At 40.8% G+C, this 53,182-nt stretch carries 85 protein-coding genes; all 85 read right to left on the bottom strand.

Going from position 1 to position 53,182, the window contains the following annotated elements; translation table 11 throughout:
- Nucleotides 1-170: 170 nt before the first annotated feature.
- Complete coding sequence (gene nrdF, locus MKY96_RS32855; protein ID WP_340946979.1) at nt 171-1,148, bottom strand: class 1b ribonucleoside-diphosphate reductase subunit beta; 978 nt, start codon at nt 1,146-1,148, stop codon at nt 171-173.
- 75 nt (nt 1,149-1,223) lie between these two features.
- A complete protein-coding gene (nrdE, locus tag MKY96_RS32850) occupies nt 1,224-3,299 on the bottom strand; it encodes a class 1b ribonucleoside-diphosphate reductase subunit alpha (RefSeq protein WP_340946976.1) in 2,076 nt (691 codons plus the stop codon).
- Nucleotides 3,296-3,652, bottom strand: coding sequence for a class Ib ribonucleoside-diphosphate reductase assembly flavoprotein NrdI (gene nrdI / locus MKY96_RS32845; RefSeq protein WP_340946975.1), 357 nt, complete (start codon nt 3,650-3,652; stop codon nt 3,296-3,298). The genes nrdE and nrdI overlap by 4 nt, the downstream gene beginning before the upstream one ends.
- A 143-nt stretch (nt 3,653-3,795) precedes the next feature.
- On the bottom strand, nt 3,796-4,026 hold the full coding sequence (locus MKY96_RS32840; RefSeq protein ID WP_340946973.1) for a hypothetical protein: 231 nt from the start codon (nt 4,024-4,026) through the stop codon (nt 3,796-3,798).
- A 14-nt stretch (nt 4,027-4,040) separates the two neighbouring features.
- Nucleotides 4,041-5,675, bottom strand: a complete 1,635-nt coding sequence (locus MKY96_RS32835) for a DHH family phosphoesterase (protein WP_340947166.1) — start codon at nt 5,673-5,675, stop codon at nt 4,041-4,043.
- Nucleotides 5,676-5,694: 19 nt separating this feature from the next.
- Nucleotides 5,695-6,102 (bottom strand): hypothetical protein, encoded by a 408-nt coding sequence (locus MKY96_RS32830; RefSeq protein WP_340946971.1) that lies wholly within the window; start codon nt 6,100-6,102, stop codon nt 5,695-5,697.
- A 13-nt stretch (nt 6,103-6,115) separates the two neighbouring features.
- Entirely contained in the window at nt 6,116-6,262 is a 147-nt protein-coding gene (locus MKY96_RS32825; protein ID WP_340946967.1) for a hypothetical protein, read from the bottom strand.
- The gene (locus MKY96_RS32820; protein WP_340946964.1) at nt 6,262-6,504 is read right to left on the bottom strand and encodes a hypothetical protein; all 243 of its coding nucleotides are present in this window, start codon (nt 6,502-6,504) and stop codon (nt 6,262-6,264) included. Before MKY96_RS32820 ends, MKY96_RS32825 begins: the two co-directional genes overlap by 1 nt.
- Before the next feature lie 195 nt (nt 6,505-6,699).
- A complete protein-coding gene (locus MKY96_RS32815; protein WP_340946962.1) occupies nt 6,700-7,506 on the bottom strand; it encodes a DUF475 domain-containing protein in 807 nt (268 codons plus the stop codon).
- Nucleotides 7,507-7,539: 33 nt separating this feature from the next.
- Nucleotides 7,540-8,148 (bottom strand): TerD family protein, encoded by a 609-nt coding sequence (locus MKY96_RS32810; protein WP_340946960.1) that lies wholly within the window; start codon nt 8,146-8,148, stop codon nt 7,540-7,542.
- Nucleotides 8,149-8,189: 41 nt separating this feature from the next.
- The gene (locus tag MKY96_RS32805; protein WP_340946958.1) at nt 8,190-8,942 is read right to left on the bottom strand and encodes a VWA domain-containing protein; all 753 of its coding nucleotides are present in this window, start codon (nt 8,940-8,942) and stop codon (nt 8,190-8,192) included.
- 25 nt (nt 8,943-8,967) lie between these two features.
- Entirely contained in the window at nt 8,968-9,174 is a 207-nt protein-coding gene (locus MKY96_RS32800) for a hypothetical protein (protein ID WP_340946956.1), read from the bottom strand.
- A gap of 25 nt (nt 9,175-9,199) precedes the next feature.
- Nucleotides 9,200-9,796, bottom strand: a complete 597-nt coding sequence (locus MKY96_RS32795) for a hypothetical protein (RefSeq protein WP_340946955.1) — start codon at nt 9,794-9,796, stop codon at nt 9,200-9,202.
- A 45-nt stretch (nt 9,797-9,841) separates the two neighbouring features.
- A complete protein-coding gene (locus MKY96_RS32790) occupies nt 9,842-10,120 on the bottom strand; it encodes a hypothetical protein (RefSeq protein ID WP_340946954.1) in 279 nt (92 codons plus the stop codon).
- A gap of 61 nt (nt 10,121-10,181) precedes the next feature.
- Nucleotides 10,182-11,225: a toprim domain-containing protein gene (locus MKY96_RS32785; RefSeq protein ID WP_340946953.1), complete on the bottom strand. Its 1,044-nt coding sequence runs from the start codon at nt 11,223-11,225 to the stop codon at nt 10,182-10,184.
- Complete coding sequence (locus MKY96_RS32780; RefSeq protein ID WP_340946952.1) at nt 11,225-11,389, bottom strand: hypothetical protein; 165 nt, start codon at nt 11,387-11,389, stop codon at nt 11,225-11,227. The genes MKY96_RS32785 and MKY96_RS32780 overlap by 1 nt, the downstream gene beginning before the upstream one ends.
- A 76-nt stretch (nt 11,390-11,465) precedes the next feature.
- On the bottom strand, nt 11,466-13,073 hold the full coding sequence (locus MKY96_RS32775; RefSeq protein ID WP_340946951.1) for a replicative DNA helicase: 1,608 nt from the start codon (nt 13,071-13,073) through the stop codon (nt 11,466-11,468).
- 11 nt (nt 13,074-13,084) lie between these two features.
- Complete coding sequence (locus MKY96_RS32770) at nt 13,085-13,690, bottom strand: hypothetical protein (RefSeq protein ID WP_340946949.1); 606 nt, start codon at nt 13,688-13,690, stop codon at nt 13,085-13,087.
- 82 nt (nt 13,691-13,772) lie between these two features.
- A complete protein-coding gene (locus tag MKY96_RS32765; protein WP_340946947.1) occupies nt 13,773-14,039 on the bottom strand; it encodes a hypothetical protein in 267 nt (88 codons plus the stop codon).
- Between the two features lie 70 nt (nt 14,040-14,109).
- A complete protein-coding gene (locus MKY96_RS32760; RefSeq protein ID WP_340946945.1) occupies nt 14,110-14,388 on the bottom strand; it encodes a hypothetical protein in 279 nt (92 codons plus the stop codon).
- Nucleotides 14,389-14,403: 15 nt separating this feature from the next.
- Nucleotides 14,404-14,838 carry a DUF6915 family protein gene (locus MKY96_RS32755; RefSeq protein ID WP_340946943.1) on the bottom strand — a complete coding sequence of 145 codons (435 nt, stop codon included), beginning with the start codon at nt 14,836-14,838 and terminating at the stop codon, nt 14,404-14,406.
- Between the two features lie 6 nt (nt 14,839-14,844).
- On the bottom strand, nt 14,845-15,345 hold the full coding sequence (locus MKY96_RS32750; RefSeq protein WP_340946942.1) for a hypothetical protein: 501 nt from the start codon (nt 15,343-15,345) through the stop codon (nt 14,845-14,847).
- Nucleotides 15,338-15,775 carry a hypothetical protein gene (locus tag MKY96_RS32745; protein WP_340946941.1) on the bottom strand — a complete coding sequence of 146 codons (438 nt, stop codon included), beginning with the start codon at nt 15,773-15,775 and terminating at the stop codon, nt 15,338-15,340. The genes MKY96_RS32750 and MKY96_RS32745 overlap by 8 nt, the downstream gene beginning before the upstream one ends.
- Nucleotides 15,772-16,104, bottom strand: coding sequence for a hypothetical protein (locus tag MKY96_RS32740; RefSeq protein WP_340946939.1), 333 nt, complete (start codon nt 16,102-16,104; stop codon nt 15,772-15,774). Before MKY96_RS32740 ends, MKY96_RS32745 begins: the two co-directional genes overlap by 4 nt.
- Before the next feature lie 150 nt (nt 16,105-16,254).
- Nucleotides 16,255-16,959 (bottom strand): hypothetical protein, encoded by a 705-nt coding sequence (locus MKY96_RS32735; protein ID WP_340946938.1) that lies wholly within the window; start codon nt 16,957-16,959, stop codon nt 16,255-16,257.
- Nucleotides 16,956-17,741, bottom strand: coding sequence for a transglycosylase SLT domain-containing protein (locus MKY96_RS32730; RefSeq protein WP_340946935.1), 786 nt, complete (start codon nt 17,739-17,741; stop codon nt 16,956-16,958). Before MKY96_RS32730 ends, MKY96_RS32735 begins: the two co-directional genes overlap by 4 nt.
- 27 nt (nt 17,742-17,768) lie before the next feature.
- The gene (locus MKY96_RS32725; RefSeq protein WP_340946932.1) at nt 17,769-18,836 is read right to left on the bottom strand and encodes an AAA family ATPase; all 1,068 of its coding nucleotides are present in this window, start codon (nt 18,834-18,836) and stop codon (nt 17,769-17,771) included.
- A gap of 156 nt (nt 18,837-18,992) precedes the next feature.
- Nucleotides 18,993-20,057, bottom strand: a complete 1,065-nt coding sequence (locus MKY96_RS32720) for a hypothetical protein (RefSeq protein WP_340946931.1) — start codon at nt 20,055-20,057, stop codon at nt 18,993-18,995.
- A gap of 206 nt (nt 20,058-20,263) precedes the next feature.
- The gene (locus MKY96_RS32715) at nt 20,264-20,527 is read right to left on the bottom strand and encodes a hypothetical protein (RefSeq protein ID WP_340946929.1); all 264 of its coding nucleotides are present in this window, start codon (nt 20,525-20,527) and stop codon (nt 20,264-20,266) included.
- Nucleotides 20,528-20,570: 43 nt separating this feature from the next.
- Nucleotides 20,571-20,780, bottom strand: a complete 210-nt coding sequence (locus tag MKY96_RS32710) for a hypothetical protein (RefSeq protein ID WP_340946927.1) — start codon at nt 20,778-20,780, stop codon at nt 20,571-20,573.
- Between the two features lie 16 nt (nt 20,781-20,796).
- Nucleotides 20,797-21,051, bottom strand: coding sequence for a hypothetical protein (locus tag MKY96_RS32705; RefSeq protein WP_340946926.1), 255 nt, complete (start codon nt 21,049-21,051; stop codon nt 20,797-20,799).
- Nucleotides 21,038-21,430, bottom strand: coding sequence for a hypothetical protein (locus MKY96_RS32700; RefSeq protein WP_340946925.1), 393 nt, complete (start codon nt 21,428-21,430; stop codon nt 21,038-21,040). Before MKY96_RS32700 ends, MKY96_RS32705 begins: the two co-directional genes overlap by 14 nt.
- A gap of 4 nt (nt 21,431-21,434) precedes the next feature.
- On the bottom strand, nt 21,435-22,019 hold the full coding sequence (locus MKY96_RS32695; protein ID WP_340946924.1) for a hypothetical protein: 585 nt from the start codon (nt 22,017-22,019) through the stop codon (nt 21,435-21,437).
- The gene (locus MKY96_RS32690; protein ID WP_340946922.1) at nt 22,016-22,261 is read right to left on the bottom strand and encodes a hypothetical protein; all 246 of its coding nucleotides are present in this window, start codon (nt 22,259-22,261) and stop codon (nt 22,016-22,018) included. The genes MKY96_RS32695 and MKY96_RS32690 overlap by 4 nt, the downstream gene beginning before the upstream one ends.
- Complete coding sequence (locus tag MKY96_RS32685; protein WP_340946921.1) at nt 22,233-22,652, bottom strand: YopX family protein; 420 nt, start codon at nt 22,650-22,652, stop codon at nt 22,233-22,235. Before MKY96_RS32685 ends, MKY96_RS32690 begins: the two co-directional genes overlap by 29 nt.
- The gene (locus MKY96_RS32680) at nt 22,652-22,918 is read right to left on the bottom strand and encodes a hypothetical protein (protein WP_340946918.1); all 267 of its coding nucleotides are present in this window, start codon (nt 22,916-22,918) and stop codon (nt 22,652-22,654) included. Before MKY96_RS32680 ends, MKY96_RS32685 begins: the two co-directional genes overlap by 1 nt.
- Nucleotides 22,905-23,366: a ribonuclease HI gene (gene rnhA / locus MKY96_RS32675; protein ID WP_340946916.1), complete on the bottom strand. Its 462-nt coding sequence runs from the start codon at nt 23,364-23,366 to the stop codon at nt 22,905-22,907. Before rnhA ends, MKY96_RS32680 begins: the two co-directional genes overlap by 14 nt.
- Nucleotides 23,366-23,866, bottom strand: coding sequence for a hypothetical protein (locus tag MKY96_RS32670; protein WP_340946915.1), 501 nt, complete (start codon nt 23,864-23,866; stop codon nt 23,366-23,368). The genes rnhA and MKY96_RS32670 overlap by 1 nt, the downstream gene beginning before the upstream one ends.
- A 12-nt stretch (nt 23,867-23,878) precedes the next feature.
- Nucleotides 23,879-25,060, bottom strand: coding sequence for a CCA tRNA nucleotidyltransferase (locus MKY96_RS32665; RefSeq protein WP_340946913.1), 1,182 nt, complete (start codon nt 25,058-25,060; stop codon nt 23,879-23,881).
- A gap of 2 nt (nt 25,061-25,062) precedes the next feature.
- Nucleotides 25,063-25,377, bottom strand: coding sequence for a hypothetical protein (locus MKY96_RS32660; protein WP_340946911.1), 315 nt, complete (start codon nt 25,375-25,377; stop codon nt 25,063-25,065).
- 26 nt (nt 25,378-25,403) lie between these two features.
- Nucleotides 25,404-26,381, bottom strand: a complete 978-nt coding sequence (locus MKY96_RS32655) for an AAA family ATPase (RefSeq protein ID WP_340946909.1) — start codon at nt 26,379-26,381, stop codon at nt 25,404-25,406.
- 39 nt (nt 26,382-26,420) lie between these two features.
- Nucleotides 26,421-27,509 carry an RNA ligase (ATP) gene (locus MKY96_RS32650; RefSeq protein ID WP_340946907.1) on the bottom strand — a complete coding sequence of 363 codons (1,089 nt, stop codon included), beginning with the start codon at nt 27,507-27,509 and terminating at the stop codon, nt 26,421-26,423.
- An 11-nt stretch (nt 27,510-27,520) separates the two neighbouring features.
- A complete protein-coding gene (locus MKY96_RS32645; RefSeq protein ID WP_340946905.1) occupies nt 27,521-27,757 on the bottom strand; it encodes a hypothetical protein in 237 nt (78 codons plus the stop codon).
- Nucleotides 27,758-27,893: 136 nt separating this feature from the next.
- A complete protein-coding gene (locus MKY96_RS32640; RefSeq protein ID WP_340946902.1) occupies nt 27,894-29,000 on the bottom strand; it encodes an AAA family ATPase in 1,107 nt (368 codons plus the stop codon).
- 12 nt (nt 29,001-29,012) lie between these two features.
- On the bottom strand, nt 29,013-29,318 hold the full coding sequence (locus MKY96_RS32635; RefSeq protein ID WP_340946901.1) for a DUF2653 family protein: 306 nt from the start codon (nt 29,316-29,318) through the stop codon (nt 29,013-29,015).
- A 12-nt stretch (nt 29,319-29,330) separates the two neighbouring features.
- The gene (locus tag MKY96_RS32630) at nt 29,331-30,071 is read right to left on the bottom strand and encodes a hypothetical protein (protein ID WP_340946898.1); all 741 of its coding nucleotides are present in this window, start codon (nt 30,069-30,071) and stop codon (nt 29,331-29,333) included.
- Nucleotides 30,064-30,705, bottom strand: coding sequence for a nicotinamide riboside transporter PnuC (gene pnuC, locus MKY96_RS32625; RefSeq protein WP_340946896.1), 642 nt, complete (start codon nt 30,703-30,705; stop codon nt 30,064-30,066). Before pnuC ends, MKY96_RS32630 begins: the two co-directional genes overlap by 8 nt.
- A 56-nt stretch (nt 30,706-30,761) precedes the next feature.
- Nucleotides 30,762-31,250 (bottom strand): GatB/YqeY domain-containing protein, encoded by a 489-nt coding sequence (locus tag MKY96_RS32620; protein WP_340946895.1) that lies wholly within the window; start codon nt 31,248-31,250, stop codon nt 30,762-30,764.
- A gap of 126 nt (nt 31,251-31,376) precedes the next feature.
- Nucleotides 31,377-31,613, bottom strand: coding sequence for a hypothetical protein (locus tag MKY96_RS32615; protein WP_340946894.1), 237 nt, complete (start codon nt 31,611-31,613; stop codon nt 31,377-31,379).
- 204 nt (nt 31,614-31,817) lie between these two features.
- The gene (locus tag MKY96_RS32610; RefSeq protein ID WP_340946893.1) at nt 31,818-32,249 is read right to left on the bottom strand and encodes a hypothetical protein; all 432 of its coding nucleotides are present in this window, start codon (nt 32,247-32,249) and stop codon (nt 31,818-31,820) included.
- Between the two features lie 204 nt (nt 32,250-32,453).
- Nucleotides 32,454-32,714, bottom strand: coding sequence for a helix-turn-helix domain-containing protein (locus MKY96_RS32605; protein ID WP_340946891.1), 261 nt, complete (start codon nt 32,712-32,714; stop codon nt 32,454-32,456).
- A gap of 99 nt (nt 32,715-32,813) precedes the next feature.
- Complete coding sequence (locus tag MKY96_RS32600; RefSeq protein WP_340946889.1) at nt 32,814-33,812, bottom strand: phage lytic cycle repressor MrpR family protein; 999 nt, start codon at nt 33,810-33,812, stop codon at nt 32,814-32,816.
- Nucleotides 33,813-33,815: 3 nt separating this feature from the next.
- Nucleotides 33,816-34,652 carry a hypothetical protein gene (locus MKY96_RS32595; RefSeq protein ID WP_340946888.1) on the bottom strand — a complete coding sequence of 279 codons (837 nt, stop codon included), beginning with the start codon at nt 34,650-34,652 and terminating at the stop codon, nt 33,816-33,818.
- A 1,019-nt stretch (nt 34,653-35,671) separates the two neighbouring features.
- Complete coding sequence (locus tag MKY96_RS32590; RefSeq protein ID WP_340946886.1) at nt 35,672-35,998, bottom strand: hypothetical protein; 327 nt, start codon at nt 35,996-35,998, stop codon at nt 35,672-35,674.
- The gene (locus MKY96_RS32585; protein WP_340946885.1) at nt 35,991-36,623 is read right to left on the bottom strand and encodes a hypothetical protein; all 633 of its coding nucleotides are present in this window, start codon (nt 36,621-36,623) and stop codon (nt 35,991-35,993) included. Before MKY96_RS32585 ends, MKY96_RS32590 begins: the two co-directional genes overlap by 8 nt.
- Nucleotides 36,620-37,027 (bottom strand): DUF4262 domain-containing protein, encoded by a 408-nt coding sequence (locus MKY96_RS32580; RefSeq protein WP_340946883.1) that lies wholly within the window; start codon nt 37,025-37,027, stop codon nt 36,620-36,622. The genes MKY96_RS32585 and MKY96_RS32580 overlap by 4 nt, the downstream gene beginning before the upstream one ends.
- A 25-nt stretch (nt 37,028-37,052) precedes the next feature.
- Nucleotides 37,053-37,454, bottom strand: coding sequence for a hypothetical protein (locus MKY96_RS32575; protein ID WP_340946882.1), 402 nt, complete (start codon nt 37,452-37,454; stop codon nt 37,053-37,055).
- 117 nt (nt 37,455-37,571) lie between these two features.
- Complete coding sequence (locus MKY96_RS32570; protein ID WP_340946881.1) at nt 37,572-37,925, bottom strand: DUF3846 domain-containing protein; 354 nt, start codon at nt 37,923-37,925, stop codon at nt 37,572-37,574.
- A 74-nt stretch (nt 37,926-37,999) separates the two neighbouring features.
- The gene (locus tag MKY96_RS32565) at nt 38,000-38,143 is read right to left on the bottom strand and encodes a hypothetical protein (protein WP_340946880.1); all 144 of its coding nucleotides are present in this window, start codon (nt 38,141-38,143) and stop codon (nt 38,000-38,002) included.
- A 19-nt stretch (nt 38,144-38,162) separates the two neighbouring features.
- Nucleotides 38,163-38,843, bottom strand: a complete 681-nt coding sequence (locus MKY96_RS32560) for a DUF2786 domain-containing protein (RefSeq protein WP_340946877.1) — start codon at nt 38,841-38,843, stop codon at nt 38,163-38,165.
- A gap of 106 nt (nt 38,844-38,949) precedes the next feature.
- Complete coding sequence (locus MKY96_RS32555; protein WP_340946874.1) at nt 38,950-40,590, bottom strand: GmrSD restriction endonuclease domain-containing protein; 1,641 nt, start codon at nt 40,588-40,590, stop codon at nt 38,950-38,952.
- A gap of 243 nt (nt 40,591-40,833) precedes the next feature.
- Complete coding sequence (locus MKY96_RS32550; RefSeq protein WP_340946872.1) at nt 40,834-41,055, bottom strand: hypothetical protein; 222 nt, start codon at nt 41,053-41,055, stop codon at nt 40,834-40,836.
- Nucleotides 41,056-41,118: 63 nt separating this feature from the next.
- Nucleotides 41,119-41,481 carry a hypothetical protein gene (locus MKY96_RS32545; RefSeq protein WP_340946868.1) on the bottom strand — a complete coding sequence of 121 codons (363 nt, stop codon included), beginning with the start codon at nt 41,479-41,481 and terminating at the stop codon, nt 41,119-41,121.
- Nucleotides 41,482-41,496: 15 nt separating this feature from the next.
- Nucleotides 41,497-41,682 (bottom strand): hypothetical protein, encoded by a 186-nt coding sequence (locus tag MKY96_RS32540; RefSeq protein ID WP_340946866.1) that lies wholly within the window; start codon nt 41,680-41,682, stop codon nt 41,497-41,499.
- Nucleotides 41,683-41,972: 290 nt separating this feature from the next.
- Nucleotides 41,973-42,419: a hypothetical protein gene (locus MKY96_RS32535; protein ID WP_340946865.1), complete on the bottom strand. Its 447-nt coding sequence runs from the start codon at nt 42,417-42,419 to the stop codon at nt 41,973-41,975.
- A 34-nt stretch (nt 42,420-42,453) separates the two neighbouring features.
- Nucleotides 42,454-42,666 carry a hypothetical protein gene (locus tag MKY96_RS32530; RefSeq protein WP_340946864.1) on the bottom strand — a complete coding sequence of 71 codons (213 nt, stop codon included), beginning with the start codon at nt 42,664-42,666 and terminating at the stop codon, nt 42,454-42,456.
- A 54-nt stretch (nt 42,667-42,720) separates the two neighbouring features.
- Entirely contained in the window at nt 42,721-42,951 is a 231-nt protein-coding gene (locus MKY96_RS32525; protein WP_340946863.1) for a hypothetical protein, read from the bottom strand.
- Nucleotides 42,952-42,992: 41 nt separating this feature from the next.
- On the bottom strand, nt 42,993-43,217 hold the full coding sequence (locus MKY96_RS32520; RefSeq protein ID WP_340946861.1) for a hypothetical protein: 225 nt from the start codon (nt 43,215-43,217) through the stop codon (nt 42,993-42,995).
- An 878-nt stretch (nt 43,218-44,095) separates the two neighbouring features.
- Nucleotides 44,096-44,257 (bottom strand): hypothetical protein, encoded by a 162-nt coding sequence (locus MKY96_RS32515; protein ID WP_340946859.1) that lies wholly within the window; start codon nt 44,255-44,257, stop codon nt 44,096-44,098.
- Between the two features lie 30 nt (nt 44,258-44,287).
- Nucleotides 44,288-44,965, bottom strand: coding sequence for a hypothetical protein (locus tag MKY96_RS32510; protein ID WP_340946857.1), 678 nt, complete (start codon nt 44,963-44,965; stop codon nt 44,288-44,290).
- Nucleotides 44,966-45,105: 140 nt separating this feature from the next.
- Entirely contained in the window at nt 45,106-45,327 is a 222-nt protein-coding gene (locus tag MKY96_RS32505; RefSeq protein ID WP_340946855.1) for a hypothetical protein, read from the bottom strand.
- A gap of 15 nt (nt 45,328-45,342) precedes the next feature.
- The gene (locus MKY96_RS32500; protein ID WP_340946853.1) at nt 45,343-45,975 is read right to left on the bottom strand and encodes a hypothetical protein; all 633 of its coding nucleotides are present in this window, start codon (nt 45,973-45,975) and stop codon (nt 45,343-45,345) included.
- 19 nt (nt 45,976-45,994) lie between these two features.
- On the bottom strand, nt 45,995-46,645 hold the full coding sequence (locus MKY96_RS32495; RefSeq protein WP_340946852.1) for a hypothetical protein: 651 nt from the start codon (nt 46,643-46,645) through the stop codon (nt 45,995-45,997).
- 1 nt (nt 46,646) lies between these two features.
- Complete coding sequence (locus MKY96_RS32490) at nt 46,647-47,924, bottom strand: hypothetical protein (RefSeq protein WP_340946850.1); 1,278 nt, start codon at nt 47,922-47,924, stop codon at nt 46,647-46,649.
- A gap of 141 nt (nt 47,925-48,065) precedes the next feature.
- On the bottom strand, nt 48,066-48,371 hold the full coding sequence (locus tag MKY96_RS32485; RefSeq protein ID WP_340946849.1) for a hypothetical protein: 306 nt from the start codon (nt 48,369-48,371) through the stop codon (nt 48,066-48,068).
- A 416-nt stretch (nt 48,372-48,787) separates the two neighbouring features.
- The gene (locus tag MKY96_RS32480) at nt 48,788-49,183 is read right to left on the bottom strand and encodes a hypothetical protein (RefSeq protein ID WP_340946848.1); all 396 of its coding nucleotides are present in this window, start codon (nt 49,181-49,183) and stop codon (nt 48,788-48,790) included.
- Nucleotides 49,184-49,261: 78 nt separating this feature from the next.
- A complete protein-coding gene (locus tag MKY96_RS32475; RefSeq protein ID WP_340946847.1) occupies nt 49,262-49,483 on the bottom strand; it encodes a hypothetical protein in 222 nt (73 codons plus the stop codon).
- Between the two features lie 99 nt (nt 49,484-49,582).
- Nucleotides 49,583-49,849 carry a hypothetical protein gene (locus MKY96_RS32470; protein WP_340946846.1) on the bottom strand — a complete coding sequence of 89 codons (267 nt, stop codon included), beginning with the start codon at nt 49,847-49,849 and terminating at the stop codon, nt 49,583-49,585.
- A 109-nt stretch (nt 49,850-49,958) separates the two neighbouring features.
- Nucleotides 49,959-50,423: a hypothetical protein gene (locus MKY96_RS32465; protein WP_340946845.1), complete on the bottom strand. Its 465-nt coding sequence runs from the start codon at nt 50,421-50,423 to the stop codon at nt 49,959-49,961.
- 17 nt (nt 50,424-50,440) lie between these two features.
- Nucleotides 50,441-50,872: a hypothetical protein gene (locus tag MKY96_RS32460; RefSeq protein WP_340946843.1), complete on the bottom strand. Its 432-nt coding sequence runs from the start codon at nt 50,870-50,872 to the stop codon at nt 50,441-50,443.
- 84 nt (nt 50,873-50,956) lie between these two features.
- A complete protein-coding gene (locus tag MKY96_RS32455) occupies nt 50,957-51,277 on the bottom strand; it encodes a hypothetical protein (protein WP_340946842.1) in 321 nt (106 codons plus the stop codon).
- A gap of 91 nt (nt 51,278-51,368) precedes the next feature.
- Complete coding sequence (locus tag MKY96_RS32450; protein ID WP_340946841.1) at nt 51,369-51,863, bottom strand: hypothetical protein; 495 nt, start codon at nt 51,861-51,863, stop codon at nt 51,369-51,371.
- 88 nt (nt 51,864-51,951) lie between these two features.
- Entirely contained in the window at nt 51,952-52,089 is a 138-nt protein-coding gene (locus tag MKY96_RS32445) for a hypothetical protein (protein WP_340946840.1), read from the bottom strand.
- Nucleotides 52,090-52,261: 172 nt separating this feature from the next.
- Nucleotides 52,262-52,708 (bottom strand): hypothetical protein, encoded by a 447-nt coding sequence (locus MKY96_RS32440; protein ID WP_340946839.1) that lies wholly within the window; start codon nt 52,706-52,708, stop codon nt 52,262-52,264.
- 38 nt (nt 52,709-52,746) lie between these two features.
- A partial coding sequence (locus tag MKY96_RS32435) for a hypothetical protein (RefSeq protein ID WP_340946838.1) occupies nt 52,747-53,182 on the bottom strand: 436 nt, incomplete at its 5' end.

Here is a 53,182-nt window from a genome sequence, read left to right as displayed (position 1 = left end):
CCCGACTTCTCTAACGACTTAATCCATACTTTTTCACCTTTTTTATAGAAACGTTTAGCCATGTCTTTTCCTCCATTTGTTTTGTTATATTTCACGCTTCAAATTAAGCGATATATTGGTATCACCTAGAACCAAATTATATCATTATATTTTACGCTTGTCAATGTGTATTAGAAGTTGAACACAAAGTCTGCATCAGAGATTTTCACTACGTTCAGTGCTTTAACGTAACCATTCCCTTTAACGCTGAAAAAGTCATGTGTCTTTGTATCAGTCTTCATTCCGTTGATAACGATTGGATTTACATCTTCATCTACGAAGTGTGTGTCCAGCCCCAGGTTTTGAAGGGCTTTATTTGCATTGTAACGAACGAATCTCTTCACATCTTCCTGAAGGCCGATATTCGTGTACAGTTCATCAGTGTAGAGCGCTTCGTTTGAATACAGCTTGTCAAACAATTTCACCACTTCTGCACTGGCCTGCTCCTGCTCTGCTGCTGATAGGCGCTCGAATACTTCCTGTGCCAGCACTCCAACAAATACTCCGTGAATTGACTCGTCTCGGATAATTAGGTTGATGATCTCTCCACTTGCAGTCATTTTTGCATCACCTTTATGACCGCCACCAGCAAGGTACAATGGGTAGTAAAATCCAGAGTAAAATAGGAAGCTTTCCAGGAACACCGAAGCCACCATTGCCAAGTAAAGGCTTAGATCATCGTTGATATTTTCATAGTATTCAGCAATGAGATTAGCTTTGTTCTGAAGGTATTTATTGCCTTCAACCCATTCGAATATCTCGTCAATTTCTTGAGTCGAAGCAACCGTAGTAAAGATGCTGCTATAGGATTTGGCGTGAATGTTCTCCATCATGCCCATGAACGACAGTACGGACTTCTTCTGTAGGTGATCAACCTTTTCTGCGATCTTAGGCATCCCGATTGTACCTTGTAAGGTATCCAGGAGTGTCAGACCACCAAGAACACGCTTGTAAACTTCTTGTTCAGCCTTACTTAGTTGCCCCCAGGTTCCCTTATCGCTGGACAATGGAATCTCTGTATCCAGCCAGAATTGCATTACATTCTGGTTCCAAAAAGTCATTACCATTTCATCACTTTCGTTCCAGTTTACGGCTTTGTAATTCTTCATTTCACTAACCTCCGATTGTATTTTTGGTATTAAAAAACTGCCGACCAGTTAAGGTCAGCAGTTAGATGTGTTGGCTTATACTGCACAGGATGTGCATTCAGCAATATCAAGCTTTTTAGTTCTTGTGTAGTAAAGGCTCTTAAGACCTTTCATTGCAGCGTAATAGTAATATCTCGCCAGATCGTTCGTAGCCGTATTGCTATCTACGAACAAGATCATGCTAATACCCTGGTCAATATGTTTCTGCATTCCAGCAACCATATCAATGATCTTGAACTGATTCATGTTGTAAGCGCTCTTGTAGAAGAACATGTTGTCTTCAGCCAAGTATGGCATTGGGTAGTATGTTGTTGAGGTAGCATAGGTGCGAATCTCAACCTGCTCTACGACAGGCATTACGCTTGATGTGGCGTTCTGAATATATGAGATAGATTGCGTAGGAGCAATAGCCAAGCGATAAGCATTGTACAAGCCATGCTCTTTGACCTTGGCTGCAAGTTCAGCCCAGTCTTGCGGCGTAGGCACATGAATGCCTTCGAACAGCGCTTTAACCTTGTCAGATTTCGGAGTGAAGTCTTCAGCATACATATCAAAGTAAGTTCCCTTTGCGTATTCTGATTTGTCGAAATCCTTGAATACTTCTCCACGATTTCTTGCAATATCCATAGAAGCTTCAATGGAGTGGAAATTCATCATCATTGCAAATACTTCGGCAAACTCTCTTGCGTCAGAGCTTTCATATGCGATCTTATTCTTAGTCAGATATCCATGCAGGTTCATCATGCCTAGGCCAACAGCATGCAGTTCATCATTGGCCCTCTTAACCGTAGGTGCATTATCAATAGAGGTCATGTCGGATACAGATGTAAGCGCATACATTCCAGCATATACAGAATCACGAATAGCCTTAGATTCCATCACATTAACAATGTTCAGGGAACCAAGGTTACAGTTGATATCTCTATTGATTTCATCAGGCAGACCATATTCGGTGATAATGGATTCTTCTGCAAGTTGAAAAATCTCTGTACATAAGTTACTTTGTTTTATGCTTCCAATATCTTTCAGTGCGTGGAACTTGTTCGCATTCGTCTTGAACATCAAGTACGGATATCCAGATTCCATTTGAGTCACTGCGATCCTGGTAAGCATATCTCTTGCATTCATAGCCTTCTTCTTCACACGTTTGTTCTTAACTAATTTTTCATACATCTTGTCGATATCCATATCGTCAAGCTGCACACCGTACTCCTTGAATACAGAATATGGAGCGAACATATGAAAATCCTTGTCTTCTCTAGCTAATTCAAAGAACTTGTGCGGTACGATCAGGCCAATCGAAAGAGATTGAATACGTGACTTTTCATCAGCATTGATCTTTTTGGTATCCAGGAATTCAATAACATCCCACCCGAAAATGTTGTAGTAAGCTGCACCAGCACCTTTGCGTTGTCCCATTTGGTCTGCATAGCTAAAAGAGTCTTCAAGCAGCTTCATCACAGGTAATACGCCCTTTGCAGCACCTTCTACACCCTTGATGGACTCTCCACGACCTCTCAGCTTCGACAGGTTTAGTGCTACACCGCCGCCGATCTTAGACAGTTGCATAGATGTTCCGATATTAAAGTTGATTGAATTTAGGTTGTCGCCCACTTCCAGTAGGAAGCATGAAACCATTTCTCCACGACGACTCTTACCTGCGTTCAGGAATGTTGGCGTAGCAGGCTGATATCGCTGCTTAATGATTGCTTCAACATAGTTCATTGCTTGTTCGAAATCCCCCCTTCCCAGGTACAATGAGACGATTGAGACACGATCTTCGTAGGTTTCGAGGTACTGACCTTTATCGTCGGTTTTAACGGCGTATTCTTTGTAAAACTTCGATGCAGCCATATAGGACTTGAATTCGAATTTTTCACAATATGCAAAATTATAAATAGACAAGACCTCTTCTTCGCTGTATTCTGCGAATACATCGTAGTAAAAGTCGGACTGCACCATCCACTTTACTTTGTCAAGTATACTGTCAAATTTCTTACTTTTTCTCTTTACTTCCTTCAGGAATTCCGCTGCGGCCTGCTGATCCTTTTCAAGCTGGAAGAACCCATTCTTCCTATTCATCACTTCATTGTTTAGCTCAATGTAATTCATTCTAACTCTCCCACCCTTGTTGTGAATTTTGATGCATCTGTGGAGTTGCCGGAAAGTTCGAACTTATGTACAATTGGAATGCCATACATTTCAGCTATTGTGTCTGCGCTCGCTGCGAACACTTGCCCCCAATTGATATTCCCACTAGCTGCAACTCCTTTAAGATGGTTGTGATTGTCAGCAAGAAACTCCTGGACTCTCTTAGGAACCTTGCCAATACCAGTTGTATATGTCACAAGCACGAAGGGTTTGTCCACTTTAAGGTCTTTGGTTATCTTGATGCATTCCATGTTTTTCAAACGTTTGACGAACCTCTCAACGTTACCTGTCATTGAATCATATATAATCAACATGATATATACTCCTTGAATTCATTATATCTTATGCTTATAGATAAAAAGAAGGTTGGCTAGATATAAGTCCTAGCCAACCTTCACTTGGTAATATCTATTATAACATGATTCATTATTTATGTCAATGTGAATATGCCTTTGTTTTAATTGACGACTGTTACTGATTCGGCTTCTAAGCGTGAACCTTCGATCTCGTCGATTACATCATATGCAAAGTTAAGAATCACGTCTTCTACCAATCCTTCAGAAGCGGCAACGTCCCATCCTTCGTCTGGAGTTACAATGAATATGTTTTTCTCATGTACAGCTACAGTTCCGTCACTGAACTCAATAGTCGCTTTTTTAATCCATACTTCTCCGTTATTCTTAGGCATCTTAGTCCCATCCTTTATCCGTTTTTATAGTCTTCCGCAACGATCTGAGAAGTGACAACCACTTGACCATTCCACTTCTTCCATTCGTTAAGCTTTAGCTGCCCTACTACGTCGATGTAATCCATCTGTCCGACGTCCTCAGCCCACTTCTCATTGACTTTGAACTTGATCACATCTACTCCATCACAAGGGATCTTCACAGTATCCTTATTCTTTCCCATAACCTTCCGATCACCTTCAACGAATAGGTTCCTAATCAGGAATAGCGCTGGTGGGAATTCCGTTCCGGTAAGGTAATCAAATTCTTCGATCTGACTAAGAAGCTTCACGCTTACTGAATCAGCATCAAGTTCCATGTCATATTCAATGCTTACTTCGAATTGATAATCCTTCAGCTTTTCATTCATGAAGTCCATGAACTTTTTGAAGTTAGCAGCCCTCATTCCGATACCGCCTGCAAATTCATGTCCAACAGCATACTTGATGTACTTTTTTACCACCTTCTGATTCAGGAAGGTTTTCATTTGAAAGTCGCCGTAGGTTCTGAAGCTTCCGGCAAGCGAACCCTCATGCTCACGCATAACAATAGCTGGCTTGTGGAACTCCTGAGCGATCTTGTTGGCAATCAGGCCGTTAAACCCTTTGCTGGCATGCTCGTCAATTGCAACAAGGATTTTGTCCTCATGATTAACGGTGCTAGAGTATTTTTCAAACAGCATCTTCTCTGTCACTTTACGCTCGTCATTCAAGGCTCTCATTGTCTTTACAAGCTCTGCACATCTGTCATAATCGTCACAGAGCAGTAGTTCAATGCCAAGCTCAATCTTGTCAAGTCTTGCGCAGCCATTAATCAGAGGGCTGATTGTAAAGCCAATGGTTTGTGAATTAACTGCTTCTAAATCCGTAGCTGTTGCATCCAGGATTGCCAGCAGGCCAATATTATTGATATTCTTCATTCCCTGGATGATTATACGTCTATTCTCCAGTACATTCACTGGCATCATGTCCGCATACATCCCGCAGGCAACAAGATCAATCAGATCGTCTACTGCACCTGTGCCGAACGTATCGTCAAGGACTTGAAGCACCTTGTAAACCACACCAGCGCCACTGATATGTTTGTTCGGATATGTGTCGTCAAGCTTAGGATTAACAATCACAGCATGAGGATTCTCGTTCTCATAGTCGTGATGATCCAGGATAACCACATCAATCATTCTATCTTGCAGAGACTTGCAAGCATCTGATGAATTCGTAGAGGAATCCAGGATAATAATCAAATCTGTATCATCAGTAATCATGTGTAATTGATTTTCAACGCCGTGACCTTCTGAACGCTGATTGAATGATACGTAATAGTTGTCTGTGAATTGCGAAATATATCTGACCATTGCAGCCGTAGAAAAAACGCCGTCACTATCGCAGTCGGCGCTTATACAGATACGTTTATTCTGTTTGACTGCTTCGATGATCTTGTAACATACCTCTTCAATATTTCTTAGCAAATAGGGGCTATGTAAAACAGATTCAGGTGGATTGAGAAACCCTTCGGTATCAACAATACCTCTGCTGTTCAATAGTTCAACAATGATATTTTTCGCCGCACCTTTTCGAGAGGATGCGGCAGGCTTCCTTGGTTTCCAAAGCATTTCTGCCACACCCCACTCATTAAATTATGCCTAACAATGTGCCGATAAAGATCACGATAATTATCGTCATTGTTGGGTGTACTATGTATCTTGATCTTCCAACCTTCATATATCTTCGCTCAAGTATTTCGCCAATCTTACCTGTGGATTGAAGATACATAACAATAAATAGCGCAATGATTAGCGTTATAATGACATTCCCTACAATATTAGCGACAACAATCCAGAATGCGATATTGAACATGATTAGAATGAAGTATGTGATCTTCATTACCGTCTTAAAGCCTTCTTTATACGATTCTTCGCCTTTTTTAATATTTTCGTACAGTTCGACGTTTATCTCTTTTTCCGACTGGAATAGCCGAATGTAACCTTTGACATTCCCAAAGAGCATTAGAATGCCCCATACAAGTAAAATGATATTCATCTTTGACACTCCCTTATTTATACAGCTCTCTTAGTGTGATAATTAACTTCTGCACTTCGTCACCAAACTGACTTAGTGTGGAATCCTTGTAATACATATCAACGATTGAATGAAACGCTTTAACCTTCAGGTCGTCTGGTATTTCCTTTAGACTAGCCATTAATGAACCTCCTTACGTACAATGCCGCCATACTTATATCTCTCATAACCTTTAGGAAGTTTTACAACATCCCAATGTTCTAGCAGCTCATGTACAGGTGCGCCAAGAGTCTTCCCTAGAGCTTTCCGTACTTCGTCAAACATATGAATTGAATATCCAAATGTAGAGTATTCGACTGTACCATAAGCCATCGTGCGTTTATGTCTGACGACAGCTCCGATCTTCATGCGAATCTGACTCATAAAGCGCTTACCCCCTTGTAAAAATGAAGTGATCTCTGCCACATTGGTTGCAGGTATACTTTCCACGCTTCGATTTGTTGAGCGAAGATTCTGGACAGTCAAACCAGTGCAGAATCCAATACACATACTTCATAACGATCCCCCTTAAACTGAACCACCCTCAACACAACAGTTGAGGGATCGTCCTTCAGCAACTTAGTTGACTGTCTTCTTTTTATTGAAGTGATGAACAACGAACGTTCCACCAAACAGCGCTACAATAACAGAGAAGAAAATGATTTGGTTGATGTGAATTCCGAATATGGTAAGCATCATCTTAAGACCAATCACACCGATCAGCAGGTAAGCTGTGACTTCCAGTTCCTTCACGTTTTCAAGCAGCTTCACAAACAATTTCGCAACACTTCGCATCATGAATACACCCATGACTCCACCCAGGAAGATAACCCAAGCTTTATTGCTAACTCCGAATGCCGCTAGAACACTGTCTACCGAAAAGGCAATATCCATAAATTCAACCTGGATAACCGTGGCCCAGAATAGTCCGAATGTTGCAAGGATTTTGACATTGAAGCTATTGGCAATGCTGCTGAACCAATTTTTTTTCGCAGGTTCAACAGCGTCACCATCATCTCTGTTTGGTAGAAAGTGTTTGATTGCAAGGTATAGAAGGTAAGCGCCGCCAAGCACAGTTACAATCTCAAGCTTCACAAGCGTTGTCCCAATCCCAACAGCGAAAAGTCTGAATAAAATCGCTCCAGCCATACCGTAGAACAAGGCTTTCTTCTGAAGATGTTTTGGCAGAACTGATACCATCACAGCCAGAACAATCGCATTGTCTGCTGACAACAACCCTTCCATGATCACCAGAAGCAGTACATTCCAGAGATTGCCCAATGGATCGGAAGTGATGTCGTGAATCGTGTTCATAGAAAAGAAGTCTGCGTAAGTAGTGCCCATCGTATGGAATAACCATACGATGCCTTCCCAAAGGTGAGTCATTATTTTGTTTCCTCCATTAGTGTTTGTTTAGTTTTATAGGTGATCGTTGCCGCCACTTACGCTCAATCCGAATTCTTTCACGAATTTAGCAAGTCCGCTTTCGTAACCTTCGCCTACAGCTTTGAACTTCCACGAATCTCTGTAGCGATAGATTTCCACCATACGAACAGCAGTTTGACGGCTGAACTCTTCGCCCAGATCGTATACGAACAACTCTTCGTTTGTAACTTTGTTGACAATCTTGGCACTAGCTTCTTTGACTTGACCAAAGTTTTGTCTGCGATCTACAGCATCATAGATTGTAACAACGGCAATGATACGCTTAATGCGATCAGGAACCTTTTTCAGCTCAATTGTAATGCGCTCGTCTACGCCAACCTTTGCGCCAGTGCGCTCGTCGCCGCTATGAGTGATAGAGCCGCTAGGATGCACTAGATATTGATCGTTGTAGTACACCATGTCATGATCGTCTTTGCAGCGGTCATTTTCATCTACTGCGAATACAGATACATCCAGGTCGAAATCGGCACGACCATCATAGGTTTGATTTCCCCATGAAAGATCGAGTGCTACGACTTCAAGCGTTGGGTCTTTCTTCAACAAGTCTACAGATTCTCCACGTTTAACCAATTCGATTGCCATTGTAATTCCTCCGTTTATGTTTGTTTTATTTTATGGTTTTTTTACTTAATAAGGTTCTTACTACGTGCCTGCTCAATCCAGCCTGGGAATTCAGTCAACAGCTTATCAAACAATGTTTGCTCGTCGTAGTTTTTAATATCTCCGGCATAGAAGAAGTTCGCATTATCAAGGAAACGACCTTGTAGATCATCCAACTCTTCTAAGAATGGGAATGGTTCACGCCCCACACCTACAAACTGGAAGAAGATACCTCGTTTAGACGCTTCACGAATCACTCTTCTAGCTTCCTCTTTGTCATGATTATCGCCATCAGTTACAAACAGTACATATACTGGCTCGTCGATTGTCACAGCTTCGTTCTTTTCCTTGATCAGACTGCCAAAGATTTTTCCTAACGGGCTTTTCTTGGACTTCCCGGCACTGGTGTACTTATCCATAATACGCTGCATTACACCTGCGTAGTTTGTACTTCCTTCAAGACGATATTTCGAAGTGATTTCTCTGCTTACGTATTCATAGAAACGATCTTCAGTCAGTTCGCCAACCTCATAATCGTTAACTCCGAACAGGAATACATCAATTGCCTGGTTATCGTCAAATTTAATGCCAAGCGCCAGTGTTCTTTCGACAACATCCTGGACAGTTCCATTTGCATAAAGGTTAGACATTGATCCAGATATATCGAGAACCAAAGCTACTTTAGCAATTTGCTCTCCCAAGCCTCTAAATTCAATTGCTCTTGTCGCCTTCTTACGCAGGTCGATGAAGTGTTCTTTTGCCAGTTCGATACTCATTGTTTGTATCCCCTTTTCGGTTGTGTTAAGCTACGTTTGTAGCTTTGAGGTATTCTTTATGCGCCACATAAATGTTGTATATGAATTGATTCTTAACTGGAGGTTTGATCCACTCGTTGTATGTTGACCAACTCATTAATTCTTCGTAATTCTCAAGTCTCTTCTCTTCATAGTCGAAGATGTGTTTGCCAAGAACTTCCTTGGCAAACGCTACAATCCCAAGCTTGTCCACGATGAACACCTTCTTTAGTTATATTTTACGCTTTTTCAATGTATTCTTCAGGAATGTCGAGTTGGAACAAACGGCGTAGTGCAATCGCAATACCGATGTTGAGGGAGAAATGATCATCAGGGTGACACTTCGCTACTCCACGATATTTCACTTTAGCGCCATCATTCAGCAGGAAGGCAGCAATAGTGCGTTTTTCACTATTGATTGAAAACCTCACGTTACTTGCCATTTCTGGAGTGTAGTGATAACTGGTTGATCCAAACCACTTGTACGGCAGGTGATTTTGAAGAGACAGATCATAAACATCTTCTGCTGCTGCAAATTCAATGCGTTCCAGAGGGGTAAGTTCCGGCACTCCATCACCAACTTCATTTTCTTCTACTGCGAAACCGTCTTCCAATCCATATGCGGTTTCTTGATCAGGGGATTCTTCTGTCAGTGAATCTGCCAGAATGTTTCCGTTAACAACGTCATTGTCGCCAGCAGTTATGGTGTTGATCATCGTGATCTCGGCAGTATCATTGAGCGTTCCTAATTGATCAATGATGATCTCCTGACGGTCAAGCATCTTATTCAGCAATGAGAAAAGCATTTGCACATTTTCATTTGTGATGGTATTCATTTTATTTCCCCCGTTTTTATTATATTTTACGCTTAATGACTGTTTTTAAAGACGTGCAAAACTAAGCTTGCGAACGCCAGCACGTTTTTTCTTACGCTCTTTAAACGATTTGGTCATTGGTAATGCAGCATCATGACGGTAGTTTTTAGCTGTGTATACACCATCCAGGGTGATTTTGCCTTTACGTGCAGCTTGTTCGGCTTCTTGTACCGCAAGAACCCGAGTTTCGGATTGCAGGTCGATCAGGATGCTCTTAGTAGATGTAACCTTTTCACCGTCTACCACTTCTTTAACTTGCTTGGAACCAGTTGCGTAAAATTTCATTTTGTTATCCTCCAATGTGTTCTTTCTATATTATTTATTATATCTTACGCTTGCCTTGCGGTCAAGGGTTGCTTAAAAGTTTTTCGCTGTAGATTCTTTCCCACGTTTCCAGCCCTCTATCAACTGGAGAATCCTTGCCGGACAATAGCCTAGAAGCATTATTCGTGTAAAAAACCTTGCGATTGGTGATCTTAATTATCTGCTCAATAATTTCCTCTTCGGATTTGTCATTATCAAAACAGCAGACAATTTTTACATCCAGGCCAAAGCTTTTGATTAGCGCAATCTGATCTGGTGAAATATCGTCGCCTTCAATACTTGCACAGTTCTTGTATCCATATTGCCAAGCTTTAAACACACTTTTATACCCTTCGAACAAGATAATCTCTTTCTTCTCCAGTATGTAAGGAAGTGTTTTATGAAGCCCGAACAATTCAATGCTTTTATTCATTCTTTCAACATACATGTATTTGCGCTCGTCGTCGTCATTTAGCGATCTACCTTTAACTCCGATCAGATCGCCAACCAAATTGCGTACAAGTGTTATAATCCTTCCTGTATCCCAATCAAAGCCTGTTTCCCACTCTGCCTGAGTATCCCATGATATCCCTTCTTCAATCCAGGGGTAATATGGCAACATAAGATATGAGTTTTTGACTTGCTCTCTGATTGGCTTGTTTGGCAACTTGTCTTCAACCGCCTGCTTTTTTGCCCTTTTCTTCTTCAGGTCTTTCAGCCAACCATTCAGAGTAGAAGAGTTTACCTTAACCTTAGCTTCTTCTAGCACATCTTCATAACCAAATTCATCAATGAGCCACATTTTAGCTTCGGGTAAATTCTCGCTGATCTCTGACTCAGTGCTGCATCCGAACTTGATATATGAGACAATAGTGTAGATATCCCCCCTGATCCCTTTTGATCGTATATGGGAAGACAGGCTCTCATTTTCTCTGACTTGTACAGATCGCTTATTGTTGCCATGAGGAAGGGCTGCTACTACCTTGCCTGCTTCCCTATGGACACCTTTGCATCCTAAAGCATCTAAAACCTCTTCAATACGTTCGTCCTTGTAGATGCGCTTTTTCAGAAGCTTTAGATCGCTCATTATTCCACAACCTTACTTCTGCAAGCCTTTTTGCTATTCTTCTTTTTCTTGTCAGGTACAACCTGCGTAACTGGTTTGATTGCTCCCCAGCTACGGCTTCTTGTCTTCCTGTATAATTCCAAGTTAATCGTGCTACCACCAGACTTTAGTTGTTTTGCAGCCATTCGATTCACCACCATGTATCCTGTTATATTCAACTAATAATATCATTATATTTTACGCTTTTAAATATCATTACAATCAGTAATTTCTATCATCATGGATATGACACCAGCCGACTTCATGCCATGAATTGTTATTGAAATTACTCTGCATAATCAACACTGGCTGTCCACCCTTATTATCTCTTCCTCTTCGGTTCTTAGGCGTGAAGATAAGATAGTATTGGTTAGGGTACGTGTTGCCCTTCTCGTCCGTCCAGAAGCGTTTCAGGGTGAATTCTTCCTTGACGTAGCCCCGTTCATCCTCTTCAGCGAAATGATCGTCTTTAGTCTTCGGTCTGTAATTCCAAGCCTTGATTTCGCTGTCTCCACCTTCGTATTCATCGTCCCATACATTTCGTCCCATGAATACCACCGAAGCTTCGTTCTTAATTTTCTTCGACTCTCCGAAGGCATGTTCATTCAGGAATCTTCGAGTTAATGCGTTGTCGGCAAGCTGTACATTAACCCACATGCGCAGGTTCAGGCCACCACCATTCGGGCGACAAAGCTTGTACAGTTCCTTGAAGTCTTCCGTAAACACTTCCCAGCGTGCCTGTGCAGCATTGCCATCTGACGGCTTACCTGTATCAATCATTACGGACTTGTACCCACGGTTCGCATAGTGACGAATAATTTTTTTAACATCACCCATGATATAGTCTTCCATAAAGACCAGAGCAACCAATTTGCTGTTATTCTTGTCTTCACCCTGTTTAGAGAATGCCTTGATGAACTCAATTGCGTTGCTCAACTTTCTCTTCTCTTCTTCGGTAAATGAACCTTCGTTCAAACGCTGTCTGTACAGGTACTCTTTCTTAATTCCAAGAGCCGTAGTCAGCAGCAGCTTCTTAAACTCCTTGATCCCTTGCTCATTCGCAATGATCAGCAACTTCTCTTCGTTTTCGATACAAGACATAACTACCTTGTTAAATGACATTGCTGTCTTTCCAGAGCCACCAAAGCCGCCATAGATGTACAAATTCCCATAGTCAAAGCCAGTGCAAATTTTCGTCATGCGGCTACTATTGTAGAATGGTAATCCGATATCCGGTGTTGCGTCCCACTCTTCAATATCTTCATCAAGACCTTCAAGTAGAAAGTGTTCTTCAAATTTTGCGTCACCGTCAAGGCCAAGCTGATTTACTTTGTCGAACCAGTATAGATATAGGTCTTCTTTATCAATCTTGTGATAATCATACTTACCATTTTTCTCATAAACCTTATCACCGAACAATCCTCCCAGGTTTCGAAGCATTGCATACTTCTTAATTTCTGAGTAATAAGCTTCAAGGTTTGGTTCGAACCCTTCAACCTCTTCCATCACTTCACGAACGGTATCGAAGCCACCATACTTCTCAAACCTCTCCATTACATTCAATTCTTTGACATGCTTCATAATAGAGATATCGTCAAATATTTTAACGCCAGCCTGCTGCATTTTACGTCCTAGCCCGAAATAGAATGCCCAGGGAGTATTTAGTAATGTTTTTGTATTAATCTTCTCTTCAGGGTAGAAAATATATTGCTCTGGATTATTCCAAAAAAGCGCTGTCAAATACGCTTCAGGAATCAGTACCTCTTCACGCATGATATCCAGATATTTATCGCTCTTAACATTACTTCCCGCTTTAGTCTTAGTTGCCATGGATTCCACCCTCAGTCAAGTAAATGTGATATGTCGTTCTTAGCCTTCTTCTTCTTAAAAGTGACTTCTCTGTGTTCAAAGTTCACCAGATCGGCAGCTTGGTTATGTTCGTTTTTAGATTGCGAAATTTCCTTAGCAAACCTCTCTTTCTTCTGCTTCTTATCGACCAGATAAATTTTGTCTAGCATAATTACGAAGCAATAACGCAATTCCTTCATTGTTCCATCGAACTTCCGGTTAGTCTTGGCCCAATCAACGCTGTTCTGTATGTATAGGTACGTATCAGCAATCGTTCTATAGCTGACCCCTTCCTTATACTTCTTAGTCTTCGTGCCGACTCTTACAGTGCCATTTCTAAGGTCTTGGAGCATGACAAAGAAAGCTGGCGGGATAATAGGAATCCTGTGAACCTTCTTAATCGTCTCATGCAGGAAATCCAATTCCTCTGCTTCTTTCTTTTTGAATTCCTTATCAGCTAGATATTCGTCATAGCATTTAACAGAGTGGACGTACACTCTCGTTCTATTGCCTTTGTCAGACATTCGTTCCTCACAGGTCATTTCTGTTTTCAGGCTTTTTTCTCCGCACCATTTGCACTTAATCATTGCTGCTGCCATATTTTTTCACCCCATTAAATAAACGTAGGATGGACGCAATTGTCCACCCTATCTCATTTGTTAAGTTAATTATATTTTACGCTTATAATGTGAACGCTTTAAGTCGTTCTTGGACAGCCTTGTTCATCCGAATCTCGTCTGTTGTCCGTTCGAAGTGTCGGCTCGATTCGACCATTTGCCGTTCAGCTTCTTCAGCCGCCTGAGACAGAATCTCATTTGCACCATCAAGCTTTTTGTAGGCTTCATCGAACATCCCTAGCGCTTCATAGGCATGACCTTTTGCCACTTCGATCTGTTCACCCAGGGTAAGCTTGCGCTTAATCTTAAATACTTGTTTAAAAATACTCACTCTCATCACCGCCTGATTTGTTATATTTTACGCTTATTGGAGAATATGATAACACACTTTTTTTTATGTGTCAATACAGGTTCAATGTAATGCGATCATTGTGAACAATGTCCACGATTTTCCGCTCAATGTGGAACTCAGTGATTAGTTCGATCAGATCGTCGTCAGTCACCATTACAACAGAAACATCATGGGTAATCCTTAGCAGCCCATAACTAAAGTCAACAAGTATACTTCCTTTGAATACCATAAACATTTCTTCATCTGCGGTCACGATAATATCTCCGACTTCTACATCTTCAAGGTTGACGGATTTTCGACGATCATCCTTAACATAAATCCCTGGCATAATAGGCACTCTCCCTTAAAATGATTTCACAGTTCCTTGTGGCCTGTTCTCTACTGGCGGCGAAACACTTGACGGCATTCTGTCAGGAAATCCATGCTTGCGCTCAATAACCTTTTCCGATAAGCGCTTCGACCTGTTCATCATCCAAAGCTGCATGTCCATGCATTCAAGCCAGTCACTTGCTGTAGGAATGAATTTTAAATCTTCGACCACATGCTGCTCACCGACATATCTGGTGTACACTCTCTTGCCATCGGAGTTGATAAATGTCTCTCCGAACAGGGCTGCGCACTCATAAATCCCTTCTGAATGATGCCGCATTGAACGGTGAGTCATTTCTGGATACCACGCCTTGGTTGCGTCAAACCACTCATGGATCGCCAGATAGTCTTCAGGTTTGCCACCAAATCGTTTAGCTGAGTTTTCAGCATGCACATAAGGGTGTGCCATTGTATATCACTCTCCTGGATTTAGTTTGAACATATGATAGTCTCCAAAATGATCGTAAATCGACTTCCCGTTCATCACATCTGAAATGCCGTCACGAATGTAGTCGTGCATGTTCTCATGATAGGCAATCGTTTTGTACTTGCTGCTCTGCCAATCATATGACTCACGATAAGCAGGCCATTCAGCATTTTCGTACATTTCGTCAATGTTTACTTCATAATCATCACTTTCTTCCTGTACATCAGAAACAAGCGTAAATGACGACATGCGCCAGTATGTACCGCCTTCATCATCACCTTCAGGATAAAATTCAACTCTCACCCCTGTTGGTACTGGCAGATTGAACTCCTTAAGTTTGGCAGCAACATTTTCCAGCTTAAATAACATGCGCAGGTCGCTTGCTACATCCTCTTCGATCTGAATTTCTACATCCTTATTCAGCAAATCTCTTAGCAATGTAATGCGACTTCTACGATCTTCCGGCAGTACGATTGTCATATCAGACATTAGAATCCACCTTTCTGTACTTAATGAGAGTAGGGCTAGTACCCAAATGTTTCTCCAGCTCACGGATATTGTATTTTTCGTTTATCGCTTCAGAAATATATTCCCAAAGTTCAAAATACAGTTCTTCCTCTTGCACTTCACATATGTCTGCATCACAAATTACTTCATCTTGGTTGAGTAGCGAAACGCCTGAAATTGTTGGATATGTAGCATCACCATCATTCCACTCTTCTTCAAAACCCAGTTGAATATATGAAGGAATTTCGCATTCTTGAGATGTAATCTGTTGTCCGAATCCGCTGATGATTCCCCCAATAAAATAAGAGAACTCGTCCACTATTGTTGTGCTTAGTAAGTTCTCAAGCATAGCTTTCCGCTTCAACAGGTCTTCTTTAGGAAGCAAGATTAATTCGTTGTCTATTTTCATCATCCGAAAATCCCCTCTGACATATATGCAGTTTCTGTATCAGTAATATAAGCAACCATTTCTAGCAGCGCATTACCAAGTTCTTTAGCCTGCTCAACAGTTAAAGAATCGTACATCATTTCACCACTTTCACTCATTGCAATGCGGATTGGACGATGCGAAACTCCACTCTGATAATTTGCCCTGGCATTTTCAAGCGAAATGTCACCATCACCACCACCATTTGAACTAACTGTTAAGAGTAAATCACATTCAGTTACAATCTCTGCTGCTACAATTTGCTCTACCGTTGTTGGAACCATGACGATTAATGACTTTTTCTTTAGAGCCATAATTAAAACCACCCTTATTATATTTTACGCTTAATATGCCCGGCAATATCCTGGCATTTAACTTATCCTGTATGGCTAGAATATCATTATATCTTACGCTTGTCAATACAAAAAAGTGCTTACCTCCTTATGAAGTAAGCACTTAATGTGTTATTTGTGATCTGTCATATGTTCGCCTAGCATGCCATAGCCAGCAATATCCCGATAAGTGTTTTCTTCCATCAGATCACCACCAGGGTTGTTGAAAATTCGGTTTTGCTTGTCGATGATCCGCACCTGAAGCAGTAAATGAAGCAGCAACGACTCAGGAATAGTGTATGTACCATCATCGTTCAGGTAAGGCTTCATAAACACTTTAATTACGTCATATGACTGCTGAACAGAATTCCCGTAAGCCTTCTGCTTCCGATCCACCAGAGCGCCAAGCTCTCTGCCCTTCTTCTCAAATCCGTTCAGAGAAGCTTCGATTTCTGCCATTATCAATGAATTCAATGGTTTAGCTGATGTATCAAACAATGGGCTGTGTATTCCAGGAAGATCATCTGGCAAATTTGCAGCTTCAAACGCCCATTGGTGTTTAAGTTTGTCTGGTCTTTTAAGGATTACATCTGAAACTTCTTTGGTAGAAAGTTCAAACATGGTTTGATCAATGTGATCGTCTTCAAAACGAACATAGTACAATGACTCTTCAGGAGTGTGTTCGTCTTTGTATACACCAGCTATAATCAGTGCGCTAGAATAAGCATATTTATCTACCCATTCGTCGATTAGTTCTCCCAAAAGGTATTCACGTCCTGCTTCATTGATATAGATTGTGTCTCCGATCTCATACAATTCATCAATTGAAATACTCACAAGCTTTCACCCCTTTCAATCTTCTCTTTGTAGGTCATGATCTTACGAACATATGCCCAATCTGTAGCATCGTGACTTTTCATATATTTCACTGCGTTTCGTGTTCCCATGTTGTAACTGATCAACACTACTGGCAGCATTTTTTTGTCAGAAACCTTGCCTTCCCACGACTCCTTGATCAAAGCAAGGTAATGGATTCCGGCAACAGCAGACTTATAGGTATCATCCCATTTATAGGTGATTCCATACTCTGTTTTCAGGTCTTTAGTAATCCATTTGAAGTTACTACGATTAATCTGCATAATTCCATAGTCATTCGTCTTACTGATAAGGTTGGATTTAAAATCGCTTTCCTGCTTCATCAATGCATACACAAGAGTAACAGGAATATCCTTCTTGTCAGCGAATGCCGAAATTTTCTTCTGTAATGTCTTACTCAGAGGAATGTTTTCATAACCTTTAAAGCTATCCTCTTTCTCCACCTTTGGAGTTGCAGCCACCTGCTTGAATTCCGGCTTAGGCTTGACCTCAGTGGTCTCAGAAATTGCTTTAGGAGCAATGATACGCACTCCATCTTTTTGCACATTTTTTGTCAAAGGCTTTGCAGCTACTATTTTCGTAACATTTTGACTGTACAAAAAGGGTAGTTCTGTCGTTAGATGTACAGCCCTAACGACAGGAACTTCAGCAACTTCATTACTGCTTGGAGCTGAAGCGCCAGTCACACATGTAAGTGCAATTGCCGCCGCAACCACAGCAGTAACTACGTTTTTATATTTCATATAGCTACCCCATTTTTGATTATTTAACTATTCCAGCGTTGCAAGATGATCAACGCACTTCTGTAGAAGCGCTACATCCTCAACAATTTTGTAGTTAGCATTGCCGCCAAGAATCTCCTTGAAGACTTCAACAAGACCTTGCTTTTCAGCTTTTGTGAACGCCTTCATTTTTACATCCAGTACAGCGATCAGCTCGTCTGCGGTAGGCTCACTCTTTTGTTGCTCAATGAACTCTTTTGCGGCAGCTTCACGTCTTTCTGCTTGTTCCTTCTTGATCTGTTCCAGGTCAACGCCACTTTCAAATTCAGCTTCTACAGCGTGTTTGAATGCTGCTAGGAACTCAGGGATGCTGTACTCAATGCGTTCAGGCACATGCTTGAATCGGCTACCTGCTTCGACATAACCATCACTACGGAAGTACATGTAGCGCTTAGTCTCGATATTGGTTCCAACCTGCTTCTTCTCTACAGTAATGAAGATGATGAAGTCAGCCATGTTTACGAAGATTTCTCTAGCAGAGGAAGCCAAAGATACATTCAGTTGATCGTATTCCAGACCATCTTTCTGCTCGACCTTTTTGTCCTTGCTGTGCGTGAGAACCATGATTCCGTAACCAGCCTTCATCAACTTATCCAAGGACTCCCTAATCTTAGCTTTCGCAAGGTTATAACCAGCACCAAAACCCTGATCAGACTTGCCTTTAGCGCCTACGCCGCCGATATCCTTAGTCCGCTTTTGAGGGTTTTTAGCATTCCACTCCTGGATTACAGAAGCCTGTGCCATTTCCCACATAATGTCGGCTGTATCAATACCGATTAGCTTGATTCCAAGTTCTTCCTTATCGTCCACAAGCTGCTCAACGATTTCTTCCATGTCGTCCCAATCTTTTACATCTTGAGCTTGGACACGAAGCGCTTGATAGCCTTTTTCAAAAGCTAACAGAAGCGATTTGGATGTATCGCCAAAGTATTGTTCAGTCAACTTTGCAAACAAAGATGTTTTACCGCTCTTAGGGACACCTGCAATCAGCCAGAAATAGTCTTCCAATGCCACCTGCGGAGTGTTTACCTGAATTTGTTTTAAATTAATAGCCATTTTAGAAATCGCTCCCTGTGATTTTATTTTACGGTTCGACGTAATTGATAAAATCACAAGAGCATTCTTCATGCGTTGCAGTGTTGAATTTAATGATTAGTTTGGGTCTTATTTAGTTAACACGCATCCTGTGATGTTGGTTTATTTTATGCTTAATTAGAACGGCAGATCATCGTCGTCAATGTCCTGTGCGTCTCCGTCTCCAAACAGATTTTCTTCTTCATCTGCAACCAGTTCTTCGACAACAAAGTCTTCCTCTTTGTACTTGCCTTTGCCCTCTTTGTAGCTGTCATTGTCAGCAGTAGTGATCTGCAATTCGGTTACATAAGTAGTTACAGCACGTTTTTCCAGGCCAGCAGGCTTTTCCCCACCAAAAATATCGTCCTTCACTTTGTCGGCCTTTTCAGTAGATACATCTACTTCTACAGTCTCAGCTTTATTCAAGCACAGACCAGACACCTTCAAAGTGTCACCGAACTTCAATGCCTTAGCGAATGCATTGGCAGTCTTCTCGATGTTCTTGTTTCCATTTGGACGAATTACGAACTGTGCAAGATTAAACTTGTCAGCGTATCCGATAGTGTAGCCGGAAACGAATACAGCGCCTTCTTTCTTGTCTACATCCTTGTCGATGAATACAAGTTCTTGCTCAAACGCATTGATCTCCTGGAACTTTTCGTCTTCGAAATCAATCGCTTTTTCGTGGTAAATGGACTTTACAATGTACTTCGTCTGATTAATGACTTCTTCGTTAGCGTTTTCATATTGCGAGAACTCAAGTTCACCAGAAACAGTTACACTGTCGCCGTCATTCAAATTATCATAAATGTACTCTGCTGCATCAAACTCTACCATGGATTTACGGATGTTCTTACCCTTCTCGTCTTGTTCCAGGCCAAGGTTGACACCGATCAGGTTAAAGCCTTCAGGAAGGTTATTACGTTGTGCGAATGGAGTTTTCTTGGATGTACCCTTTTCACCTTTTTTCCCACGCTTGTAAGGGTATACAAATTCCAGTTCCATACCGAACATTTCAACAGGCAGCTTATTGGTTGGGCTTGTCTGCACGAAGAATCGAATTGAACGATACTCTTTCCCTGCATTCTTGCCGTTCTTCACTTCACCTTCACGGTAAGCGCTATCATTTGTCATGCCGTCAACAATACCTTTGAATGTGAAACTGGATTTGGTCTGCGTCAACTTGAATTCTTGATTTGCCATTTTTAATTCCCCCTATTATTTGTTATATCTTATGCTTGATGCAATTAAAAAGAGTGACCCGTGAAATTCATGAAAATTGTCAATCCATTTTCATAAATCGCCATAGATCACCCGTGCTTCCTTGACGTTAGATACATAGTATATCATTTTATCTTACGCTTGTCAATCGCAAGATGTTGTGTCAAGCAAAACGATCTTCCCCATATTTAGGGTATGACACAAATCTGCCTGCCTGTACCGTCTTTTCGTTCTATGACAGACGTTCCTTGACCCATTCCCATCACATATTGACAACCTGTTTCCTTGTCTTGAACAGTGAAAATTGAATATCCCCCAATAATGGTTTCGTCAACTCTGAAGAACTCCTGGTTCGTCGTAGAAGCGTCATAGCTTTCCTGGTTCTCTGCAACACATCCTGCCAGCGTAAAGGCCAGCAGCAGCGCCACAGCTAGGCTCAGTGCCTTCCTCATGCTCACCACTCCCTACCATACATAAAATTGGACTTTCATGTAATCACGACCTGCGATTAAAACAGTCAGTTATTACTAAATTAAGCACATGTCCTGTAATCATTCGATATTCATAGTAATCTTTGACTTCAGGAAACGCTTCATCAACAATGCGTTGAACATCGGCTTCAAGACTATAGACAGCGTTCTGAAATCCATAATTATAATCACGAACAGTCTGTACTCTTACAACTACATCTTCAGCATTCAGCATTTTTCGATCACTCCCATTACTCTTCATCAATCCATTTCAGGACAGTCTTGCCGCCATGACTGTGAACACCAACCATTGCTTCAACATTCGGATAGATGGTCACTGATTTGACTGGAGAAGCAGACCATTCAATAGCCACCTGACCTGAAGGAAACTCAACGCCAGTAACAACAATACCTGTGCCACTCACGCCACTCTCGTCCTCATTCCGTTGTAGGTAGAATCTGCGGATTTTGGACAGATATTTTTTGCTTGAACTATTCTCCATCATCTACAGCTTCCTCCCCAGCCCACTCACGCAGAAACACCTTAAGTCTGTTCTGATATGTCGTGCTTTCCGAAATGAACTCAGACAGAATCTCTACACCGTCTTCCCAAGTGTCGTGATCGCATAGAGCGTAGATCGAATCTCCGCTGCCACCAATGAAATAATTCGGTTCGCTTGCATAGAGCTGCTGAAAAAGGTCTTTAGAAAGGTAGTCTGCTTCCCAAGCATTAAGCTGCTCTTTTGTAAGGTATCCTCTTCCCAAACACCAGAACATAAAGCTTGGAATCGTAATATTCGATCCCCAATAATCAATAAAGTCCTCACCAGCGTTCATTTGCCAGTCAACAATCGTCTCATATATTTCTTTCTTAGTCATAGTCATATCGTCACTTCCCCCTCATTTCTTCAAGCAGCTCACTGCACTCTTGCATCAACGACTCTCTGCCATCTTTAATATATTTTCTGATCGAATCAGCCTGACAAGAGACACTGCTGCCTTTGAACACATCATTAAAATCGTCGAACTGATTCAGATATTCTACAAGAACAGGGTTTCTGTCCAAATACTTGATCCAAAGCAGGTGATACCATTGTGGCAGAAGATCAGCGTCATATGCCTTTCCGTTCAGCACCATGTAGTCGGCAGGAATCCCCTTAACTGCATTCACAAACCGCATCTTGTCTGACCATGAACTTCTCTTAATGTTCGGCACTGCAACCCCTGTGAAGCCTTTTGACGTGAAGTAGTGGAATTCCACAATATCATCCCATCCAAAGCAGTTGACCTTCGCACCGAAGGAAGAGAATCGCTTGTCACCAACGGTAGAACATTCAAGGACAATTTTCTTATCGCCCTCTTTGTCCATCAAGAAATCGAAGTGTCGCTGATCTACAACAGACCTCTTTTCAAGTTTCCCATCCTTATAGTTGTAAACATTGACACCCTTGCTCCCGAAGTCTAAAGGATTCATTCCTTCACCTTCTTCTTCCTGGTTGTCTTTGCCCTGGCTGGCGCTTTAATCTTCGGCTTCACGACTTCTGGTTCATCTGCCGGAATTGGCCTGTCTGTAGTGATCTGTGCGACTTCGTAGTCGCATTTTCTGCTCCAGCACCACTCTTGACCCCAAAGGTTTTTCAGAACGAAGCTGCCGCACTTTGGGCATCTGTACTCCATGAAGTTAGCGTTACGCTTTAATAGCTTCTGTTCTGCCATTGTCAGCCCACCCTTCATAAATGTTTCCTATGACTTCCCATAGTTCAATGTTTCCGAAGACTGGTTCAGTCTTCACGGTACGACCAGCCAATCGTCGATGTTCCACCCATTTGTCCACCCATTTAAGATGCCAACCGCTAAATCCCCAGACGATTTCAGCCTTCATTCCAAAAAGAACGATAATATCACCTTCATAAATTTCCCTTCCACTGTGATCGTGAAGACCTGTAAACTGCATCAGGTGACAGTAATCATCATCTATGTAGTCGAAACTTCCACTCCATCTTGTCACTTCAGATGTGTCATAGAAAAATTCTGGATGCCATTCGACCATCTTTTTGTTTTCATGCATCCAGGCACGGAATTTAATGATGCGATATAGATGCAGCATTACAAAACCTCAAAGAAGTAAATAGTATTCTTAGTAACAAGACTTAGCTCTTTGCCGTTGCGTGATCTTCCAATATTGCTTACAAAAGACGTGCGCAACGAATTATTGCCATCATGGACTAGAACCGCACAGGCTCCAATCTCTAACGGGAAATATGGTTTAAACACTGTTCCAGCATAGTTGTCATAGTTCACTCCATTTCCATTTGTCGCCTTTGGCGTTACACCGTCCAACTCTGTAGCTTTAATTAGTTTAAGTTCGCTCAACTTCATCCATCCCCTTATTTGCTAGTTGATCTGCAAGTTCATTTAATTCCACGCCTACATGCCCTTTGACTTTGATGTATTTGATTTCCCATTGCTTCCGATGCAATTCCAGGAGTCGAATCCAAAGTTCATTATTGGCTGCTGGCTTACCTCCGGCAGTGCGCCAGTTATTCTTCTCCCAATTGAATGCCCATTCTGTCATGCCATTTACGACATACGAAGAGTCGATGTGCATATCAATAGGAATATCGTTCGTCTTAATCGCTTCTAGCGCACGAATAGCTGCGGTCAATTCCATTGTGTTGTTCGTAGCATTGCGCTCTCCACCCCACAATTCCTTCGTTTTGCCCTTGTATCCAAGGACAACACCCCATCCACCAATACTATTTGCCTTTCCGTTGCCCCGGCAGCCGCCATCACAATAAACCGTTATGCGCTGCCGTGTCATTAGTAGTCACCGTCATTTATAACGTAGGCATTAGGTATTGTTATATCAATTTCTGACAAATAATGTTTGTCCAATGCATGCCCTAACGATCTTTCCTGAAGCTCTGTAGTCAGCAAACTGACTGCTTCACTCTTGTTTTTAGCGACTACAATTGCTTCACCGCCAAGCCATACGCCAGGGAAGTTTGCGACATAAACCTTAAGAGGTTCGTCAGTCTCAAGAAATTCCTTAAGTGTTAAGACTACACCTTCCTCTTCGATCTTTTCGATCAGGTTGGCGAAGTTCACGCTATTGAACGACTCAAAAGGGAATTCTTCAAGGTAAACGTAAGAACTCCAGCCATGAACCAAAACATCTGCGACAGTATAAGCTTCGCCTTCAATCAGTCCCATCAGTTCCATCCTAGCACTTTCGGTAACAAGTCCATTATCAGGAAAAGCATAAACAACCTTGCTGCCTATTGGCGTTTTTAAATCCATTGGATATATAGAATGATTCATGTTGTCCAGCTCCTAAACTCTTCTTATTAGTTTTCCATAGTCGTTCAGCCCTGGATCGTGATGTACCAAGTCCAGGAGTCGCTTAAGCGTTTCGCCAATCTCTTTTCCCTGCATACCTAGTGCAACCAGATCGCTGCCGTTTAAGGCCAGTTCAGACATGTGTATTGGCTCTCTACTCTCCGAAACTTCCTGAAACACATTGTTCGTAGCAACAAACTTAACGTCCTTTACGATGGCGATCAGCATTGCTTGAGAGACTTCCTCTCCACCGTACTTAATGACCATCTTTTTTGCCTGTGGCTTGCTGACCACGGAAGTCATGCTTTCCACTTCTCGCAGACATTCGATAACCTTACACACAAAACGTATGGTGTAGTTATCAAATTTCAGACTATTCAGCCCACCCCTGTAATCAAGAACATAGGTGAATAGGTATGCCAGCTTTGTTATAGCTGGTTTGATAAGACGTAATTCACGCATGTTGTATGCTCCAATATTCGGGAATAGATGTTTAATCATTCCGGTTTGAGCTAATAGGAATACTCCCAATTCAGCAGCCCTACTAGACAGAATCTTCATCAACTCTTCACGTTTACGTTCAGCAGAAATATATGATATTTTATCGTTGTTATCAGAAATCGCCATGCAGGTATCAAAGTCAATCAAGAAGTCCAGTTCTGCTGCAAACCGAATGGCTCTCAGCATTCTCAGTGCATCTTCATTGAATCTTTCTCCAGGCTTACCTACTGCACGAATCACTTTTTTCTGTATATCATTAAATCCATTAAAAGGATCAATCAACCCTCTTTGCTTGTTGTAGGCCATAGCATTCATGGTAAAGTCACGTCTACTTAAATCTTCTTCGATATTCGAAGCGAACTGGACTTCATCAGGTCTTCGACCATCTGTATATGCTCCATCAGTTCTGAAGGTTGTGATCTCGTAATGTTCGCCATTGTATATCAGCGTGACTGTACCATGCTTTAATCCTGTTGGAACGACAGTGAAGCTTAATGAGTTGAAAAGGCTCATAACTACATCTGGTTTAAGATTCGTGGCAATATCCCAATCTTTCGGAGTTTTACCTATAATCGAATCCCGAACGCAGCCACCAACCACGAACGCTTCAGCGAATGGATCGTCAGTCTGAAGCATGTAAAGAATCACTTCTACATCCCAAGGAATTTGAATCATTGTCACACCACTTCTCTATCACGAACAGCACTACGCATAGCAGCCTGTCTACCTCTACGGTTCGCTACGGTTGCATCGTCCGGCAGATATAAGCCTTCTTCTTGGATAAGTTGTCTTGCTCTACGGATTGATTCCGGCATTGTTGCGCTGTTGATGAACGCTGCTACAAATGCTTCTTCATTAATACCCAGGTCGATACGATCAATAAGTTTCCAGTATGTGATCGTCAACAGCTTGTCGTTGCTGCGTGTGTCTGGGTAATCACGAAGTATAGATTCTACATGTTGACGGACAGTTCTTTTGTTTACTTTTGGCATTATGAACACTCTCCTGTTAAGTGGGTTTATTTTGCGGTTGTATCTGCGCTTCTGAAAAATTCAAGCTTTTCAAACACGTCTTTCCCGACTTCAGTGAACAGCTTATTTCTAGCCTTTGAGCTGTCTCCGGCGCTCAGTAATCGCATGTGGTTCTGAACGATCTCTACAACCTTCAGAACGAAATTTGTATCATAGAAGTTTGCAAGAACATTTGCAGCCAATTGTGCAGAAACATTCTCATGACCGATGAAATTCGCATACCTTGCTGTCGTTCCATCTTCCAATGTTTTGAAAGACTTCGTAACCTTCTTGCCTGTGTCGTGGAACAATGCTGCCCATAACATCACAAGGATGTCTTCATTGTTGTAATTTCTTCGGATATAGTCCCATACGTAGTATGTATGTCTGCTCACGCTCAGTGAGTGATGAGGATTATCCTGCGGCAAATCAATGATGCTTTCGATTGCATCCCAATAGGTGAAGCTTCCCATAAAGGAGTCATATGACTGTTCCGATGTAAGGATTGATTCGCTCCATGCTGGTGATACCTGCTTATTTACTTCATCAAGATTGTGAAACACAATTTCATTCCAACCTTCGCTGTACATAGGAACCTGAAGACTGTTACGCATTCTTGTTAGTACGCTATAAGGAACACTTCTTTCACGACCTCTGTTCCGATGTACTACATCTGGATAGAAAGGTGTGTTAAAATAGTGAGCGACCAGCTTGTCGGCCTTCTTGCGGAATCTTTCAATAATTCGCTTTCTGACCTTTGCAGAAATATGTGTTGCATCAAGGTACACATCCAGTCCAATTGCTAATTGCTTTTCAGCACGTTCGTACATTGTATTGAATATAAGTTCATTGCTATTTTGATCATTCACATCACCAAGCAGTTCTTCCCGAAGCTTGTCCGACGATATTACTGTCGCCTTCAGCTTTTTGGCGAATGTGGACTTCCCACTTGCAGGAAGTCCAACTAGAACATGAAGTTGTGGCATGTTATTCATCACCTTATATTATTATATTTTATGCTTGTATTAATGGAACTCAGTGCCGTCAGCACGGAGAAGGTAGTTCACCGAAATGGACTTCAGCATCTTTCGTCCGATACGTACATCATTAATTTCGTTAGCCGACTTGATCACGCAGCCTTCACGAATTTGCTTGGGTGCTGCTGCTAGTGTTGTCTTTCCGTCCGTGTGTTCCTCAACAAGTCCTTTGTAATAAAGTCCTTTGTATAGCAATGGCACTGTCGGCAAGCCATACCTTGCACAAAATGCCAGCATTTCATCGTAAGGCAGGAAATCACCTTTGTATTTCACATCGAACACCATCAGGTCTATATCACCTTTAACACCGTAGTCCAAGTCCTGGATACCTTCGCCATATGCTTCACCGAATACTGTGTAGTCAGCCGGAATCTGCGTGGCATTATACTTTTTGGCTACCTTGCCGTAAACATCTGAGCCGTAGAAGCCCTTGTAACGGTTGTTATGGGTGATCTGAACGTTATGGCTACCATACACGAATTCATAGGCGTTATAGCGTCCTACGGCCTTTTGAAGCGCAGCTACGATCTTAGACCAAAGTGTCTTACTGGTTTTCGGAAGCGTCCCAGCTCTCCATGATGTTCCATGAATCTTTTCCGTAACTACCACCAGATCGCCTTCCTTGAAGACTTCAGGGTAATACTTTACATTGTTCGGGCTGGTGCATTTTTCGAAAAATGGGTTCACAACCTTCTTGCTGGTCTTCTTGCCATAATTCGATTGATACTTCGGTGCTGCTGGCTCATACTTGGTGATGCCAAGCAGATTCGCAACATCGTCACCTTCATTCAAATTTGACGATGGAACTGGCAGGATAAGTCCTTGCGACACGTATCCTCTTAGCCTAACAGTCTTCACACGTCCGTCCTTGCGCAGATATTCCAGGTTGTATTTATCAATCATTTTTTGCGGAATGATTGAGTCTGGTGGGATATAGGTGACAAGATCACCTTTTTTGTACTGGTCTTTCAGAACAATACAGTTCCAACCTTTAACTACTGCCACTTCCAGCAGGTCTGCATTGTCATGAGAAACAATATCGTCGATCCTGGACACTTGTACGATTAAGTCTGCCATTATGAACCCTCCTAGTCTTTCTTAATTCCAAGAAGGTTCTTTACCCATGTTGATACGCTGATCGCTTTAACATGTGTATAGACAACAACAAGGATTATGGCGTGTGCGACAATGTTCACGAAAGGAATCAGTCCGACTGCAATAAACAGCAGAATAGGCAGCAACGGCTCTGCACCGAAAATATCCGATTTGATTCTCAATGTGTCCCGAGCGATAAATGCTGACACTGCAATAGTAAGCAGCGTCATGATGAAAAATGTAGACATGTTCGTATCATTCCCTTATAGTTTATTTGTTATATTTTACGCTTGTAACTATTTAGAAAACAGACTTCTTTGCGGAATAAAATCCAAGTCTGTTGTGTATCATTACCTTTATTATATCTTACGCTTGTTTCATGATTTTGTCAATAGCCATCTTAGCTATCGACCATCTTTGCTCCCAATTGCCCGACACGACTACATGGTCAATGTCTCGATGTTCCAGTTCTTGTATGAATATTTCATTGATCTCTTCTCTCCGATCCCCGAAGTCCCGTTGTCCATCATCCACCCAGGGAATGTCTGGTTGTAGGAAGAGAACCAAATCCCATTGTTCAACAGCAGCCACATCCAACAGTTCACCTGACACTTCACCGAAATATAAGCGCTGAAAGACTGAAGACACAATAGCATCGGTATCGGACACGATTACCTGATACCCGTTTAATTCGCTCTGCTTCACCAGTGACATTTGCTTCTTACCGAACATCGTAATGTCTTCGGCTGTCATTCTGCTCATATCACCAGCTAATGCGCTGTCTATCCAGTACCTTGCAAACTCCTTTATCTCTGAAACTCTAAATCCTTGTAGTTTGTAATAATCAGAGATATTGGCTGTTAAGGTTGTTTTTCCGGTGCTTTCTGCGCCGATCACTGCAATCTTTTTACTGAAATACGGCTTCACAATATGCGGAATGTACTCCCAATATTTAAAAGGATTGTTGCGAATCTTCGTGCCAGAAACAGGAACCAACTCTCTTGGCTGATCAAACTGCACATGTGTACATCCCATCACTTCAGCATACTTGTAGCCATACTCTTCAGATGTGAAGATGTAATCTAATGGTTCGGGATGCAGTTCCTCTGTAGCACGTCTCCAGATGCCCCAGAAGTCATGATGTTCGCTTGGCTCTTGCGGCATATCAGCTTTGTTCAAGTGCAGTACACGCACGTTAGGGAAGCTCTCCTTGACCCATTCATACCGTAGCATACCATCTATCGGCTCTGTAGGTAGACTACACACGAAGATAGTGAGCTGATCGCACATACTTGCACCGTATTCGATCAGGGCCATATGCCCTTTGTGCATCGGCATGAACTTTCCGATGATAAGTCCTCTGGTCAATTTTTTCTGAGTAGGCCATTGGAATGTAAAGGATGTGTACAAAGGATTCGTCATAGTTGGCATATTGTTCAGATCAAAAGTTGGTTCGTCATATGTTAATAGCACTGGTTCGCTCTCCTATCGTTCAATAATTATTTCAGCACCGAAACCTTGAATTTCGGAATGGTATTGTAAGTTTACTAAGATACAATCAGGTATGAAACAGTGGTGGATTTGCAGGTAGGTGCTGATAGCATCAATCATGTCCTGTTCAGTAAGGTTATTGTACTCGCCATAAATCTCTCCAATAGCAGTAAAGCCAATTGAGGGAGTGTAGCAAAGCCGCACATCATCAACCATTTCAGGAATGCCACCCTCATACTGATCAGCGATATATACGCAAATAGCATCCGTCACATCCTGATTATCAAAAAGTAACTTCATTTTATCTTCCTCCTAATTTCGCTTTCGAAGGTATCGTACAATCCATACGATGGCACCGATGATCACGATGATAATAATCAAGTCAAGCAGGAGCATTTCAAATGAGAATCCCTGGTGGACATATCCACCGCCGGACACTGGATAATAGCCACCCCATGGATGAAGCATGGTTCCGAACATTGTGCCAGCCATAAATGCTGTTCCCACCCGAACGCCGGAAGGTCTGCTGTTATAGTAGTTGCTGCCTTTATAATAGCTTCTACCTGTGTTCGGATTGATTGTTGTACCATTTGTCACTGTTGTAGGCCGCTTATATCCGCTGCTGTAGGTTGTTCCTGACTTCTTGGTGGTTTTGCCTGCCGTGGACTGTTTGGTGCTGCTACCGCCGCTGAAGGAGCCGCTGCTGCTTGCTGACTTCTGGGTCGCTGTTGGCTTCTTCAGTGTCAAAGGCTTCTTCGTTGCAACAGGCTTCTTTGTAGTGGGTGATTTTGTACTGGATCTTCCACCACTGAACATGCTTCCTGTAGATTTCTTTGAAGAAGAACTTGAAGACCTGCTGTTGCCACCCACCTTTGATCGTGACGAACTCCTTGAACCGCTGAATGTTGATTTAGATTTTGTTTTTGCTGTTACGATCTGTGCGCTCTTTGTCACTGATCCGTTCGCTGTTATGGCATTAGGCGCTGCAAACGTACTACCAGCCGGAAGCAGCAGTGCTACTGCAATCGTTAGCGACACTATCTTCTTATACATTCACACTTTCCTCCTTATACTGTTTGTGCCAAGCAATTGCACCGTATATTGCGTTGATGGTAAATACAATGTACAGGATGCCTATGACATGAAGTCCTTTGTAGAAATACATCCCTACACTAAGTACATCCACTAGAATCCAGACGTACCAGTTCTCCAGTCTCTTGCTTGACAGCAAAATCTGTGCTACCACACTTAGGATCGCTATGAAAGCATCGGCATAAGGTATTGATGCATCTGTATATTGGTGAAGGACATAGCCCCATAGGGCTGTTCCGATTATTGTTAGTGCCATCATAGCAATCGCTAATCCAGCAGATGTTTTCTGAGTTGCCTTTACAGGCTGATCTCCTTTGTTGCGCAGCCAATAAATCCATCCGTATGTACTAAGGACTGCAAAGAATATTTGAAGACTGAAATCCGCATAGAGTCTTGCATCATAAAACACGATCATGAAGAAGACAATGTTCACGAACCCAATCGGATAAGTCCATATGTTTTGCTTTGCCGCCAACCATACACACAGCAATCCTGATACTGTCGAAGCAATTTCTATTGCTGTTGATGATGTGAAGTAGCCCACGACCAGGAATAGGATACTCGCAATAATCATATGCCATTTGTTTAATTTCAACTATGTTCACTCCACTTGTTTTATTTTATGCTATAATAGGGAATAAAAAAATACTGCTACGCTCTTTCCATTAGTACTTTATCAACAACCGTACTTACCATTGCTTTATCCGCTTTGCCGTTTACGGCTGGATTTAAGCCCTTCATAAGATTGCCTTTGTTGACTTCTTGGCCCGCTGCTTCAAGATTATTTGCGAAGTCTGCTACCAGTACAATGACCTCATTCACGTCCATCATCTTCGGCAGGTACATGTCTATCACACTGATCTGCGATTCCAACAACATAATTCTCAACTCTCTTTCGACACGTTTTTCAGGGCTGCTCTCTTTGGCTGCTGCTTCTATTGCATAATTCAATTCTTCTTTGTTGTCCTTACTGACTTTAAGCGCTATGTGGGCGATCTCAGCTTCATCCATTTCCCGAAGCAATTCCTTCTCAGCCTTCTGCACTGCGTCTATTAACGAACGGATCACTGACAACCGCAGTTTGTCTCCTGCTCTTACCGCTTGTTCCATGTCTGCTTTGAGTCTCTGTTTAATTTTCATATTGGAATACTCATCCCTTCCTGTTATATAGTATATTCATTATATTTTACGCTTAATGGAAAGTCAATGATTTTGTTATTCCGGGATATTTTTCTGTCTTTACTTTGCTTTTAACGGTCTAACGTCTTAGGTATTTATGCCCACTTCTGTTACATCAAATGGTATAAAGTGTTCTTTGTAAAATTTATTCGTACTTTTCGGATGTTGTAAATCTCTCCAACAACCAGTATCATCCTTAACGATCACAATCTTGCCGATCAGCCTTACTTCATACTTTATGTTCTTCCTAAAGAGAGTTGCTTTCGTTTTCTCATTGGAAAAATCTTTTTTGCACTGTACATGGTATTTCTCAAAACCACTCATAGCGACCACCCCCCCCTGCTGCTGTGTCTGTATTTTAGATTCATCTTCGGGGAAAAGATTAATAAAATAGGAACGGGCGTTCTGGTTTTGAATCTAACCTACCATAATGAAGCCTGCCAACAGTGCGCTTATTATGTACCTTCGGATAAAGTCTTATCTGTGCGCAACGTTATGGTAGATCAAGATTCATTTACTTCAAACGTATCATATACGCCTGATCGCTCTAGTGATATTCACACCTTTATCGCCTTTTGCCACATCATACAGCCTTCTAATAATTTCGTACTCATTAACAATCTTGTTATTTATCACGCTTGCGTTGTCGCTACCACACGGAAGCATGAACAGTTCTTCGATGAATCGCTTATTATCGTTCCCCAGCGGTCTTCCTTCTTCGTAAATCGAAATAAATTCATCGAACGACAAGTTTCGCTTATCTATTTTTTCTCTACGGTAATCTCCAATTGCCAACATCTGCCGACTTCGCTCTGTCCAGAAGCGATCCATGAAGTCTTGACGATCATTCTCGGACTGGATGAGGAAGCTAATGTATACTCTATTTTGAGCAGTAAACCCTAGTTCGAACAACTTTTCATCGACAATCGCTTTCTCTTCCGCTGTTACGCACGTTCTCATTCCTTAAGACCAATCCCCTTCTAATCTATGATGTGGTGTTGTGTGGGGGTGTCCTACGGTATTACGTGACTATAGTCTTACCCCCTGCGACGATTCTCTTATTATACTTTCCATATTATAGCTTGTCAATCAGGGTGAATTCTTTTTTTCTCACGCTTGATAAATACAAAAAATACCAATGGCTATAATGATATTAAAAAATCATTAGCACTTTTTCTCTTCAAGTTGGAAGAGTTCGTCTATTCTCAGATTAAATAGATCGCAGAGAACAAATGCATACGTCAATCTCCAGTTCGTGGAATTTTTCATTAGTTTTGCGAATTGTTTATAACCAATGTCGATTTGATATCGTTGCTGAAGTTCGTCATGTAAATCATTAATCTTCCAGTTTTTCTGATTCAAGTGCTTCTCAACAACATCAAGCTTAATATAAGCTTCTTGTTTATTCTCAACTTTCCTACTCATGATGCCATCCCCTCTTACTACCAATTTAACATATGGACGCATTAAAAGCATCTGCGCCCTGAAGGGAATCGCTAAAACACTTTTAATGCGTCCATATGATTACTTGCCGTATAGTTCGTTGATTATTTCCTCATTGCAATACTCTTTAATTGAATAAGGATTCTTTATGTTAAACTTCTTAGCTAAGATATCGAATTCTGCCTTTTCTAGTGTCGCATCACTTCCATGATCTTTTCTTTTTTTCTCCAGCAATAAATACCCCCAATATATCACGCCTGATCTAAGAATGTTTTTTGTGGTCAAGTATGGAGCGCCTAATGTACTGCTCAAATTTGTCAATCTTCTATATATAACTGAAAGATGGACTTCATTATCATCCTTATCATCTTTGGTCTGCGAACTTCTTAATACATAAGGAGTGTCAAGAAGATTGGATTTTTCTCCATTTGTAACATCAACCATATACCCATTCTTTTTTATATATGTGGTTTCTTCAGATGCTTCTTCCAATAACTTAATAGAATTATCTGATAATTTGACAGTTCTCTGTGAACCATTAAGGTCTGTTACTTCCAATGTTTTTGAAACTGCGTTCCAAGAATTCTTGAGAATACTTCGAAGTTCATAGCACTCCTTACCGCTAACACCATCAAACAGCAGGCTAAGTATTACCGCATCTTGCGCATTTTCGCAAAAGTTTTCTAAGTTTCGTAACTCACTATAACTAAAATATAACTTCTTAGTTTTGTCTACAAATTTATCGAACCATGAATTATCTACTGTTTTTAATGGGTTTATTGGGTTTTTTCTGTATTTTTTTTCAATAGTCCAATTTATGTAGGCGCTAATGATTCGTCCATTGGACTGTGATGATGATCTAGTCAAAGGGTTTAAGCTAAACAAAACGTCTTCAATTTCTAATTTAGTGAAATCATACAAATCCCTATTTTTAGCTACTTCAGCTTCATAAGTGTGATCAAGAATTCTTATATATGTCTTTCTCGTATCGGAGCTGTAACCCATCAAGAACTCTTCTTTGATGCTCTTGTTAAACAAGTTATACTCTCGTTTTTGTGAAGGTTTATTTTTTACCATCATCTTTTAGTTTACACTCCCTCTAATTTTAATTTGGTTGAAGTAGTTTATAATATCTTCCATAGTATAGTTTTTGATTTCAACTTCAACTTTAAACTTATTGTCAGGATATTCTTCCATTACATAAGCTAGTGCGTTTATTTCGTGGAGTCCATTTATGATATCTATTTTGGAGTTGTATATGCGAAGTGCATGATTCTTGGAGTCGTATTCTATTTCTTTTCCAAACTCATTACTGCCTTTCAAAACATTTAAAACAACCTTGCTAATTTTTAATTCATTGTTTAAAATTCCTTCTGCGATTTTCCTTACTTCCCGAAGATTTATATCAATGGTCTTCACAAAATTCCCTTCAATATTCTTTATGAATTTGTATTGTTTATTAATTTTATAATTATATTCTAGGATATTTGAGTTGTAAAGTTGAACCACTTGACTAATGGGGATGTTTGCCACAAAGCTATCAATACCACTTTTTCTAGCCTTCTTAATTATTATAGGCAAGTTAGAATTTTCGGTATGTATGTCTTCTAGATTGTTGAAACGCAATGCTGAATCAATTTCTTCTTTCTCGAAAATCTCATAAGGGCTTAAAGAGTTAAACCGCCAAGCTAAATCATCACTGTTTTGCAAGTAGTTGTTTATTGCAAGAGATAGTAGAATAAAAACTCTTTTGTCCAATTCTTCGATCTTTAAAAGGCCCATTATAATTTTTTGAGTTTCACCTTTTGAAATTCCATGCTTTAAAAGATACGATTTCAGTTCTTCCAAAAAATTCCTGTTATGTTTATTCTCATTGATGTAATCTTTAACCTTTTCAGCGAATCCAAGCTTCGCATCCATTAGTTTTCAACATCCCCTTCATAATTCATATTACATGTATTGCCCGACTGATCTGAATTGATACATTTCCGATTCTCTAAAACCAAATTTTGGAATAAACATAAAGAGGTCGCTTTCGCATGTTAGAATATGTATTTATTATATCTTACACTTATCATATAGTCAATAAGATTCGTTGCATATAGTCAATAAGATTCTAACGATTTTATCTGCATTTTCTTTGGGTTTTAGGACTTTCTAAGCTATGCTTTCAGGCAATCAAAAACATGCTGGCCTTCCGATTCAAAATGAAAATCCTCTTGATAGTTTCGACAACTCTATCTCACTTTCCTTCATTTTTATCAAACTAATCTTATTCGTGCTTAGTCCATTCGAAACAAATGCCAGTGAAAAAATTCATTTTCGGCATAAAAAAAAGGGTTTTTAGGAAATTTGATGATGCCATTCACTAAAATCGCAGATGATTTCTGAGGTGTAAAATATAATAATCCCCTACTCAATATATTAACCGAAAAAAATAGTAGTCAAACGGTGATCGACTACTATAATAGCAACATTCATTTTATTTGTCACGTATACAGAGTCATTTGTTCAGTTTTTGTTCAGAGTTGCCAAAATTCAACTAAGATACATCTTTTCATTTAGCATTACCCTCTCCATTTGCACGTTTCTGATCGAAGAATCTCTACTGTATTTCCATTGTTCATAGTATTCTTTCGTCATGTACAAGGTTACTTCGAATTTTTCACTCATTTTAAACATTACTTTGAAGCCTTCGACAAGTTCTGACGACATGATTCGTTCACTTCCTTTTGCGTTGTATATTTTACGCTCATATCATTTCTGCAATAGCACTCTTCTGAAAACCGCTCCAAAAACATCTCCAAACTAGCTCCAAAACAGCTCAGAAATCTGCTAAGAATTTAATCGTGCAGGAATTCCTTTAACCGTTCAGCGAAGTTTCGACAATTTACGACACAATAAATGCATCCTGCACGGGCAAATGCGCAACTCACTGCTCATCCTTTAACATTCATGTCAAAGAAATAAACTCCGTCTTGAACTTTGCTGAACACATACTCTTTAGTAGAAGATTTTTCCATATAAAGAGTTTGAGTGGGATGTCCGCAATACGTCCCTCCACAATCGCAGCTTCGAACCTCCCAGAAGGCATTTTGATAAGGTCTAAACCTGCACCAAGGGATAGTTACACACGAAGCCATAGAGCTGCCTACGAAGACTCTAAAGGTCACAAAAGGGAATAACCCTTCGGTGATCTCTTCGCACATTTCAGCAAGCGTAGACCTTCCTTCCTTGAATTTTTCAAACAGTATTACATTACTCATAAGTCACCTTCCCATAATCATGGATGCCATCCATACCTTTAAAATAGATCAATAGGAAGTCTCTTACTTCGTCCAGGTCAATAAGATCAATACTCACACATTCGACTTCTTTGCTTCGATCATTAGTCACAGCAATCTTATATGTTCCATCAGTCATAATCACATCCGCAGAGTGATTCATTCCATATACACGCATTGAGCCATCAGGGATCAACAGCTTGTCCAGCATGAATTGAAAATTCTCCTGATCGTCCTGATCCATTCGAACCCACATAATGTCCATAGAATCAGGCATCGAATAACGATTTATGCCAAGCTGCATTGCTCTACCATACAACTGTTCAAGAGTCTTTATCTCATTTCCTTTAGGCGGCAAGGAAGGGATTTTAAAAACCCTCCCATATATTAGATAGTTTGAACTATCAATCAGACTTGCTACAATTGGGTTTCTGCTAACATTAAACGACTTACTCTTATAGTATGTCAACCCCATTTCATCGGTTAAAAATTCCCCGTTAATTTCATCCAAATCCATATCGCCAATCATACCTTTAACCTTTTCTAGCAACGCCTTCCCAAGCTCTTTGTCAGTAACTTCAACCTGAACAATTCCTTCAACCTTCAATGCAATCTCTCCTTCGCAAAATCATCAAATGGAAAATCGTTCATCTGAATCTTAAAAAACTCTTCGCACTCAGGATCATCAGGATGCCGCCCAAGGCGATCAGGTATCATTAAGCGAAGTACCTCTCTGCCACACTCGACAAATCTCTTGAAGCCCATAGGAAAGCCTATAATGCCGTCATACAACACTCCTTCTTCATAGACTTTCCCCTGTTTAATACTTTCGATTAATGAAATAATTACAGCATGAGTTTGCTTTGGTTCGATTGGAAGAATAACTTGAAAATCCAGATGACCAAAACTTTCCTTTACGCCATTTGTATTATAGTTTGCATGAATGCCGTCATATTGACTTGATGGAACAACATTGGCATGCCATCCCATTTCGGCTGTAGCTGTAGCCATCTTCATTATTCTTTTTCTCTGCTCCCTATTCATTCGCAACCTTCCATTCTCCATTTAAATACTGAATAGTTATCTCTGTGCCTTCAATAAATAAATTAGCAATATCAGAAGAACAGTTTAAGACTCTCAAATCTTCTTCCCAATTATCACCTAAATAATTTTGAAGTTCGTTAATCCCCCCTATAAGGCCAAATGGATTAATTCCAATCTCTGGTTCATTCGCATTCATAACATCACAAATTTCGGAAGCAAATTGATTTTTATCATAATCTTGCTTCAAGAAAATTTCCACTTCACCCAGGGACAATTCTTTCTGTTCGTCATTCCTTTCAATCACTATGACTTGCGTAGCAATGTGCAGTGTGACGATATCCCACAACTCTTTTCCATATTTCGCAGTTAAGTCGTGAGTATTAATCGGCTTCAAATTCAAATCAATCCCCTCATTTCTCTTGTTAAAGAATCCCATTTACCTAATCATAAAGCAAAATGAAACCTTTAGAAAGAGGAACGTTTCCGTTCCCCTCAGCCTGTCCTATTTAGGTTATAACATCCTTCTGCCGCTTTCGTTTCTACTTTCCCCGTCCAGTACTTTCATGACTGCTTTAGCTTCGAATTCCGGCAATCCTGCAAGTTCACAGTTGCCGCCATCCAGCATAACCAGGATGTTCCCAGCGATAAAGTCATTTCGACCATAGTTGATATTGGGAAGGCAGTTCTCGTCGAACTTCCCTTCTTCATTAATGATAAACAGGTAGCCTTCCATCGGATAAGAAGGCACAATTTCTATGTAGCCGCCTACGTATTTTTGCAAATTTTCTAGCGTGTGTTCGAATTCAATGTACTCTGCCTTTTGCTGTGGTCTTTTAAGTACAGCTTTAATCATTTCACCACTCATTTGATCACCCTTATTCATTATATTTTGTTCTTAATGAATATTCTATCACTTGAAAAGTCTACTGTCAATAGAATTTAGCTTGTGAAAAGGAACAAAATCAATATCAAAAGGACGATATAAGCGCCCATAGCTATATTGGAAAAGAGTATATTGTTTCGTGCATCTACCTCTTCAATAACGTACTTTTTGTCTTCTTCTTCCCATTCATGTTCACTCATGGTGTTCGCTCCTTTAGGGCTACTGGATTCGTTTGGCATCGTAGTTCAAGTTTTTTCCATCCCTATATCCAGCAAGCGTAGCGACTGGATCGTTCATGCTGCCAATGTTAAACTTCCCACCTTTCGTCAAATCCAGTTTTTCATAGACTTGTTCCACCAAGGCATCCTTCACAAGCACTAGATGAAATTCATTTTCTGTAACCTGTGCCTTAAACTTATCATCCAAGCCCTTGATAAAACCTAATGTGTAGTCGTTCTTGATTTTGATTCGTTTCGATCTATCCTTAATATCTCTTTCCTCAAGATGTTGCGCCCCCAGGTATTCAACAGCCTTACAAGCGAATTCGTATACATCACAAGCTATTTCGGTATCTTCTTTTATCCCAAGAAAGATCAGGCGTTTCTTGCCATTCCATTTCTGGTGATATGTATAACACCGGAAATTCGGAGCAATGACCATGGCAAGCCTATGCTCGTAAAATTTGAGCCTTCCATAATTGGTTATAGGTTTTTCATAAGCTTCCTTCTTTTTGACGAAGTTGTGAGCATCTTCTGAAGCATCAAGCATTTTAAGTTCTTCTTCCGATACTCCATGCCGTAGCATCATCTTCTGCGCCAGTAGGAGCGCTTCTGTCCGCTCTGCTTCTGTTGCTCCACCGTCTGCCGATTTCATCATTAGACTGCGAATCTTTTCTCTCATGTTCCCTGTTCTAGCCATCTGCAAATTCCCCTTTTTTCTCATGTCATTAGACTCAGGAGTAATGAAGTGTGCATACATCTACGGATATATGCACACTTCTTCGACCTTATCCGACTATTTCACCGTCACCAGTAATAATATTTCCATCTTGATCAAATTCGTACTGACCTGGGTCTTTAATTACCAAGTCTTTGCCTTCATGTTTATCAGGAGTATTTTCCGCTACTTTAATCGCATCCTGAATATTTGCGTCATATTCTTCCTTCAGAAGTTTAAGGCGCATATCCTTCTTATTCTTTCTGGCAACAGCAGAAGAACAATACGATGAATACTCACTTCCCTTGTATCTAGTCATAAAGAACGAGTATGCCCAAAGCCCAAAGGCTTTTGCTGGAATGCCAGTTTCTAATGCTTCAATCGCTCTCATGAACAGCATAGGCACATGAGTCTTCTTCAGTGACTTATTTCTGAATTTATCATCGAACTGTGCGAACGCTTGACCCATGTATTCAGAAACGGCAAAGAATTTCTTTTCCACTTCTTCTGGAATGCCAGTCACCTTAAGTGCAACTACAAATTCTTCTACTTCCGGTGTGGAAATCCCTGTTTCACGTCCCATCATGATAAGCAAAGTTTGAAGAATCATTTCCTGATCAACAAAGCGATTACGCTGTCCTACGCTTATTGCAGAGTATTTTCCGAAAAGAACTGTATCGTGCGCCTTTTCTACAAAGGCCATAGTTCTTTCGCCTGCTTTCGCTCTGGTCAACTCAATCTTTGTTAGTGGCGTTCCACCATTCAAGCGAAGGAATAATTCTTCGACCTGATCTGGAGTGATATTTTTAATTTCGACAATAGCCATATCGTACCCAAGGAAATCTTGTTGCAGGTTAATAGGTAATTGATTGAAAAATTTACCTTCAATTTCAACATACTCAATCGTTCCGTCTTCGTTTTCCACCAATACAGGCGGCGTTCCTTTATCAATTGCAAGCTTATTATCATAGAATTCAAAAATAGCACCACTCACACGTTGCTTTCCGTCAATCATCCACAAAAGATCATCGTGCGTATCATGCATATAAATAATAGGAATCGGATAGTTATCTAGGATAGAATGGACTAGCAAAGACTTTTGCGTGTCAGACCAAACATTATTACGTTGAATTGCGTGGTCAAATCTGATCTTTCTCCGTTCCTTTATAAGCTGAAAAATTGATCTATCGGCCCGAGAACGCTTGATTTTACCCTTGACTACGTATCTCGCATCCTCTTCTTCTTCGGTAGGAAGCGTGGCTGTGAGGGCAACTCCTGGTCCTTCTTCTGAAGCTGCTGGTGGAGCTGCATTCTCCTGTACGTTTTCTTCTCCAGCAGGAGTAGCATCCTCCTGACCTTCCGGCGCATCTTTTTCCATGGTTGCAGCAACCTCATTAGGCACTTCAGCCTTCTTAGCGGTATCTTCGACTGGCTGTACGGCCTTCTTAGCGTCTTCTACGGCCTTAGCTGCATCTTTAGCAGCCTTAGCAGCCTTAGCATCTTCAGCCTTCTTAGCGTCTTCTACGGCCTTGTCGTTGGCTTTTTTGTCCGCTGCTTCCTTAGCGGCCTTGGCGTTCGCTTCTTTGTCGGCCTTGTCCTTCCATTCCTTTGCCGCCTTTGCATCTTCTGCTGCTTTTGCCGCTTTTGCTTCTTCAGCCTTGCTTTTGCTAGAGGTCGGTGCTGCTGGCGGTTTTGGTTTATTTGTTGCCATAATAATTCCTTCTTCCTACTGTGGTTTTTGACTTCAATTTATTTTGCGGTCGTCGTTAATATGTCTGATAATTCTACCATATCACTTAAGCACTGGTCAACGAACTACCTTACAGATTCGACGTTTTTTATTACCTTCATCAACTAAATTCATTTTATCACACGCTTATTTCTACTGTCAAGCGACTTTTGAGTAAAAAAGACTGTAGCTACGCCTTTTATCGACTTGCGTTCAAGGCCGTTTCTACAGGCTCACAGCCATTGCTTCCTCATGGTTAGCAACGGTGAAAGTATGTACTTCATTAAAAGCATATCTCATGTAATCAGCAGCAGCACTCAATTTGTGGCTTTCTAACGGAATCCATTTACCTTTATCGTCTCTGATAAATTTCAGTCCACTCTTTGAGTGCCTTGCTATATAGTATACGCCTTTAACAAAGCCTTGCATATCCTTCTGACATTCCATGATGTACATTCTTACCATTGCGTATACACCTTTCACTTTCCAATTACTGTCTTGATTTTAGCACTACATATATCTGACCACATAATTACCTCTTGAATTGCAGGTTGAGATTACAAAGTAGTCGAAACCACTCTTCTCCATAACCTCTCTATCGCTCCTGTATTCCAGGAAGTCAGGATACTCTTTTATCACCGAAGAGTCTGACGACAATGCCTTGATAGCTGCCTGAATGTCTCTCAGATCGTTCATAGCGTTTGCCATAAGGTGCAAGTTATCTTGCTTACGATGCTCGATGTATTCAAGGTCTTCAGGAGTTGGACGCACTTTTTTTGTGTATCCATTTTCTTCATAGTCACGTTCGCATGAAGCAATGTACTTGATCAGTGCGGCTGCTTCATTTTGAAGAATTCTAGTTGCTGCATTCATTTAGATCACCATCCTTTACTTGCAAAAGTTCATCCAGAACAACAGCTCTCTGATTTTGGAGAACTGTTCTACTATAACTCCACCTTCATCATAGTTATCAATCTTTTCTCTTAGTTCGCTATCCATAATATCTATCAGAGAAACCACTTCATTGACTACTTCGGAAAGAGATTGAATATCCTTATCGTTTTGTGCGCTCATTCATATCGCCACCTTACTTAAAAGCTTTCTTTTATATTAGTGGTTGCAAGTCACGAAAGATTATGGCCTATTCCCTTCTCTCTGCTCCCATTCGCTTTCCAATTCGCTGCGCTTGACGACTTTTTGGACACTCCTGCCAATTTGAAGCATGACTTCTCCCCATTGCTCATATTCGTCAATGATTTCGGCTATGGAGCCATCTTTCTTATTTATGAAGTACATTTTTCGCTTAACCACCTTTAGATGAAACTGCGATTTTATGTTACGATGATCAGTTTCGATATGCCAGATTATAGCGATTGGAAATCTTTCAACAATTGAGTGAAGGTGAATGCTTGGATGTATCGAAACTCCCTCACGAATTGCCAAGCTTCAGCTTCTTTCTTTTCAACCGCAGGTGTTGCTATCGTTTGCCCAGAAGAATCGAATTGTGCGCTTGGCAAAAGGTGGTGTCCACATGCTACATGACCAAGTTCATGCAAAAATTTCAATACTATTGATTCTTCAGGTGTTTTGGCATTCCCAAACTCTGGTTTTGAGTAATTCATCCAAAATTCTGATTTTTCATTTACGTATATTGTATTTTCACCATGATCAACATAACTTCTTGCTATTCTTTGATCGTTAACAAGTTGAACAGATACAATATTAAATTTTGAAGCCAAGTCAGACCATGAACGGGGAGCTGGTTTTTTGTTAGACATTTTCAACAATTGTCTCATTTGTTCAGGAGTCAATTAATATCACCTCTTAGCATTTTTTATAAGCATCTTACTTCAAGACGTACTTCCGAAATTGCTTCTTTTCCTCTTCGGTAGGCTCACCATTCAAGTCCCAATTATCACTATCCAGGATACTTTCAATGAACTTCTTTTGTAATTGAGTAGGAATCGAAGCAAATGCTTCCTTGATCATCATGTCGTAGTCTGCTTGGTCAACCCTTCCCCAAAGATCATAGAGTATTTTTCCACCTTTTTCACTCATAGTGGCGCAGCTCCTTGTTTGATGATGTTCAGCTTTCGTACTGGCAGATAAAATTCAAACTTTTGACCATTCTGCCTTATATCCAAGCTTCTGCGATACAGCAGCTTTTGCTCCCCTCAGCGTCTTAGTGTATCCACGATCAGTCGTCTTTGTCGGAATCTCCGCACGAAACCCCATATAGCCCCTGCGTCCACTGTACACGCTGTATTGATACATAGCAGCTATTTCTGAATAGTTAATGCTTGCGAAATGTCCATCTTGAGCATTCTTCAATTCGATTTTCATAGTTACCTCCTCTTATTACACAATAACACTCGCACTGCGTATTAAACTTTAACTATTTGCTTACGATTGAAGGTATCCGTATCACCATCAGGAAAACGCACTTCATACAGTACTGGAAATCCATTTGATGCAGGAATTACAGCGATAACAGTCCCTTTTGCTTTATTATGTGGGCTTCTTTTTGCTGTAACTTCAACTGTGTCATGCCACTCAATTCTCCGTTTCTCTGCCCGCACCAATTTATCGTAATCTAAAATGAAGTTCATTCCCTTACCCTCCTACTGTCCAGTTTGCGTCTACTGACAATTACATTTACGCTATTCAGTGACGGACAAATCTAGTCGTTCGCTGTACAAACTGTAGAAACAAGCTTTCACCGTCTCAGCTCTAGCCTGTTCAAGCGTAGCGCCTTCCAGATCGCCTTGCTGCACATATCTTTTAGCACATTTTTCATATGTGTCTACAAGAGTTTGGAGCTTCTTCCGTGCAGCTTCCTTTTCCGTTATGCATCATCATTCATTTTTTTGATCGCTAACGGTACAACGCCATGCTAGTCCTAGCGCTTATATAGTCCTTCAGATTGAAAGGAGGATTTTTCATCATCATTCAGATAATGCTTAAATCCTCCTTTATAGTATACACAGATATTCCCTGCATTCGTTATGCTATAAGCAACGGGGATCAGTGTTTTTTTAATTTCATGATACTCTTTCCCCTGCAACCGCTTCACAAAATCACTCCTTTAAATGAAGTATGCGCTTCAAATTTCCGTAATGAGCTTATTCATCATTTCGGCAGCGCATTGATTTGATATAGCTTCTGCTGGAATTTCGCCTTTGCACATAGACTCCCAGCCATCTATAGATAAAGGAATAATTCCAAAACAAATGCACATATTACAGTAATATTCATATGCATTCTGGCTTCTATTGGACAACATTTCCACCTGCCAATGCAATTTTATTTCTGATCTCCCGATGTGATTCAAAGACATAAATTGACTCTACATCTTTGAAATCAATACGTGTCACGCACCAGTCTTGTCCACGAATACGCTGGGTCTGTTCTAATGGTACAATGTCAATTATGCTATTTACGTTAACATTGATTGCCTGGAAGTCCTTTGTCAGTGTGACTTCGATCATTAAACCTGCACCGCCAGCCGATTTCCGACCACAAGAAAATCTGCCATGAGTGAATCAACATGATATTCCCTGCCTTCAACAAAATCATTGAACGATTTAATCATGCGAACACGAACGGTGTTGGCGACTTTCTTTTTTTGAATGTAGCGTTGTTTATGCATCTGCAAATACCTCCCTCATTTTCTATTATGCTAAAGCAGGCAAGTCAGTGAACGTGCAGTGTACCGAATTTTGTTTTGAATTTCCACCAATTCTTCACGCTTGCTTTCGACAAAGCTTTCAACTTCATTCAATCTATCCTCAATTGCAGCAAGCTTCTTAGCCGACTTGGTTTTCATTGCTTCGAACTTCAGAGGATAGATTTCTGCGTTGGCTTGAGCAGATATGTAATCCATCTTATTTAGTAGCGCCATTTCTTTTTTACAAAGCTTGCGCAGTTCAGTCTTATACATTCCCATAACTTTATCACGCATGCCTTCCGGCATAGGGTAATTCGATACAGTATGCTTAATGACAGTGACAATCTTAGTATATTCCAAATTGATATGCATGCCAACAGCAAAGCCATTTCCTGCATAAACCCCGTAGATATGCGTTCTGCTGCCTGTTTCGTCCACTGATTCACAGATATACATAGCCTTCTCTAAGAGACGTTTGAAGTATTGCGTGGCCTTGTGCTTATCCTTCAAACCAAAACGTTCTTCGGCCTTTTGGTAAGCGTGAGTGGACATAGCAATTTTATTAATATCCAGCTTAGGTTGCTGCTGCTTATCCCTCATTGCTTGCTCAAACTTTTCTGCCATAAGTAAAAATTTCGAATCCTCTTCAGTGTATCTGAACTCTTCTACTGCCGCCGCAGTGTTTGACATTATATATCAGCCTTTCGTTCTCTGGTTGAGTTTATTTGTTATATATTACGCTTGATAATCTTAGTTTAGTCGATATATTATTGCATGTCAATAGCGGTTAATGAAGGTTCGAATACTGCTGCTGTCCGGCTGAAGGCTTATTATTCACCTATCCAGGTGAATCTTGATGTTATAATACCGGGATCATATTCTTCATGCTGCTCCATCGAACGTATCGTCCACTTATAGCCCCACTTTTGCCACTTCCTCCCGACTTCCCATGCTTTCATTTCTCTTCCGAATGAGCCGATTAATTGAACAGGTGTATCTACACCTTCCTTTTTCTCTTTAACAAAAAGAAGGTGATTCTTCCGCTTTGCCACTGTTATTGCGCCCCCTTAAAGTTTATATGTCTTTGGTGACTTCTCTTTGGTCTTATCACCCTTGGTGTACGACTCAATCCAGACTTTCTTCCCTGATTTATACACCCTTTCATGACCTCTGACTTCAAACGGTTCCGTTGCAGGCGTATAAGGTCTTTTCTCAGTTCTCACTTCAGTAGGAACCTTCACGTCATATATCGCTCTGCCGATCTTAACAATCTTGGACTTACTTTTGCTTCCACCCTTTCCCTTTTTCGTCTTAGATGTTCGTACAGTTCGTTTTGTTACATGCCGTTCGTAATGGGCCATGTAAGCCATTAATGAAGCATGGATTGTTACAGCGTCCATTCTATGGCTCTCTGTTTCCTCTTTCGGGAATTCTGTCACCATCTTAATGACTCTATATCCTTCCTCTACAAGATCGACAACGAAGCTCATTACATTGGTGTCTCCAAACCAAATTTTGTATTCAATAATCTTATCCATTTGTTTGAAGTAAATACGGACCTGTTGGAATTCAATTATCCCTTCCTTTAAGGTAGGCTTAAACTCTCTTACTAAATCCCTATTAAGATCACGCCAGCGCAGCAAAGAGTTAACCTCTTCGCTGCGCTGGATAATGATCTTGTCGATCTTGTCTAGCTGCATCTGTTAAATACTCCTTTCGCTATTTCTTTTTTTCAGCCAGCATAATAATTTCATCTATTCTTTCCTTCGCCTTATTCCACTCTTGAGCGAAAAGATGTTCTTCAAGCTTTGACCGCAGACGATAGAACTCGTCATTGGTTGCTTTGTTGTAGTTAGCCGAACCTAGTTTCATGGAGTCGGCAGAAGAAATATCAAACTTCACCCCCACAACTTGGGCTAGTACAGCTATTCGCTTTAAAACATTAACTGACTTTGCGCTTCCTGCATTGCTATACATTTTATATTCCCAGCGCAAATGTTCATTTTTTCTATCAAAAAATGTTACAACTTTCTCTGTAAAGATTTCCTTTGGAACTTTTTCTAAGATCGAAATTTTAGCGACATAGAATGCAATCGGCAAGTTCACTGAACTGATTAGCTTTGGACTTTGTGCAATAATATCTTCTACATAATCAATGGTAGCTTCAAGGATTTCATTGCTTTCTTGCATAACATCAAACTTGAGAACATTATCCCTTACCAGCCCAGCCTTGTTGAATGGATCTTCATGAAGCACGATGCACTTCAAGGCGATTTCACTCGCCTTGGATTCTTTATATCCTCCTAAAATATTTCCGCTATTAAATATTTTGAGCGCCAATTTTTCTCTTGCGACTTTCATTGACTCCATACTATTCACCTTCCACTTCTATTATTGTGGCCTTGCATCTTGTGAGCACTGTTTGCTTGACACCGTTATATTCATTGTGATCTTTAATTGAACCTTTTACATTATAACTTACGTCTTCGCTCAGGCTTTTTGATCCATTTGTGCAGTTCCACACAAAACGATTTCCTGTTGATTCATCCACCATAAGGTGTATGTAGGTGTAGCCGAAGGCCCCTTCGCTCTGGATCACCTTTAAGCACCTTACTGTTATATCAGCTTTCTCACCAATGATACCGTAGTAATTGCTCTCCGGCAATTGAGTTTGTCGCTCTTTCTTCTGCCTTGCATTAGTTGCATTGAAATGCGCCCCGAACAGGCTTGCAGCTATCGCAGCGTGTCGGTAGTCAACAGCATAAGCAGAGCAGATCGTCTTCAGGTTGTGCATGTATTCTGACAATTCTTCGTTGTCACTGGTCACAGCTTCAAGCCAGCTATAGGCTTCTTGTTTAAGCTGTTTCGCTTCCTCTGACACTTCTTCAACCAAGTTGCCCCTAGCTTCGGAATACTTGTCAGGCTGCATTGCGTCAAGCGCTCTATCGCTAGTCGCCTGCACTGTGCGCCCTGTGTTTTCGTACAACTCGATACACTTTCGTTTGCTCATAAATCCGTGGCGCAGTACAAGCTCTGCTGCCGTCTCTAAGAACTCTTCTGTTATCATGTATCTCTTACCTGCTCCAGAAGCGCCCACTGGCTCACAGTCTTCAGCAATGCTCATTGCATCCATTAGATAGCCAAAATAACGTGCGTACTGCTCTGGACTTTTATGACCAAGAAAATCCTTAAGGCAGCTTTTTCCGATTTGGTGAATCGTTCCGTCCTCATGCTGCACTAGATATGTGTGATTTCTCATGCGCTTTGAATTACAGTGTTCACAGTTAGGAGCTGCTGTTCTAAATTGTTCAGGCACAATCCCACTTTCAATTGCTCTGATTACGTTGCCTTCATCTGATAAGTGATCAATGGTAGCAATGAAGCGAAATCCGTTAAGCTTAGGACTTTCTCCGATGATTTTGACATGCTTGTACTTGATAATGTTAACTTGTCTCTTATCCTTAACTCTTTCCGACTTTTCTGATTCGCCTACGATCTCCAATTCGATGTCGGGAAAACCCAGCTTTGCCGCCTTGTTATTCAGAATATTGATTTTGGCCTGTAAAAGCCGCATATTCTCTTCCGGCACTACATAGAATTCTCTCTTTTCTTCGTCATATTGCATTTCTACCTGCTGTGTTGCATCCATTTGCAATCAACCTTTCTGTAATTAAATTCAACTGCCAATCACATGCACGAAGGAATAATTCCTTCGTGCATGCTCAAGCGTTAAATTCAAAATGTCATAATCGTACTGTTAAGTATATTATATATTACGCTTCGAAAAACCTCAAGAATCTTTGAAGTCTTCAGGGTGCAGGAAATAGGCATTTCCCTCGTAGAGATCGTTTAACCTATCCTTTCGACCCATTGTTTGATCATAGGTTGCTATTAAAGTGAGATATCTGTCGTTTTCTTTTGCTATTCGGCGCTCAAGTCGAACAATTTCTGCATTTACGGCAACTAATACATTTACACTTAACTCTTCAGCAGCTTGTCTATGACTGATTAGGTCAAACATTTCATCCTTCAAGCCTTCAATTTCTTCAATCTTTTTCATTAACTTCTTGAAGGCGATTTCCTTAGCACTTCCCAACTCCGAACAACTCCGTTCGTTATATTTTGTGCTGTTATAGAGTTTGTATCGTATTGTTCAATGAATGCTACTGCCTTTAAATAATGATCCTTTAGGATATCCAGGTTAATCTTATACGCCGATAAGTTTCTATTATCATTTTTCGGCATTGTGGCAAACCAATTATAAGCTTCGCTGTTCTTTAGGTTATTCCCAAAGAAGTGCAAAAAAATGATTCTGTTACTGTCTAGGAGGGCATTAAGTCTTTTAGCATACACCTCATTCCAAGTTTTAATGATTTCGGCTGCAACGCTCCGATAGTGCATTTTCGTGCTGGTCTTAAAAATCATCTGCAATCATCCTTTATATTAGTATATTTTAAAGCCAATTCTAGCAGCGAACTAATGAGCAGTTCGCTACTAGTCAGGGATTAAAATCTATACTTTCTTAGGATTCAGTTTCGTAAACAGCCCTGCTACTGTTTCTGAAGACACACTATGTAAATCCATTTCAATCTTCATAAAGTCACTTTGTTCCTGTTCGCTCAACATTTCGAAAGGCTTAAGGTTGCTGTTATGCGATCCTATTTCACCCTTCACGTAACGCTGAATTGCGTGAATAATTTCTCTACCGAAAACAATTGTTCCACCTGTGACGATTATACGCAAAACACCATCGACATTTTGATCTAACAAATCAAGTATGAAATTGCATTGCTCAACTTCGTTCCAGGCTTCATTGTTTACCTGGATTGGGTCGATAGTCGTATCAAGCTTAATGAGGTCGGCAATTTTAACGGATTGTTTCGGTGTTTCCATATTCATATTCATCATCCTTTAATAGTTATTGGTCTGCCATTCCTGCACCCTATCGCTGTTATACGATAGAGTGCAGAGTATGGCAGACCAATATTATTCTACTATCCACATTTTCGACTTACCCTTAGCTGCAACGTGCCTGATCAACTCCCACTTTTCTGCTGCTGTAAGCTTTTTATTAGCTTCGATCACTTCACTTGGAACTGTCGCATAAAATTCGCTGATCTCCTGCAATCTGTCAATCAACGTTTCAGAGTTGGTCAGGTCAACGTTCTCCATTAGGTAATCTAACACTACTTTTGATGGTTTACTCATTAAAAAACATCCCCTTTTGTTAGTATACATCCCTACGCAGCCGCAAACTATGACCGCTGGAAGAATGTTCATAGTTGACTGTTATATAGTCATGGTCATTCAGGCTTCCGTTATTACATCTATCCATTTAGCTGTACCTGCTTCACTGATTGACACAACATCAGTTTTTTGGATTGTAACGTGGATTTCTCCGGTATCACCGACACCGTTGGCATATCCCTTGAATTCCGTTTTTGTTTCTTCAACCTGGGTCAAGAACACCTTATCCCCATTCCACACACGAACTCTATACTTCTCTACGATCTGGTCAAAGTGTAGCTTTACATTGTTACCAGAGCCAAAGAACAAGCAAACGCTCCTATCCATGTTATTACTCCTTCCCTTAAATGAAACTCATATTTTATGTTACCAGAATTTAATATACTATATAGCACCTATAACGCTTTTATCCTGGTTGCTAAATATTCCGATATTCCTACTCAATACCACATACCTTATAGATATCTTTGCTAAATAGTTTCATAATTGCGCTTGTATCATCTTCAAGCTTTAGTGAGCATTCAGCACATATATACTTGCCTGTACTGTTCTCTATTTCCTTTGCACTCATTTCCCTATAATGTCCGCACTCATTGATACATGGAATCCTTCCCTTAGTCTTCTTCCAGAGCTTCATACTCATAGCTCTATCTATCTTTCTCTGCCGCTCAACCAACCTATGTTGGTCAAGCACTTTTTTGCTTACATCCTTAACGAATTTCACCCTAACTTTTTCATCTGTTATTAGCTTATCTAAGTAAGCGGTAATAGATTCTTCAATGAAGGAACCCATTCCTAAATTATACATCTCAGAATCATAAAGCTTGTCTTCAAGATTTTTTTCAACATCATTTCTTAGTTTATAAGCAATGTTATCAATCTTATCTCTTAGCTGCTGCACTGTTACAACCCCTTTCCCTAAAGGTCGCTATCCTTAATTCTATTTAGCGCATTGCGAATGTCAATGATACTGATTTCTGCACCTGATTCATGTGCCAGCATCATTTCGCAAATCTGATCAATGACAGGATTTTGATCAAGTTCGATACTGGCGAACTCTCTCAGACAATTAAGCAATTCGCTTGTCTTACGGCTGTTATATTCAAATTCTTCAGGGTGCGCCTTCTTGTATTCCTCTACGATCAAGTCACATTCCCCTCTGTGAAGATAACGGCCTACTGCACTGTTCTCAATCTCTTCCTGAATGCGGTTCATGTGGTTTCGTGCATCACCTGCCCTTTCTACTGCATCATTGTTAAGTGCATGGCTGAACTGTGCAGCATGGCGTAAAAAACTTTTAGCAAGCCTGTAAATATTTTTTGTGATTTCAAACGGGAAACTATTTCCCACCCTATACCATTTCCTTTCTTTTTAGTTGGTGAATCAAGCCTGCCGTCTAACGCTGATCTGTTAGACGGCAGAAGGATAAACCAACTATTCAATTACAGAATTCACAATTTCGACTTCTTCGTCGCTCTGTTCGTCGCCTGCATAAGTAATTGTAATTTTCCGACCAATGTATTTCTTTCTTAGCTGCTTCAAAGTTTCTCCCTTTGCAGGCTGAACGTCTATAACCCAGCGCCCGCCGTTTTGATCCTTTTCGGTATAGACATAGTAACATTTCCCAATATCGCTATAGGTGATTTTCTGCACCTTTAATGTAACTTTCTGAAGGTCTTGGGCGTTGACGCTGTTATTGGCTAAGAACAAGCTTACTGTAATTGTCGCAGCCATAAGGATTTTTTTTATTTTCATATTAATTACCCCTATTCATTGTTTATTTAGGCTTAAAGAGCCATTTCTGCATAACAGGTCAACAACATCCTGTTATGCAGTGTATGAGCCTTTAAATCCCCTTTGCTTGCTTATTAATGATCGTGGCTCTATGCCTGTCCCAAATAAATTCTTTTAAATATCCCTGGTCTTGAAGCACCCATGTCGGTACACCTTCTAGGTCGCTGTCAATGGTCAATACCTCTGTTCCTGTTACATCGAACACTGTAACCGTTGATTCTGCTTGATCATATTTGACCTGGAACAACTTGCAAACTTCCTGCACACGCATGAACTCTATCCACTCTGAATGTCTGTAGATATGCGATACCATACCGCCGCCTATATCTTCAATGTATCGCCCAACATGTCCAGTAGCCGACACAAGTCGTGCCGCTGTTTCCTTAGCATCCTTAAGCCGCTGATTGCTGCATGGCAGAATCATTTTTCTACCATCTTCAAGTGTGTAGTTCAGAGGAATATTAAAATAATTGCTCCCAGGACTCTTGTAATATTTCTCTTCTGTAATTTCGATTTTGATAACCTTAAATACTTTCTTGTCTGTCATTTGCTATCATTCCTTTTCTGTAGGTTGGTAAAGCATTAATGCACCCTAAGCGGTGGTGTTACGGTGCATTGTATGTCGAACCAACCTGTTAAGCCTTTGCCTGCAACTCTAGGTATACTGCTACATACTCCGCACCATTCCATACCTGCAAATCTTCCCTGCTTGCGCTGTCGCTGCTGCGCTTGGCTTCAAATAAAGCATGTTCATGGTTCTTTGCGCCTATCATGATCCAGCCACCATAAATGGACTTACAACGGTAACTGGTCAGCCCTGGGCCTGCACATGGTCTGTTAAAAAAGTCCTGCACAATTGATCATCCCTCTGCTATATAATCTTTGGGCTGTTATAGCTGAACCCAACCTAGCAAGGCAATTTCTTACCCTGCTAACGCCTTGCACCTAATGGCTGTTTATAGTCGTGCAAGCGACTTCGTGCAGCATTTCTACATTCACAAATGCGGATTCGTTTAGTGCTTCCAGGTATTCGAATGGATCGCCGTTGTCATGAATTCGTTCGTACACACTTAACGTCAAATCTTCTCCTAAATGCCTGTCAACTTTGATATCATGCGTCCACCCATCATATAGGCACATGTATCTGTGATAATTCTTGCACGACATTCTGAATTGAATGTCAGTAAGATAAGGAAAGTTATGGGCCAGTAATTGCAATGTCTCTACTTCTGTCAGTTCGGACACTATGCCGTCACTTAATCGCTTAACCTGAATTTCTTTACATACTTCACATACCAACGTCAATGAGCTAAGTGCATAGGTATTAGCTGTTGTCTCTATAATTGTATGATTCTCTCCACATTGACATTTCCACTTGATTGCGCTTTTCATATGCTACCACTCCTGTATTGTTTTATTTTATGGTTTAATCATTCAGTTTCTTGCTTTTTGCTCCAGCTCCCTTTATCACCATTAAATTCAATCAGATATAGATTGGGTTCATAGTCTGGATAAAAGGACTTAATAAACAGATAGCCTAAATGATGTTCAGGGTTTCCGTCTTTTTGAAAAAAACAATCATTCACATTTCTGTTTACACCATCTGGACTATAAGCACATCTAAAGTAGTTATAGACTGAATGTTCCCACTCTTCTGTGAAATCTCCCGGAAATCTTTCAAGCAGCATTTTAGCTCTATTCTTTATATCTTCTGGTATAGAGTCATTTATTAACGCACTGCTAAGGGATTCGGAAGAAATCTCTTTATTATTTCTGCTTAGTTCTCGCACACTGTAATTATGCTCTGCGTGTCCTGGAGGGTTTAAAAACCCAGCCGCACCACTGTTAACAATCACAAATTTAGTT

This window comes from Paenibacillus sp. FSL R7-0302 (assembly GCF_038006885.1).
GTDB lineage: Bacteria > Bacillota > Bacilli > Paenibacillales > Paenibacillaceae > Paenibacillus_AQ.
This window is presented reverse-complemented; position numbering and strand designations above follow the sequence as displayed.

Coding starts and splice junctions, on each gene's coding strand:
- nrdF (WP_340946979.1), bottom strand. CDS start 1,148: ATGAAGAATTACAAAGCCGTAAACTGGAACGAAAGTGATGAAATGGTA.
- nrdE (WP_340946976.1), bottom strand. CDS start 3,299: ATGAATTACATTGAGCTAAACAATGAAGTGATGAATAGGAAGAATGGG.
- nrdI (WP_340946975.1), bottom strand. CDS start 3,652: ATGTTGATTATATATGATTCAATGACAGGTAACGTTGAGAGGTTCGTC.
- MKY96_RS32840 (WP_340946973.1), bottom strand. CDS start 4,026: ATGCCTAAGAATAACGGAGAAGTATGGATTAAAAAAGCGACTATTGAG.
- MKY96_RS32835 (WP_340947166.1), bottom strand. CDS start 5,675: ATGCTTTGGAAACCAAGGAAGCCTGCCGCATCCTCTCGAAAAGGTGCG.
- MKY96_RS32830 (WP_340946971.1), bottom strand. CDS start 6,102: ATGAATATCATTTTACTTGTATGGGGCATTCTAATGCTCTTTGGGAAT.
- MKY96_RS32825 (WP_340946967.1), bottom strand. CDS start 6,262: ATGGCTAGTCTAAAGGAAATACCAGACGACCTGAAGGTTAAAGCGTTT.
- MKY96_RS32820 (WP_340946964.1), bottom strand. CDS start 6,504: ATGAGTCAGATTCGCATGAAGATCGGAGCTGTCGTCAGACATAAACGC.
- MKY96_RS32815 (WP_340946962.1), bottom strand. CDS start 7,506: ATGACTCACCTTTGGGAAGGCATCGTATGGTTATTCCATACGATGGGC.
- MKY96_RS32810 (WP_340946960.1), bottom strand. CDS start 8,148: ATGGCAATCGAATTGGTTAAACGTGGAGAATCTGTAGACTTGTTGAAG.
- MKY96_RS32805 (WP_340946958.1), bottom strand. CDS start 8,942: ATGAGTATCGAACTGGCAAAAGAACACTTCATCGACCTGCGTAAGAAG.
- MKY96_RS32795 (WP_340946955.1), bottom strand. CDS start 9,796: ATGAATACCATCACAAATGAAAATGTGCAAATGCTTTTCTCATTGCTG.
- MKY96_RS32790 (WP_340946954.1), bottom strand. CDS start 10,120: ATGAAATTTTACGCAACTGGTTCCAAGCAAGTTAAAGAAGTGGTAGAC.
- MKY96_RS32785 (WP_340946953.1), bottom strand. CDS start 11,225: ATGAGCGATCTAAAGCTTCTGAAAAAGCGCATCTACAAGGACGAACGT.
- MKY96_RS32780 (WP_340946952.1), bottom strand. CDS start 11,389: ATGGCTGCAAAACAACTAAAGTCTGGTGGTAGCACGATTAACTTGGAA.
- MKY96_RS32775 (WP_340946951.1), bottom strand. CDS start 13,073: ATGGCAACTAAGACTAAAGCGGGAAGTAATGTTAAGAGCGATAAATAT.
- MKY96_RS32770 (WP_340946949.1), bottom strand. CDS start 13,690: ATGGCAGCAGCAATGATTAAGTGCAAATGGTGCGGAGAAAAAAGCCTG.
- MKY96_RS32760 (WP_340946945.1), bottom strand. CDS start 14,388: ATGCCAGGGATTTATGTTAAGGATGATCGTCGAAAATCCGTCAACCTT.
- MKY96_RS32755 (WP_340946943.1), bottom strand. CDS start 14,838: ATGGCACACCCTTATGTGCATGCTGAAAACTCAGCTAAACGATTTGGT.
- MKY96_RS32750 (WP_340946942.1), bottom strand. CDS start 15,345: ATGTCTGATATGACAATCGTACTGCCGGAAGATCGTAGAAGTCGCATT.
- MKY96_RS32745 (WP_340946941.1), bottom strand. CDS start 15,775: ATGATGAAAATAGACAACGAATTAATCTTGCTTCCTAAAGAAGACCTG.
- MKY96_RS32740 (WP_340946939.1), bottom strand. CDS start 16,104: ATGGCTCTAAAGAAAAAGTCATTAATCGTCATGGTTCCAACAACGGTA.
- MKY96_RS32730 (WP_340946935.1), bottom strand. CDS start 17,741: ATGAAATATAAAAACGTAGTTACTGCTGTGGTTGCGGCGGCAATTGCA.
- MKY96_RS32725 (WP_340946932.1), bottom strand. CDS start 18,836: ATGGCTATTAATTTAAAACAAATTCAGGTAAACACTCCGCAGGTGGCA.
- MKY96_RS32720 (WP_340946931.1), bottom strand. CDS start 20,057: ATGGCAAATCAAGAATTCAAGTTGACGCAGACCAAATCCAGTTTCACA.
- MKY96_RS32715 (WP_340946929.1), bottom strand. CDS start 20,527: ATGAGGAAGGCACTGAGCCTAGCTGTGGCGCTGCTGCTGGCCTTTACG.
- MKY96_RS32710 (WP_340946927.1), bottom strand. CDS start 20,780: ATGCTGAATGCTGAAGATGTAGTTGTAAGAGTACAGACTGTTCGTGAT.
- MKY96_RS32705 (WP_340946926.1), bottom strand. CDS start 21,051: ATGATGGAGAATAGTTCAAGCAAAAAATATCTGTCCAAAATCCGCAGA.
- MKY96_RS32700 (WP_340946925.1), bottom strand. CDS start 21,430: ATGACTATGACTAAGAAAGAAATATATGAGACGATTGTTGACTGGCAA.
- MKY96_RS32695 (WP_340946924.1), bottom strand. CDS start 22,019: ATGAATCCTTTAGACTTCGGGAGCAAGGGTGTCAATGTTTACAACTAT.
- MKY96_RS32690 (WP_340946922.1), bottom strand. CDS start 22,261: ATGGCAGAACAGAAGCTATTAAAGCGTAACGCTAACTTCATGGAGTAC.
- MKY96_RS32685 (WP_340946921.1), bottom strand. CDS start 22,652: ATGCTGCATCTATATCGCATCATTAAATTCCGTGCCTGGATGCATGAA.
- rnhA (WP_340946916.1), bottom strand. CDS start 23,366: ATGACACGGCAGCGCATAACGGTTTATTGTGATGGCGGCTGCCGGGGC.
- MKY96_RS32670 (WP_340946915.1), bottom strand. CDS start 23,866: ATGAATCATTCTATATATCCAATGGATTTAAAAACGCCAATAGGCAGC.
- MKY96_RS32665 (WP_340946913.1), bottom strand. CDS start 25,060: ATGATTCAAATTCCTTGGGATGTAGAAGTGATTCTTTACATGCTTCAG.
- MKY96_RS32660 (WP_340946911.1), bottom strand. CDS start 25,377: ATGCCAAAAGTAAACAAAAGAACTGTCCGTCAACATGTAGAATCTATA.
- MKY96_RS32655 (WP_340946909.1), bottom strand. CDS start 26,381: ATGCCACAACTTCATGTTCTAGTTGGACTTCCTGCAAGTGGGAAGTCC.
- MKY96_RS32650 (WP_340946907.1), bottom strand. CDS start 27,509: ATGGCAGACTTAATCGTACAAGTGTCCAGGATCGACGATATTGTTTCT.
- MKY96_RS32645 (WP_340946905.1), bottom strand. CDS start 27,757: ATGACGCTGCTTACTATTGCAGTGTCAGCATTTATCGCTCGGGACACA.
- MKY96_RS32635 (WP_340946901.1), bottom strand. CDS start 29,318: ATGAAGTTACTTTTTGATAATCAGGATGTGACGGATGCTATTTGCGTA.
- MKY96_RS32630 (WP_340946898.1), bottom strand. CDS start 30,071: ATGTATAAGAAGATAGTGTCGCTAACGATTGCAGTAGCACTGCTGCTT.
- MKY96_RS32620 (WP_340946895.1), bottom strand. CDS start 31,250: ATGAAAATTAAACAGAGACTCAAAGCAGACATGGAACAAGCGGTAAGA.
- MKY96_RS32615 (WP_340946894.1), bottom strand. CDS start 31,613: ATGAGTGGTTTTGAGAAATACCATGTACAGTGCAAAAAAGATTTTTCC.
- MKY96_RS32610 (WP_340946893.1), bottom strand. CDS start 32,249: ATGAGAACGTGCGTAACAGCGGAAGAGAAAGCGATTGTCGATGAAAAG.
- MKY96_RS32605 (WP_340946891.1), bottom strand. CDS start 32,714: ATGAGTAGGAAAGTTGAGAATAAACAAGAAGCTTATATTAAGCTTGAT.
- MKY96_RS32600 (WP_340946889.1), bottom strand. CDS start 33,812: ATGATGGTAAAAAATAAACCTTCACAAAAACGAGAGTATAACTTGTTT.
- MKY96_RS32595 (WP_340946888.1), bottom strand. CDS start 34,652: ATGGATGCGAAGCTTGGATTCGCTGAAAAGGTTAAAGATTACATCAAT.
- MKY96_RS32590 (WP_340946886.1), bottom strand. CDS start 35,998: ATGAGTAATGTAATACTGTTTGAAAAATTCAAGGAAGGAAGGTCTACG.
- MKY96_RS32580 (WP_340946883.1), bottom strand. CDS start 37,027: ATGGCTACAGCTACAGCCGAAATGGGATGGCATGCCAATGTTGTTCCA.
- MKY96_RS32570 (WP_340946881.1), bottom strand. CDS start 37,925: ATGAGTGGTGAAATGATTAAAGCTGTACTTAAAAGACCACAGCAAAAG.
- MKY96_RS32565 (WP_340946880.1), bottom strand. CDS start 38,143: ATGAGTGAACATGAATGGGAAGAAGAAGACAAAAAGTACGTTATTGAA.
- MKY96_RS32560 (WP_340946877.1), bottom strand. CDS start 38,843: ATGAGAGAAAAGATTCGCAGTCTAATGATGAAATCGGCAGACGGTGGA.
- MKY96_RS32555 (WP_340946874.1), bottom strand. CDS start 40,590: ATGGCAACAAATAAACCAAAACCGCCAGCAGCACCGACCTCTAGCAAA.
- MKY96_RS32550 (WP_340946872.1), bottom strand. CDS start 41,055: ATGGAATGTCAGAAGGATATGCAAGGCTTTGTTAAAGGCGTATACTAT.
- MKY96_RS32545 (WP_340946868.1), bottom strand. CDS start 41,481: ATGAATGCAGCAACTAGAATTCTTCAAAATGAAGCAGCCGCACTGATC.
- MKY96_RS32540 (WP_340946866.1), bottom strand. CDS start 41,682: ATGAGCGCACAAAACGATAAGGATATTCAATCTCTTTCCGAAGTAGTC.
- MKY96_RS32530 (WP_340946864.1), bottom strand. CDS start 42,666: ATGAGTGAAAAAGGTGGAAAAATACTCTATGATCTTTGGGGAAGGGTT.
- MKY96_RS32525 (WP_340946863.1), bottom strand. CDS start 42,951: ATGAAAATCGAATTGAAGAATGCTCAAGATGGACATTTCGCAAGCATT.
- MKY96_RS32520 (WP_340946861.1), bottom strand. CDS start 43,217: ATGAACTTCATTTTAGATTACGATAAATTGGTGCGGGCAGAGAAACGG.
- MKY96_RS32515 (WP_340946859.1), bottom strand. CDS start 44,257: ATGCATAAACAACGCTACATTCAAAAAAAGAAAGTCGCCAACACCGTT.
- MKY96_RS32510 (WP_340946857.1), bottom strand. CDS start 44,965: ATGTCAAACACTGCGGCGGCAGTAGAAGAGTTCAGATACACTGAAGAG.
- MKY96_RS32500 (WP_340946853.1), bottom strand. CDS start 45,975: ATGCAGCTAGACAAGATCGACAAGATCATTATCCAGCGCAGCGAAGAG.
- MKY96_RS32495 (WP_340946852.1), bottom strand. CDS start 46,645: ATGGAGTCAATGAAAGTCGCAAGAGAAAAATTGGCGCTCAAAATATTT.
- MKY96_RS32490 (WP_340946850.1), bottom strand. CDS start 47,924: ATGGATGCAACACAGCAGGTAGAAATGCAATATGACGAAGAAAAGAGA.
- MKY96_RS32480 (WP_340946848.1), bottom strand. CDS start 49,183: ATGATGAATATGAATATGGAAACACCGAAACAATCCGTTAAAATTGCC.
- MKY96_RS32475 (WP_340946847.1), bottom strand. CDS start 49,483: ATGAGTAAACCATCAAAAGTAGTGTTAGATTACCTAATGGAGAACGTT.
- MKY96_RS32470 (WP_340946846.1), bottom strand. CDS start 49,849: ATGGATAGGAGCGTTTGCTTGTTCTTTGGCTCTGGTAACAATGTAAAG.
- MKY96_RS32455 (WP_340946842.1), bottom strand. CDS start 51,277: ATGAAAATAAAAAAAATCCTTATGGCTGCGACAATTACAGTAAGCTTG.
- MKY96_RS32450 (WP_340946841.1), bottom strand. CDS start 51,863: ATGACAGACAAGAAAGTATTTAAGGTTATCAAAATCGAAATTACAGAA.
- MKY96_RS32445 (WP_340946840.1), bottom strand. CDS start 52,089: ATGATAGGCGCAAAGAACCATGAACATGCTTTATTTGAAGCCAAGCGC.
- MKY96_RS32440 (WP_340946839.1), bottom strand. CDS start 52,708: ATGAAAAGCGCAATCAAGTGGAAATGTCAATGTGGAGAGAATCATACA.